The sequence below is a fragment of the Actinotignum vesiculae genome, assembly GCF_051267215.1.
Taxonomy (GTDB): Bacteria; Actinomycetota; Actinomycetes; order Actinomycetales; family Actinomycetaceae; genus Actinotignum; species Actinotignum schaalii.
This window is the reverse complement of sequence record NZ_JBOZGG010000001.1, coordinates 57,672-115,342: the sequence shown is the minus strand read 5'-3', so window position 1 is coordinate 115,342 and position 57,671 is coordinate 57,672. Positions and strand designations below refer to the sequence as shown.

The 57,671-nt window shown below is 63.2% G+C and carries 47 protein-coding genes, 2 tRNA genes and 1 pseudogene (2 of these 50 cut by a window edge); 18 read left to right on the top strand and 32 right to left on the bottom strand.

The window, feature by feature from the left end; translation table 11 throughout:
- The 5 genes from ACRQHG_RS00485 to ACRQHG_RS00465 form a co-directional block, all read right to left on the bottom strand.
- Positions 1-1,109: the 5' portion of an ABC transporter permease gene (locus ACRQHG_RS00485; RefSeq protein ID WP_435719311.1), read on the bottom strand. It extends 418 nt beyond the left edge of the window; the window shows 1,109 of its 1,527 coding nt (coding positions 1-1,109); it begins with the start codon at positions 1,107-1,109; its stop codon lies beyond the left edge, outside the window.
- A 206-nt stretch (positions 1,110-1,315) separates the two neighbouring features.
- Positions 1,316-3,100, bottom strand: coding sequence for an ABC transporter substrate-binding protein (locus ACRQHG_RS00480; protein ID WP_026428356.1), 1,785 nt, complete (start codon positions 3,098-3,100; stop codon positions 1,316-1,318).
- Between the two features lie 490 nt (positions 3,101-3,590).
- Entirely contained in the window at positions 3,591-5,285 is a 1,695-nt protein-coding gene (locus ACRQHG_RS00475; RefSeq protein ID WP_435719310.1) for a class I adenylate-forming enzyme family protein, read from the bottom strand.
- The gene (locus ACRQHG_RS00470; protein WP_435719309.1) at positions 5,278-6,852 is read right to left on the bottom strand and encodes a M18 family aminopeptidase; all 1,575 of its coding nucleotides are present in this window, start codon (positions 6,850-6,852) and stop codon (positions 5,278-5,280) included. Before ACRQHG_RS00470 ends, ACRQHG_RS00475 begins: the two co-directional genes overlap by 8 nt.
- An 11-nt stretch (positions 6,853-6,863) precedes the next feature.
- On the bottom strand, positions 6,864-7,106 hold the full coding sequence (locus ACRQHG_RS00465) for a hypothetical protein (protein WP_284889342.1): 243 nt from the start codon (positions 7,104-7,106) through the stop codon (positions 6,864-6,866).
- Positions 7,107-7,229: 123 nt separating this feature from the next.
- Here ACRQHG_RS00465 and ACRQHG_RS00460 point away from each other — a divergent pair, with 123 nt between their 5' ends.
- The 3 genes from ACRQHG_RS00460 (at position 7,230) to ACRQHG_RS00450 (ending at position 11,741) form a co-directional block, all read left to right on the top strand.
- Positions 7,230-9,278 (top strand): potassium transporter Kup, encoded by a 2,049-nt coding sequence (locus ACRQHG_RS00460; RefSeq protein ID WP_435719308.1) that lies wholly within the window; start codon positions 7,230-7,232, stop codon positions 9,276-9,278.
- A 112-nt stretch (positions 9,279-9,390) separates the two neighbouring features.
- Positions 9,391-10,644 carry an alpha/beta fold hydrolase gene (locus ACRQHG_RS00455; RefSeq protein WP_435713092.1) on the top strand — a complete coding sequence of 418 codons (1,254 nt, stop codon included), beginning with the start codon at positions 9,391-9,393 and terminating at the stop codon, positions 10,642-10,644.
- A 227-nt stretch (positions 10,645-10,871) separates the two neighbouring features.
- Positions 10,872-11,741 (top strand): DNA-methyltransferase, encoded by an 870-nt coding sequence (locus ACRQHG_RS00450; RefSeq protein ID WP_435713093.1) that lies wholly within the window; start codon positions 10,872-10,874, stop codon positions 11,739-11,741.
- Here ACRQHG_RS00450 and ACRQHG_RS00445 read toward each other — a convergent pair.
- Positions 11,693-12,982, bottom strand: coding sequence for an amidohydrolase (locus ACRQHG_RS00445; RefSeq protein WP_435719307.1), 1,290 nt, complete (start codon positions 12,980-12,982; stop codon positions 11,693-11,695). The genes ACRQHG_RS00450 and ACRQHG_RS00445 overlap by 49 nt on opposite strands.
- Before the next feature lie 290 nt (positions 12,983-13,272).
- Between ACRQHG_RS00445 and ACRQHG_RS00440 the strand changes: the two genes are divergently transcribed.
- A complete protein-coding gene (locus ACRQHG_RS00440; RefSeq protein ID WP_435713095.1) occupies positions 13,273-13,884 on the top strand; it encodes an HAD-IA family hydrolase in 612 nt (203 codons plus the stop codon).
- A 44-nt stretch (positions 13,885-13,928) separates the two neighbouring features.
- Here ACRQHG_RS00440 and ACRQHG_RS00435 read toward each other — a convergent pair whose 3' ends face one another.
- From ACRQHG_RS00435 to ACRQHG_RS00410, 6 genes are all read right to left on the bottom strand, one after another.
- Positions 13,929-14,462: a methylated-DNA--[protein]-cysteine S-methyltransferase gene (locus ACRQHG_RS00435; protein ID WP_435713096.1), complete on the bottom strand. Its 534-nt coding sequence runs from the start codon at positions 14,460-14,462 to the stop codon at positions 13,929-13,931.
- 30 nt (positions 14,463-14,492) lie between these two features.
- Positions 14,493-15,044, bottom strand: coding sequence for an NADPH-dependent FMN reductase (locus ACRQHG_RS00430; RefSeq protein ID WP_435713097.1), 552 nt, complete (start codon positions 15,042-15,044; stop codon positions 14,493-14,495).
- 51 nt (positions 15,045-15,095) lie between these two features.
- Positions 15,096-15,800 carry a GNAT family N-acetyltransferase gene (locus tag ACRQHG_RS00425; protein WP_435713098.1) on the bottom strand — a complete coding sequence of 235 codons (705 nt, stop codon included), beginning with the start codon at positions 15,798-15,800 and terminating at the stop codon, positions 15,096-15,098.
- Between the two features lie 52 nt (positions 15,801-15,852).
- Positions 15,853-16,395 carry a GNAT family N-acetyltransferase gene (locus ACRQHG_RS00420; RefSeq protein ID WP_435713099.1) on the bottom strand — a complete coding sequence of 181 codons (543 nt, stop codon included), beginning with the start codon at positions 16,393-16,395 and terminating at the stop codon, positions 15,853-15,855.
- A 13-nt stretch (positions 16,396-16,408) separates the two neighbouring features.
- On the bottom strand, positions 16,409-17,488 hold the full coding sequence (gene ychF, locus ACRQHG_RS00415) for a redox-regulated ATPase YchF (protein ID WP_435713100.1): 1,080 nt from the start codon (positions 17,486-17,488) through the stop codon (positions 16,409-16,411).
- Positions 17,489-17,557: 69 nt separating this feature from the next.
- Positions 17,558-18,367: an SDR family oxidoreductase gene (locus ACRQHG_RS00410; RefSeq protein WP_435713101.1), complete on the bottom strand. Its 810-nt coding sequence runs from the start codon at positions 18,365-18,367 to the stop codon at positions 17,558-17,560.
- Between the two features lie 194 nt (positions 18,368-18,561).
- On the opposite strand from ACRQHG_RS00410, the gene ACRQHG_RS00405 reads away from it, so the two are divergent.
- Genes ACRQHG_RS00405 through ACRQHG_RS00390 form a run of 4 tightly spaced genes read left to right on the top strand, consistent with a single transcriptional unit; the run spans position 18,562 to position 23,070 of the window.
- Complete coding sequence (locus tag ACRQHG_RS00405) at positions 18,562-19,818, top strand: DNA recombination protein RmuC (protein ID WP_435719306.1); 1,257 nt, start codon at positions 18,562-18,564, stop codon at positions 19,816-19,818.
- A gap of 33 nt (positions 19,819-19,851) precedes the next feature.
- Positions 19,852-21,105 carry an exodeoxyribonuclease VII large subunit gene (xseA, locus tag ACRQHG_RS00400; RefSeq protein WP_435713103.1) on the top strand — a complete coding sequence of 418 codons (1,254 nt, stop codon included), beginning with the start codon at positions 19,852-19,854 and terminating at the stop codon, positions 21,103-21,105.
- Complete coding sequence (locus ACRQHG_RS00395; protein ID WP_435713104.1) at positions 21,095-21,985, top strand: exodeoxyribonuclease VII small subunit; 891 nt, start codon at positions 21,095-21,097, stop codon at positions 21,983-21,985. Before xseA ends, ACRQHG_RS00395 begins: the two co-directional genes overlap by 11 nt.
- Positions 21,982-23,070 carry a hypothetical protein gene (locus ACRQHG_RS00390; protein WP_435713105.1) on the top strand — a complete coding sequence of 363 codons (1,089 nt, stop codon included), beginning with the start codon at positions 21,982-21,984 and terminating at the stop codon, positions 23,068-23,070. The genes ACRQHG_RS00395 and ACRQHG_RS00390 overlap by 4 nt, the downstream gene beginning before the upstream one ends.
- 58 nt (positions 23,071-23,128) lie before the next feature.
- On the opposite strand, the gene ACRQHG_RS00385 is transcribed toward ACRQHG_RS00390, so the two are convergent.
- Entirely contained in the window at positions 23,129-23,884 is a 756-nt protein-coding gene (locus ACRQHG_RS00385) for an isoprenyl transferase (protein WP_435713183.1), read from the bottom strand.
- A 380-nt stretch (positions 23,885-24,264) separates the two neighbouring features.
- Between ACRQHG_RS00385 and trhA the strand changes: the two genes are divergently transcribed.
- Both trhA and ACRQHG_RS00375 read left to right on the top strand, forming a co-directional pair.
- Positions 24,265-25,074, top strand: a complete 810-nt coding sequence (gene trhA / locus ACRQHG_RS00380) for a PAQR family membrane homeostasis protein TrhA (RefSeq protein WP_435719305.1) — start codon at positions 24,265-24,267, stop codon at positions 25,072-25,074.
- 176 nt (positions 25,075-25,250) lie between these two features.
- Positions 25,251-26,285, top strand: a complete 1,035-nt coding sequence (locus ACRQHG_RS00375) for a PPK2 family polyphosphate kinase (RefSeq protein ID WP_435719304.1) — start codon at positions 25,251-25,253, stop codon at positions 26,283-26,285.
- Here ACRQHG_RS00375 and mca read toward each other — a convergent pair whose 3' ends face one another.
- The gene (mca, locus tag ACRQHG_RS00370) at positions 26,286-27,191 is read right to left on the bottom strand and encodes a mycothiol conjugate amidase Mca (protein WP_435719303.1); all 906 of its coding nucleotides are present in this window, start codon (positions 27,189-27,191) and stop codon (positions 26,286-26,288) included. It lies immediately after the preceding gene.
- Positions 27,192-27,561: 370 nt separating this feature from the next.
- Here mca and ACRQHG_RS00365 point away from each other — a divergent pair, with 370 nt between their 5' ends.
- Both ACRQHG_RS00365 and msrA read left to right on the top strand, forming a co-directional pair.
- Positions 27,562-28,047 carry a GreA/GreB family elongation factor gene (locus ACRQHG_RS00365; RefSeq protein ID WP_016443212.1) on the top strand — a complete coding sequence of 162 codons (486 nt, stop codon included), beginning with the start codon at positions 27,562-27,564 and terminating at the stop codon, positions 28,045-28,047.
- Positions 28,048-28,154: 107 nt separating this feature from the next.
- Positions 28,155-28,796 carry a peptide-methionine (S)-S-oxide reductase MsrA gene (gene msrA / locus ACRQHG_RS00360; protein ID WP_435719302.1) on the top strand — a complete coding sequence of 214 codons (642 nt, stop codon included), beginning with the start codon at positions 28,155-28,157 and terminating at the stop codon, positions 28,794-28,796.
- A gap of 228 nt (positions 28,797-29,024) precedes the next feature.
- Here msrA and ACRQHG_RS00355 read toward each other — a convergent pair whose 3' ends face one another.
- Both ACRQHG_RS00355 and ACRQHG_RS00350 read right to left on the bottom strand, forming a co-directional pair.
- Positions 29,025-29,972, bottom strand: a complete 948-nt coding sequence (locus ACRQHG_RS00355; protein ID WP_435719301.1) for a Bax inhibitor-1/YccA family protein — start codon at positions 29,970-29,972, stop codon at positions 29,025-29,027.
- A 201-nt stretch (positions 29,973-30,173) separates the two neighbouring features.
- Positions 30,174-30,247: transfer RNA gene (locus ACRQHG_RS00350), tRNA-Leu, on the bottom strand.
- A 182-nt stretch (positions 30,248-30,429) separates the two neighbouring features.
- On the opposite strand from ACRQHG_RS00350, the gene nhaA reads away from it, so the two are divergent.
- Positions 30,430-31,830 carry a Na+/H+ antiporter NhaA gene (gene nhaA / locus ACRQHG_RS00345; protein ID WP_435719300.1) on the top strand — a complete coding sequence of 467 codons (1,401 nt, stop codon included), beginning with the start codon at positions 30,430-30,432 and terminating at the stop codon, positions 31,828-31,830.
- Here nhaA and ACRQHG_RS00340 read toward each other — a convergent pair.
- The 9 genes from ACRQHG_RS00340 to ACRQHG_RS00300 form a co-directional block, all read right to left on the bottom strand.
- Positions 31,827-32,849 carry a Ppx/GppA phosphatase family protein gene (locus ACRQHG_RS00340; protein ID WP_435713106.1) on the bottom strand — a complete coding sequence of 341 codons (1,023 nt, stop codon included), beginning with the start codon at positions 32,847-32,849 and terminating at the stop codon, positions 31,827-31,829. The genes nhaA and ACRQHG_RS00340 overlap by 4 nt on opposite strands.
- Positions 32,850-32,868: 19 nt before the next feature.
- The gene (locus ACRQHG_RS00335) at positions 32,869-33,462 is read right to left on the bottom strand and encodes a DUF501 domain-containing protein (protein WP_101595773.1); all 594 of its coding nucleotides are present in this window, start codon (positions 33,460-33,462) and stop codon (positions 32,869-32,871) included.
- Positions 33,463-33,464: 2 nt separating this feature from the next.
- Complete coding sequence (locus tag ACRQHG_RS00330; RefSeq protein WP_435713107.1) at positions 33,465-34,418, bottom strand: FtsB family cell division protein; 954 nt, start codon at positions 34,416-34,418, stop codon at positions 33,465-33,467.
- A gap of 1,154 nt (positions 34,419-35,572) precedes the next feature.
- Positions 35,573-36,853 (bottom strand): phosphopyruvate hydratase, encoded by a 1,281-nt coding sequence (gene eno / locus ACRQHG_RS00325; protein ID WP_016443220.1) that lies wholly within the window; start codon positions 36,851-36,853, stop codon positions 35,573-35,575.
- 219 nt (positions 36,854-37,072) lie between these two features.
- The gene (locus ACRQHG_RS00320; RefSeq protein WP_435713108.1) at positions 37,073-37,417 is read right to left on the bottom strand and encodes a hypothetical protein; all 345 of its coding nucleotides are present in this window, start codon (positions 37,415-37,417) and stop codon (positions 37,073-37,075) included.
- Positions 37,418-37,559: 142 nt separating this feature from the next.
- Positions 37,560-39,182 (bottom strand): LPXTG cell wall anchor domain-containing protein, encoded by a 1,623-nt coding sequence (locus ACRQHG_RS00315; RefSeq protein ID WP_435713109.1) that lies wholly within the window; start codon positions 39,180-39,182, stop codon positions 37,560-37,562.
- 378 nt (positions 39,183-39,560) lie between these two features.
- A complete protein-coding gene (gene mfd / locus ACRQHG_RS00310; RefSeq protein ID WP_435713110.1) occupies positions 39,561-43,388 on the bottom strand; it encodes a transcription-repair coupling factor in 3,828 nt (1,275 codons plus the stop codon).
- 96 nt (positions 43,389-43,484) lie between these two features.
- Complete coding sequence (gene pth, locus ACRQHG_RS00305; protein ID WP_284896512.1) at positions 43,485-44,072, bottom strand: aminoacyl-tRNA hydrolase; 588 nt, start codon at positions 44,070-44,072, stop codon at positions 43,485-43,487.
- A gap of 162 nt (positions 44,073-44,234) precedes the next feature.
- On the bottom strand, positions 44,235-44,876 hold the full coding sequence (locus ACRQHG_RS00300) for a 50S ribosomal protein L25/general stress protein Ctc (RefSeq protein WP_087070445.1): 642 nt from the start codon (positions 44,874-44,876) through the stop codon (positions 44,235-44,237).
- A 634-nt stretch (positions 44,877-45,510) separates the two neighbouring features.
- Between ACRQHG_RS00300 and ACRQHG_RS00295 the strand changes: the two are divergent.
- A pseudogene (locus ACRQHG_RS00295) lies at positions 45,511-45,618 on the top strand (type IV toxin-antitoxin system AbiEi family antitoxin domain-containing protein); the annotation flags it as partial.
- Between the two features lie 153 nt (positions 45,619-45,771).
- Complete coding sequence (locus ACRQHG_RS00290; RefSeq protein WP_435719363.1) at positions 45,772-46,518, top strand: putative endonuclease domain-containing protein; 747 nt, start codon at positions 45,772-45,774, stop codon at positions 46,516-46,518.
- Between the two features lie 105 nt (positions 46,519-46,623).
- Here ACRQHG_RS00290 and ACRQHG_RS00285 read toward each other — a convergent pair whose 3' ends face one another.
- From ACRQHG_RS00285 to ACRQHG_RS00270, 4 genes are all read right to left on the bottom strand, one after another.
- On the bottom strand, positions 46,624-47,388 hold the full coding sequence (locus ACRQHG_RS00285) for a sulfite exporter TauE/SafE family protein (RefSeq protein ID WP_435713111.1): 765 nt from the start codon (positions 47,386-47,388) through the stop codon (positions 46,624-46,626).
- A 178-nt stretch (positions 47,389-47,566) separates the two neighbouring features.
- Positions 47,567-48,550: a ribose-phosphate diphosphokinase gene (locus ACRQHG_RS00280; RefSeq protein WP_016443229.1), complete on the bottom strand. Its 984-nt coding sequence runs from the start codon at positions 48,548-48,550 to the stop codon at positions 47,567-47,569.
- 109 nt (positions 48,551-48,659) lie between these two features.
- Positions 48,660-49,772, bottom strand: coding sequence for a bifunctional UDP-N-acetylglucosamine diphosphorylase/glucosamine-1-phosphate N-acetyltransferase GlmU (locus tag ACRQHG_RS00275; protein WP_435713112.1), 1,113 nt, complete (start codon positions 49,770-49,772; stop codon positions 48,660-48,662).
- Between the two features lie 68 nt (positions 49,773-49,840).
- Positions 49,841-49,911 (bottom strand) — tRNA-Gln (locus ACRQHG_RS00270).
- Positions 49,912-49,981: 70 nt separating this feature from the next.
- Between ACRQHG_RS00270 and ACRQHG_RS00265 the strand changes: the two genes are divergently transcribed.
- From ACRQHG_RS00265 to ACRQHG_RS00255, 3 genes are all read left to right on the top strand, one after another.
- Positions 49,982-50,692: a TetR/AcrR family transcriptional regulator gene (locus ACRQHG_RS00265; protein ID WP_435713113.1), complete on the top strand. Its 711-nt coding sequence runs from the start codon at positions 49,982-49,984 to the stop codon at positions 50,690-50,692.
- A 274-nt stretch (positions 50,693-50,966) separates the two neighbouring features.
- Complete coding sequence (locus ACRQHG_RS00260; protein ID WP_435713114.1) at positions 50,967-52,025, top strand: ABC transporter ATP-binding protein; 1,059 nt, start codon at positions 50,967-50,969, stop codon at positions 52,023-52,025.
- Positions 52,025-53,215 (top strand): ABC transporter permease, encoded by a 1,191-nt coding sequence (locus tag ACRQHG_RS00255; RefSeq protein WP_435713115.1) that lies wholly within the window; start codon positions 52,025-52,027, stop codon positions 53,213-53,215. The genes ACRQHG_RS00260 and ACRQHG_RS00255 overlap by 1 nt, the downstream gene beginning before the upstream one ends.
- 109 nt (positions 53,216-53,324) lie before the next feature.
- Here the strand turns inward: ACRQHG_RS00255 and ACRQHG_RS00250 are convergent, their stop codons facing one another.
- From ACRQHG_RS00250 to ACRQHG_RS00240, 3 genes are all read right to left on the bottom strand, one after another.
- Positions 53,325-55,268 (bottom strand): ABC-F family ATP-binding cassette domain-containing protein, encoded by a 1,944-nt coding sequence (locus ACRQHG_RS00250; RefSeq protein WP_435713116.1) that lies wholly within the window; start codon positions 55,266-55,268, stop codon positions 53,325-53,327.
- A 25-nt stretch (positions 55,269-55,293) separates the two neighbouring features.
- Positions 55,294-56,364 (bottom strand): ribosomal RNA small subunit methyltransferase A, encoded by a 1,071-nt coding sequence (locus tag ACRQHG_RS00245; RefSeq protein WP_435713117.1) that lies wholly within the window; start codon positions 56,362-56,364, stop codon positions 55,294-55,296.
- Positions 56,365-56,454: 90 nt separating this feature from the next.
- Positions 56,455-57,671, bottom strand: partial view of a hypothetical protein gene (locus ACRQHG_RS00240; RefSeq protein ID WP_435713118.1) — the 3' portion only. The gene runs 1,483 nt beyond the window's last position; 1,217 of the gene's 2,700 nt are visible here — the last part of the coding sequence; its start codon lies off the right edge, out of view — the gene reads right to left on this strand; the stop codon is at positions 56,455-56,457.

The following is a 57,671-nucleotide window of genomic DNA, read 5'->3' as shown; positions in this document are numbered from 1 at the left end:
AGGAAGCTGAGCCAGAAGACGTGGCTGCCCTGGAAATTCGGGGTCATCGAACCGATGGTGGAAATCGGGCGGTTCTGGGTGAGCGGCAGGTAGGTGGACCAGTACCGGGCGGCGAAATCGAAGATAATCGCGATCCACACCGAGAACACGGCCCAGATCGAGGCCCAGGTGACCGAACGGCGGGCGTAGCCACCGAAGAAGTAGGACACGCCCACGGAGGCAGCAATCCCAAGAGCCAGGATGAGGAAGAGGAAGCCCCACGTGGGCTCCCAGAGCATATTCGAGCAGGCCGCCACGATGACGAACATAATTGCGGCATTGGCACCCACCACGGCGAAGCCGCGCTTATTGGAGAAGCCAAGGAATAGCCCGGTGAAGAGCACCGTGCCGGCCAGGCCCATGAGGGCTTCGATCCACAGCCCGCCGGTGGGTTCCGGGAAGGCGCGAGTTACGGAAATGTATTCCATAACGCCGAAGGCGATAGCGAAGCTGATACCCGCGGCCATGGCGCGCCGCTTCGGGCCGCCGGCCACGAGGGCCTGCACGAAGAGTGCGAAAATGCCGGCAAATATGACGATCGTAACCAGTGAGATTGTTGGATCTGCCAGCCAGTCATTAAAGCGAATAGCGCCGTATTCCTTCAGGAGCACCGCGAAGACGAAAGCGGGCAGCGAGTAGAAGGTGAAGGCGAGGAAGGTCACGACGTAATCGAAACCGGTGTAGCGGCGAATAGCGCTCATAACACCGAAGAAGATTCCGAAGAAGATCGCGAGGAAGGTGGCCGCCAGCACGAGGCGCAAGGTGGCGGAAGCGGCCTGACCGAGCATGTCATTAACAGACTGTCCGGAACGATTGACGCCCAGGTCGCACTGGCCGATGAAGCATTTCGCTGCTCCGGTCAGCCAAGTCCAATAGCGCTCGTACCAGGGCAGGTCGAGGCCCATGAAGGAGGAGCGCTGCTGCATGAGGTTTTCGCGATTCGGGTTATTGGATTCGCGAAGGTCCTCGAGGGGGTCGCCCGAATTAATCGTAAGAACGAAGATAAGGAGCGACGCGGCCCAGAGGATAAGTACTGAGATGCCAATTCGTTTGGCGATGAATTTATACACCGCGAGACTTCTTTCCGTTCTGTGTGCCGATGGGCGCCGGTTCGGACAATTTTACTCGGTGACTATAGTACATAAGCATTTCCAGACGAAATGGGACGTGGGATGTGACACAGGAAGGTGATAAAACTGCACGCCCGGGGGGGCCGCAAGCGCGGCCCCTCCGGTGCAGCTAGAAAATAACTATTACTTCCTATGCATAAGGCTAATTACTCAGCCTTGGCGGGTGCGGAGCCCCAGCTCCACTTTTCGGCATTCCAGGCGATACCGGACTGGGTGACGTTGCGCTCAACGTTCTCCATACCGGTGGTGTACGCCGCGATGCCCGGGTGGGTGAAGAGCGGGATACCGAAGAGGTCATTCCACAGTTCCTTCTCAATCACCTTCTTGGCTTCCTTCTGGACCTTCGGATCGAGGCTGGAGGAAACCTTGTCCCATTCGGTGTCAACAGTGGCGTTGTTGTAACCGGTCTGGTTCTGGCCACCGTTGGACTTGTAGATATTCGCGCCGGAAACGATCTGGCCGGAGCCGGACCAGGCGAAGAGCACCATATCGAAGTCGCCGCTCTCATAGCCGCCACCCGGGGCCATGAAGCCCTGGGCCCCGACGTCCTGGACGGTGATGCCGGCCTGGGCGCAGGAGGAGGTCACGAGGGCAACCTCATCGGAACGGCGCTGGTTGGGCTGGTTGTAACCAATGCGGACCACCGGGTTGGCGATACCGGATTCAGCAACCTTGGCCTTGGCCTTTTCGATGTCGACCTTGTCGTATTCGCCGTTGTAGGAGGCGGCCACAACTTCCTTGTACTCGGGGTTATCCGGGAAGTATTCGCGGGAGTTGAGGACTTCAGCGTTAGCGTTGAGCGGCTTGATGAGCGAGTCAACGATCTGCTGGCGCGGGATGCAGTAGGCCATGGCCTGGCGCAGCGCGAGGCCGCCCTTGTCATTGGCGAAGATGGAGCCCGGCTTGAAGTTGAAGTCGAAGTGCTCCCAAATCATGGTGTTACCTTCGAGGACGGTCACGCCCTGGGTGCCGTTGAGGGCATCAAGGGTGTCCTTGGTGGCCTGCGGCTCAATGACGTTCACGTTCTGGTTAGCGAGGGCCTGAACCTGGCCTTCCGGCGGGATGAAGCGGATCACGAGCTCATCGAGGCCGGGCTTCTCACCCCACCAATCCGGGTTGGGAACCATGGTGATGTACTGACCGGCTTCCCAGCCACCTTCCTTGAGGGTGTAGGGACCGAAGGACGGGGCATCTTCCGCGGAGGGCAGCTGGCCCGGGGTGGGCGAATTCCAGTTGTTCCAGAATTCAGCGGCCTTCTTAGCGGTCTCGAAGTCCTTGTTCTTCAGAGCTTCGAAAAGCTCCTTCTTGGACATGCCGATCTTCTTGGCTACCACGTGCGAGGGAAGCTGACCGGAAACAACGAGCTGCCAATCCGGGTTCGGTTCGGCGTAGGTGATGGTGAAGGAACGGTCGCCAGCATTGCACTGGGGGCCTTCCGGAACGCCGTCCGCGTAGGTATCCGGGCTGGACACGTGGTTGAACAGCGGCTCATCGGAGCCGGCCGCAGCCTGGCCATCCATGATCCACTTCGGGTTCTGGGAAACCCAGTCCAGGTAGGCATCTTCACAGGTAATGAGTTCGCCACCCTGGTACTTGGCCTCATCGTTGTAGGTGTACTTCACGGTGAGGGGATTCTCGGAAACCAGTTCGTAGTCACCGAGATCAGTGCCGTGCTTCCACTCGCCATTGGCGGAGTAGTAGCCGAAGCCGGGCATCATGCGGTCAACAACAAGGGAGTTGGCCGAGCTGTAAGTAGTGGGCGTCAAGCCGTTGTAGCCCAGGAATTCATCGGCACCGACGGTGACCGAAGCGGTCCGGTTGACATTTCCTTCGACCTGGGTGGGGCCACCCTTGCCGTTGGAGGAACAACCAGTCATGACCAGAGCAAGCGCGGCTGCTCCGGCCACCAAGGGATAAGCGGTCTTCTTCACGAAGGAACCTCCTCATTGACTGTTTCCGTACCGCGGGGGCAGTCCCCCGGTACGGAGTGATCATGTTCGCGCTGTGGGCGCGTGGAATATGCAAAAGCGGTGCCGGATTCTCAAGAATCCGGTGCGTTGACGATCTCCACAGGATGGAACACGCATTGACATCCTGTGCGGATAGCCAGCGCCACCGCTCTAACCATGGAAAAAGCCTACACGAGTCTTGACGATTTCTTTACGTTTAGGCTCAGGCTTTTTTCATGTGCGAATGTTCACGCCCGCAAAAATTGGAGAAATCCGCAGCGTAGAGCCGTTTTTCTAAGTTGCGAGAGTCTGGACACTTTCAGGAAGGAGTCACGTCTCACGCCGCGCACATCTCATATGCTGAGATAGTTTTTCTCAAAATCATTCCAGAAACGAGATGCGGGGCTGTTGTAGGGCGCTGCCGAAGCGTCCACGGGCACGGCGGCCGCAGCTGAAGATGTGCGGAGCCGTTTTAGAGGACTGCCGGCGCCGCGGGAGCTGGCGCTGCGGTACCGTGCCCGAAGAGGTCGCGCAGCCGCGCCCGAGATACTTTCCCGTCATCATCCACCGGAAGCTCATCGAGAACCACGAGCAGGCGCGGAAGCTTGAAGGAAGCGAGCGCCTGGGCGGCAAAAGCCCTCAGCTGATCGAGGCTGGGCACCGGCAGGCTTTGGGGCACCACCGCGAAACCGCCGGTGGCCGGATCCGGGGTGGCGAAATTTTCAGGGCTGGCCTCATGGGAATCCATGACGATGGCGGCACCCACCACCTGGCCCCACACCGGATCGGGCACGCCCGTCACAAGGGCGGCTCGCACCCCCGGGTACTGGTGGAGCACCCGCTCAATTTCTTCGGGGTGAACGGTATCTCCCCCGGTTTTGATGGTATCGGTAACCCGGGCAACCAGGCTGATATACCCGTCCGCATCCACCCGCGCGTGATCCTGGGAGCAGAACCACTCCCCCGCGAAGGAGGAACGCTGGTAATTATCCCCGTGCCAGTACCCTGCCGAAATGCTCGGCCCGCGCAACTGCATTTCTCCGATCTCCCCGGGCGCCACCGGGGTATCGGTACCTGGCTCTACCAGGCGAATCTCCACGTGGGGCATAGCGCGCCCCACCGTTTCAGCTTTGTGCGCCACCCGCGCGGTAGGAAGATAGGGGCCGACGCCGCCCGTTTCCACAGACCCCCACATATTAAGAGGATGGAGACCCGCCGCATCCAGGCGCCCCATGAGAGCCGGCGGAACCGCCGCCCCGCCCACGAAGGCGTACCGGAGACTGGAAAGGTCCCGGGTGAGGAAGGTGTCGTCGTCGAGCATAAAAGAATAGGTGGTGGGGGTGCCGAACATGGTGGTGACCCGGTGTTCTTCAATGAGGTGCAGCAGCCCGGCCGGGGAGGGAGTCCGCGCAATAACAATGCGGCCCCCGCGCGCGAAGTGGAAGAGCGTGCCGCCGTTGAAGCCAGCGATCGAGGAACATCGCGCGCTGTGTAAGAAAATGTCATCACGCCCGTAGCCCAACGCATCGTGGAAAATACGATCCGCCCACCACAAATTATCGTGGGTGAGTTCGAGGGCTCGGGGTGCTTCCGGGGGCGCGGGCCGGAACATCATGACGGCCACTCCGCTCGGGTAGCCCTCGGTATTAAAAGCGGGATTCCCGGCGGTGCCATCGGCTACGAAATCAGCGGTGAAACTCCCGGTTGCCGCACTCAGAGCAATATAGCCGTTGGTGAGGGCGGGAGTGAAGGGTGGCGCGAGGACGTCGTCGTCGATAACAAAATGAATGAGGGTGCCGGTGGAGGTGAAGGCGCCGGCGGTGCCTATTTCCGCGCACGCGATGAGGACGCGCGGTGCCGCAAAATCGACGAGGCGTTGTATTTCTACCGGGTGGAGGCGGGCGTCCACCGGAACGAAAACCGCACCGATGCGGGCGCAGGCCACCGCAACCAGATAGTGGTAGGGAGAATTATGGGCCACAATCATGACGCGGTCCCCGTGGGAGACGCCGGCCTGGACGAACAGCTGGGCGAGGCGGGAGGTGGTATCGCGCGCTTCGCCGACCGTCAGGGTGGTGGCATCGTAGTAGAGGCAGGTGCGATCCGGGTTGGCGAAAGCGGTGCGATCAAGCAGATAGGCAACGTTCGTGACGGGGACGCTACTCATTACGCTCACTTTCTGCGCTCGGGCCCGCTCCCCCACCGGTATCCGTGAGATCGGCGGGATCCGCGATGTCCACGAGATCCGCGTCTGGAAGGGTGGCCGCGCCCTCACCGAAAAGGAAACCGCGGATGAGGCGGCGCAGCTGGTAGAGGTCTTCCACGTGGGAGAGTTCGCGCGCGGAGTGCATGGACAGGAGGGGCACGCCCACATCCACCGTGGTGATACCCAGGCGGGTGGCGGTGAGCGGGCCGATGGTGGTTCCGCAGGGGATGGAGTTGCGGGAGATGAAGAATTGGTAGGCGGCGCCGGCATCGCTGGCCGCGCGCAGGGCGAGGGTCACCGATTCCGCGTCGGAGGCGTAGCGCTGCTGGGCGTTCATTTTGATGAGCGGGCCGGCACCGGCGCGCGGGGCGGAATCCGGGTCGTAAAATTCGGCGTAATTAGGGTTGAGAGCGTGGCCAGCATCGGCGGACATACAGGCCGAGCGGGCCAGTAGCCGATACCAGCTGTCCCCGCGCACCCCGAAGCTTTCCGCGATGCGGGCTAGCACGGTTTCCAGGAAGGGCCCGCTGGCTCCGCTGGTGGTTCCCGAGCCGACTTCTTCATGATCGAAGGCGGCGAAAACCGGGAAGTACGGGAGTTCGGCGCCGTTTTCTGCCGTCTGCCGCGCATCGTCTGCGGCGTGCCCCGCGGCAGCCACTCCGTCGAGGAGTGCCCGTAGCCCGGCATATACGGAGGACAAATTATCCTGGCGCCCGGCCGATAGGTACATCCCATTGCGCCGCGGCGGCTCAACATCATACGCGTAAATATCGTGCCAGCCGATCCATTCAGCGCCGGGCGCATCCCAGCCCTCGGGCCCCGGCTTCGCGTAGCGCGCCAGGGTTTCAAAAAGATCGCTATCGGTGCCGAGGCTGGAGTCCGCCTCGGTATCCGCGCGCGCCCCGGTGAATATCGGGTGGAGATGCTGCTGGCGATCCAAGCTCAGGGTATCCCGGTTGCCGGAAATGAGATGCGGGGCGAGCTGCGGAATCACCATGCAGGCCGGGGTGCGCACCAGGTATTCCCGGCCGTCCATATCCGTAATGCGCCCGGCCAGGCCGAGGTCACGGTTAAGCCACGAATTGAGTAGCGGCCCGCCGTACACCTCCATATCCACCTGGGTGTAGCCCCCGTGGCGGGAAGTTCCGGCCGGCTTGAGTTTGAGAGTAGGCGAATCCGTATGCGCGCCGAGGATGCGGAACGGCGCCATTTCACCGCTCCCCACGCCCCGCGGGCTCACCCAGGCGATGAGCGCCCCGCCGCGCCGCACATAGCGCGCTCCGCGCGCCTCCCAGGCTTCCGTTTCCCGCTGCTCGGTGAAACCGTGGGCTTCCAGAATCTGAGCTAGCTGCGCCGCCGCGTGGTAGGAGGACGGGGACGCCGCGATGAATTGCGCGTATCCGCGGGCGTGGCGATCAGCAGCGGTACTCCCCTGTGCCTGCGCCGGATCCGCTGGCGCGGTACCCACCAGCGCGGTATCCGCCTGCGTGGCATCGGGCGTGGACTCAGCAAACTCAGACATGCTCATGGCCTCCCAGTCTAGTGATTGCCAGGTTCGCCGGCGGCCTCAGCTGCGCCGTCGTTCCCCATCCCATCATTTTCCGAAACGGCACCGGCCGCGACTTCCGCGGGCGTGACCTCCATGGTGCCGCGCGCGGCGTGGCGACGCGCCAGGAACAGCAGCAGAATCCCGAGGGCCAGCACCAAAACACTAATAACCACCCAGGCGAGGACCTGCGCCCCGCTATTGGCGAGCTGGGCACCACCGTGCATTGCCATCATTGTTATTGAACTCCTCACCGCAACGATTAGCTTCCTGGGACGATGGTACACCGGGTGACTAGAACATCACACCGGACCTTTTCCATGCTCTTTCGTCAGCGAGGGTGGCTAGGATTCCCGCTCATGACAAAAATTTTTCGCGCTGCGTCGCTGCGGCGTGACGGTGGGGAACACAGTGCCCACCGTGGCGGGGCCCTGGCCCGCGCCGGTCTTGGTTTGGCCGCTCTCGGGGTGGTTTTCGGCGATATCGGGACCAGTCCGCTCTATGTTGTGCGCGCGGTTTTCACCGTGCACGGCGGGGCCGTTCCGCTCACGGACGCCTCGATTTACGGAGTGATTTCCCTGGTGGTGTGGATGCTCCTTCTTATCGTGTCCTTCAAATACGTGATCCTTGTGTTGCGCGCGGATAACGACGGCGAAGGCGGCATCATTGCCCTCGCCACCCTGCTGCGCACCCTCAGCGGTGGGCGGCCGCGCGCCGCGGCGCTTTTCACGGTGGCGGGCATGCTCGGGGCGGCGCTCTTTTTCGGCGACGCCGTCATCACCCCGGCCATTTCAGTGCTCTCCGCTATCGAAGGTATCCGGGTGGCGCTGCCAAGTTTCCCCTCCACCCTCATCGTGCCCATCGCGCTGGTGATTCTTCTCACCCTGGGCTGGATGCAACGCTACGGCACCGGGCGAGTAGGCAAGATTTTCGGCCCCTTCATGCTGCTGTGGTTCACGGGGCTGGTGCTGATCGCACTTCCGCATATTGCCGCGCATCCGGAAATTATCGCGGCACTTTCCCCGCATCAGGCGCTGATGTTCGTGGGCGGGCACCCGGATATCGGTTTCCTCGCTATGGGCGCGGTGGTGCTCGCGGTGACCGGCGCCGAGGCGCTCTACGCCGATATCGCCCATTTCGGGCGGCGCCCCATTTCCGCGGTGTGGTTCGCGGTGGTGCTGCCCGCGCTGGTATGTAACTACCTGGGGCAGGGCGCGCTGCTGCTCGAGCACCCTGAGGCTATTGCCGATCCGTTCTTCCACCTGGTTTCTTCCCAGTGGGCCCTGGTGCTCATGCTGCTGGCGACCGGCGCCACGGTCATCGCCTCGCAATCGGTGATCGCGGGGACCTATTCCATCGCCCGCCAGGCTTCCCGGCTCGGCTACCTCCCTCACCTGCGGATTCGCTATACCTCCGCGAGCGGTGCGGGGCAGATTTACCTGCCGGATATTACCGGGCTGCTGGTGGCGGCGGTGGCGGCCGTGGTGGTGATTTTCCGTGATTCGGCGCGGCTGTCCTCCGCCTACGGGCTGGCGGTCTCCACCGATTTTCTTCTGACGACCGCGATGCTGCTGGCTCTCACGGTGATCGGTTGGCACTGGCACTGGTGGCAGAGCGCCGCGCTGGCGGTGGTGCTGGGCGTGGTGGAAGTACCGCTTTTCGCCGCGAATGCCGCGAAATTGGTGACGGGTGGCTGGTTGCCCCTGCTCATCGCCCTCATTCTTATGGTGGTGATGCTCACGTGGCGGCGCGGGGAGGCGGTGGTGGCGGCCAGCCGGGCCTGCACCGAAGGCACCCTCGCGGAGTTCGCGGCGCACTTGCAGAAAAATCCGCTGCGGCGAGTTCCGGGCACGGTTATTTATCCGCATTCCCTGGCCACCACGGTTCCGGCGGCGTTGCGGGCCACCACCGAGCTGCATCGCAGTATGCGCGACCACGTTATTATTCTCTCCATCAAAACGGCCCCGCAGGCCCATATTGAGCGCGCCGAGCGCATTACCCGCACGCAGGTGAACCCGCGCGTGGAGGGCGTCGTTCACCTCACGATGCGCTACGGCTTCATGGATATCCGCAATATTCCGGCCGACCTGGAATGGGCGCAGCGCGAATACGGGTGGGGTTCCTGGAAGTTGAGCGAGGCCCAGTGGGTGCTCAGTCACCTGGGGGTCCGCTCGCGCGGGAAGAACGACGACGCAGCTAGCGGCGGTGGGGACTCGGGCAAGGGTGCGGACTTCGGCAGTGCGGGCTCTGGCAGCGCGAACTCTGGTAGCGCCGGTGATATTCCGCAGCTGCCCCGCTGGCAAGCCTGGCTTTTCGCGCACATCGCACGGCATTCCGCTTCGCCGGCCTGGGTGAAGAGCCTCCCGGCAGATCGCACTGTAGAGATTTCCCGCGAGGTCATTGTGTAGATGACGGCCCGGGCGGGAAGGTCACGGGTCCGGTGGGGGCTCACGGCGCGAAGCGACGCTCGTGGGCCTCCCGCCCGCTGAGAATGTCGAAGCGCCTGGTAGCGTTCCTAGTATGACGACAACAACGCACTACCTCGAGCAGCTTCGCCTCGATGAACTTACCCTCACCGTCCCGCTCACCGCGGATCGGGAAGATACCCGCACCATTGAGGTGTTCGCCCGTATCGCCACCCGCCCGGGCGGGGAATCCCTCCCCTATCTTTTCTATCTGCAGGGCGGGCCGGGTTATGAAGCCTGGCGGCCCAGCCTCTCCCCGCTAGAGCCTTCCTGGCTGAACGTGGCGCTGGAACGCTACCGGGTTGTGTTCGTCGATGAACGCGGCACCGGGCGTTCCACGCCCGTCGGGGAGGATATCCTCAGCACCGGAAGCACCGCTGAGGTGGCCGAATATCTCAGCCATATGCGTGCCGATGGCATCGTGCGCGATTGCGAGGCGCTGCGCCAAGAACTCGGGGTGGAGAAAATCAACCTCCTCGGGCAGTCCTTCGGTGGTTTCACCACCGTGCATTACCTTTCGGTAGCGCCCGAACATATCGACCAAGCCTTCCTCACCGGCGGGCTTACCGCGGTGCGCCACAGCGCTGATGATGTCTATTCCCTCACGTGGGAAAAGATGCGTGAGCACAGTGAAGAGTACTACCGGCGTTTCCCCGCGCACCGCGACCGGGTGCGGGAGCTGGTGGAGCTGGCGGGTAGCGGTTCCATCGAATTACCCACCGGAGAAATCGTTTCGCCCTCGCGGCTACGTTCCCTCGGGCACCTCCTCGGTTCGGATAACGGGTGGCGGGAACTGTACTACCTGCTGGAAAAGGATCCGGCATCCACAGCTTTCCGTTATGACCTGGCCGCGGCCATGCCTTTTGATGGGCGTAACCCGCTCTACTACGTGCTGCACGAATCTTCCTACGCGGATGGTGTGGTCACCAACTGGAGTGCGGAGCGCACCCAACCGGAAGATTTCCGCACCGATACCTCGCTCCTCTACGGCGAGCACGTATGGGCGGAATGGGCGGATACCGTCCCGGCTTTCCAACCGTGGAAAGATGTAGTTGAAAAACTGGCCACCTGGGAGTGGCCCCAGCTCTACTTCCCGGAAGCTCTGCGGGAATCGGAGGCGCGCGGTGCGGCCGCGGTTTACGTGAATGATGCCTATGTGCCGCTGGAGTTCTCCCTTGAAACGGGGGCGTTGCTTCCTGGGATTCACCGGTACGTGACCTCCACCCACGAGCACAGCGGTTTGCGTTCCAGTAACGGGGCGGTGCTGCGCACGCTCTTCGAATTGGCGGATGGCACGCGGCTGCGCTAATCATGCGTGGCGGGCGCGCCACAGCTGGGTTAGCCGGCGCGCTGTGCTGCACTAGGCGGATGCGTTGGGCTGCGTTAGTCGGGTGCACCGGCCTCTGCTAGACGGGTGCCCGGCGCGGCTCCCCCAGTTGTTCGGAATTTCCGGACAACTGGGTACGGGGCGTGCACTCCAGGAATAGTGGCCGACCCGCGCGCGGGAGGGCCGGCGGTACGAAAGTGAGGATATATATGTGGAATGATGCGGGTGCGGACGCTGTGGTGTTCGGGGATAACCTACCGGTACTCCGGGCCCTGCCGGCCGAATCATTCCAGCTTATTTACCTCGATCCTCCTTTTAATACCGGCCGGCCCCAGCGCCGCTCCACGGTGGTCACCCGGCGTTCCACCACCGGGGATCGTATTGGTTTCAAAGGCCAACGCTACGAAACTATCGTGGAGCGGGTGCTCGGCTACGACGATAGCTTCGCCGAATATTGGGGTTTCCTGGAGCCGCGCCTGGAAGAAGCCTGGCGGCTCCTCACCGATTCCGGAACCCTCTACCTGCATCTCGACTACCGGGAAGCGCATTACGCGAAGGTGCTCCTCGATGCGCTTTTCGGGCGGGAATGTTTCCTCAACGAAATTATTTGGGCCTACGATTACGGCGCCCGCACGAAGAAACGCTGGCCCGCCAAACATGACACCATTTTGGTGTACGTGAAGAACCCGGCCAGCTACTACTTCAATTCGGAAGATGTGGACCGCGAACCGTATATGGCTCCCGGTTTGGTCACCAAAGAAAAGGCAGCGCGCGGCAAACTTCCCACAGACGTGTGGTGGCATACCATCGTCTCCCCCACCGGGAAAGAAAAAACCGGCTATCCCACCCAAAAACCGCTCGGGATACTGCGCCGGATTATCACCGCGTCCTCGCGCCCCGGGGATCGCGTCCTTGATTTCTTTGCCGGCTCGGGTACCACCGGGGCCGCGGCACGCGAATTAGAGCGCCATTTCCTGCTCATTGACGCCAATCCGGAAGCCATCGCGGTCATGCGCACGCGCTTCCCCGATCAGGTGCGTTTCGGGGAATGGGATGGCGCGGCGGTGAGCTGGGAATAGAGGGCGCAGGCCCCCACCCGGTAGGCCGGCTCCAGGGAAAGCTCCGGGTCGGCATAGAAATCCGGGGAATGATTCGAGGCCGGCTCTCCGCTGGCTGGGTTGAGCTGCTCGGGTGAAAAACCACCGAAGAGCCAGAATACCGATTGCGCGCCAGCGGCCTGGCCGAGCACCGCGAAATCCTCACTGAAACCGAAAGTTTCGCTGGCCAGATGTTCCTCCCCAAATTCCGCGCCGATCACGTCGCGCAAGGCCGCAACAGCTGCGTCGTCGTTCACGGTGGCATCCACCTGGCGGATCTGGCGGATCAGCGGTTCGGGGGCGCCGGCCGCGAGCGCCTCGGCCCGCACAATCCGCTCGATACCGGTGTTGATAATCGCGCGCGTTTCCTCGTCCCGGAACCGGGTATTAATGCACAAGCGCGCGGTGTCCGGAATGATATTGTCCTGGCTGCCGGCCTGGAACACGCCGACGCTCACCACTGCGTTGCGGTCCGGATCCGTCATGCGGGAACGGATTGTTTGCAGCCGGGTGACGATGGCCGCACCGATAACAATAGGGTCGACGGCGCGGTGCGGCTGCGAGCCGTGCCCGCCCACCCCGTGCACAATAATCTCAAAACCGTCCGAGCCGGGCAGCACCCCACCCGGATAGAGATTGACCCAGCCGGCCGGGCGCGGCACCACGTGGCCGCCGTACATAATCTGCGGGCGCGGGGCTTTCTCCCACAGGCCGGCCTCCACCATGGCGCGTGCCCCCAGACCGTTTTCTTCCGAAGGCTGGAAAACAAAAACAATAGTGCCGCGCCACAGTTGCGGGTGCGCCGCGAAAGCCCGAGCGAGGGCGAGCGCAATCGTCATATGGGAATCGTGCCCGCAGGCGTGCATGACCGGCACATTTTTCCCGGAGGCGTCAATTCCGGTGGCCCGTGAAGCGTAGGCGAGGCCGGTGCGTTCGGCAACGGGCAGGCCGTCCATATCCGCGCGGTAGCCCACCACCGGGCCGGGGCCGTTGCGCAGCACGCACGCAAAACCGGTATCGGTCACGGGGATGATCTGGCGGGTTACCTCACCGGAAAGCTCGATGGCTTCCAGGCGTTCGCGGAGCGCGCGCGAAGTCCCCACTTCCTGGAAAGACAGCTCGGGATTGGCGTGGAAATACTGGAAATCCGCGATCATAGTGGCCCGGTCCGAGGCGGTGAGGTGAAATTCCTCGGGAAGATACTGCACGGCGTTCCCTCTCATCCGATGCTAACTGCGGGGACGGCCCGGTAGCGCGGGGCGCACAGGGCCGCTCACCTGGTTTATTTTAGCGCCGCGCTCGGTGCGGACGCTCGGGCGCCCAGGTAGGTGCGCGGAACCCCGGCGGTTGTCCGGCGGTTTTTCGGCGGGCTAACCGGGCGCCGCGCCGAACGTCCGTGGCAGGCCGGGGCGGTGACTAGCTAGGCTGGAGGGAGTGCGCGGGCGAAGCGCTCTGGTAAGTGCGGCCAAAGCACGCCGATACCCGCGGCGGCAGCGCCCCGGCGAGGAGGAATATGTTCCACAGTATTATTTGGGATATGGGCGGGACCATGGTGGATACCTACCCGCATGTGGATGCCACCTTGCAGGCGGTGGTTCTTGAATCCGGCCAGGAAGTTTCCCTCCTGGAGGTTGCCCGCCTGACCCGGCGTTCCACCAACCTGGCCATCACCGAGCTATCACGCCGTTTCGGGATTCCGGAAGCGAAGTTTCGCAAGCGCGAGCAGGAACTGAAAGACTCGTGGAAAATCACGCCACCGCCCGCGATGGCGCATGTGCATGAGGTGCTGGCCGCGGTTCCGGGGCTCAATGTGGTGGTCACGCACCGGGATCGCGCGAGTGCCCGCACGCTCCTGGACGGTTTGAATCTCCGGGTTGCGGATATGGTCTGCCCCGAGGACGGTTTCCCGCGCAAGCCCGACCCGGCGATGTTCACCCATATGCTCAACAAGCATCGCTTGGATCCGGCCCGCACCCTCGCCATCGGAGATCGGCCTATCGATATGACGACGGCGCATAAAGTTGGCGTGGCCGGTGCACTCTTGGAAACTCCCGGAATTGAGCTGGAAGCCGACGCCGATTATCGCATCACTGATCTTTCCGAGGTTCTCCCGCTCCTTGGCTGATGAGCTAGCATCTCGAGCGATGAGCGAGCATTTCGACCGATGAGCTAGCGGCGCAGGTGCGCGCCCGTGTGGGAACTTTCCAGCCGCAGCAGCGCTTTTTTCATATCCAGCCCGCCCGCATATCCGCCCAGCGCGCCGTGCGCAGCAAGTACCCGGTGGCACGGCAGCACGATAGGTATCGGGTTACGCGCGCATGCCGAGCCCATCGCCCGCACGGCCCGCGGGTTGCCGACCATCGCGGCTAGCTCGCTATAGGAGCGGGTCTGCCCGTAGGGGATCTCTGCCAGGGCTCGCTGCACCCGGGCCGCAAAAGGCCCGCGGGTGAGAACCAGATCGGTGGGGAGGGTAAATTGGGTGCGCTCCCCCGCGAAATATTCGGTGAGCTGGGCGCAGACCCGCGCGGCAAGCACCTCTGCTCGGTGCCGCTGTTCGCCCTCCCCCAGTTCAGTTACTGCCGGCGGGCGCGGGAGCCCGGGAAGCACTACCGCGATGAGCGCATGCGCCTGCGCCGCAACGGCGAACTGCCCCAGTGGGGAATCGCACGTCCGCCATACCGCTGCGGCGCAGGCACGTGTCATCGTCGGCCCTCTGATCGCTCCTCTTGCTTTTTACTTCGCGAGCTGAGCGGTGAGCTTTTCGAGGCCGCTCAACACGGCTTCCACTTCACCCGCGCGGCGTTCCAGCGGGGTGAATGCGCCGTCCGCCCAATCCTCAAACATCATGAAATTCACTTCGGAGCGGATGGCGGGCATATTGAAATTAGCCGTGATCTGGCGCCATTGCTCGATAGCGCGCACGCCCCCGATGGAGCCGTGCCCCACGAAAGCAACCGGCTTATTCATCCACTCCACACCCAGCGCATCTACTGCGTTCTTGAACGCCCCGGGGACCCCGTGGTTGTATTCCGGGGTCACGAAAATAAAAGCGTCGAATTCGCTGATTTTATCGGCCCAGCGCTGGATGGCCGGATGATCGTACTGGCCGTTCGCCGCGGCCGGAACCACCGGGCTGGTGAGCAGCGGAATATCAAAATCCTTGATATTGACGAGCTCGTAAGCGGCCTCCCCCGCCCGCTGGGATGCGAGCTGAGCGACGTAACCGGCCACGCCCTCGGTGACCTGGCCCTCGCGAATTGATCCGGAAATAATGGCGATCTTCATACAAGTATCCTTTCGTTTAGGTGAGCGACACCCAGATTACCAATCACTCATTTACCTTTCAATCGGATATGTGGCGCTCCCGTTTAGCTCGGTGCGAACATCGCCCGCCTCAGCATCGGCTCCAACATCAGCATCGGCTTCAGCACAAAGATCCGTACTGCCCTCCGCAGCGCTGCCGTTTTCGGCCATCCCACCGGCACTCTCGTCCAGATCACTGGCGAGCACCGCGTAGACGATAGTGTCCGTCCACTCCCCTTTGAGCCAGAAATCCTGGCGCATATGCGCTTCTTTACGCATTCCCGCGTGCTGGAGCATGAGCTCACAGACCCGATCCCGCGCATCCATTTGCGCGGCAACGCGATGCACCCCGCACTCCAGGCAGGCGTAGCGAATCATGGCTCGCATGGCCTCCGAAGCGTAGCCGTGCCCGCGAAAATCCGGGTGGAGCACGGTGGCAATTTCCGCGACGCCGTGCTGCGGATCGGTCATCCACAGGCGCACGTCCCCGATGGGTTGCGCATCAAGTTCGATAACGACGGCGAGCGCGGCCTGCGGGCCGCGCAAATCCCGCGCCTGGGCGCGCTGGGCAGCTTCGTTAACCGCCCGCTCAGGATTCCAGGCATCGGTCATGAGGTATCTGGTGACATCTTCGCGGCTGTAAATGCTATGCAGCCACGGCGCATCATCGGGCCGGTGCAGCCTCAGCCGCAGCCGCGAAGTTGTCACCGAAAATTCTTCAGGTGTCGTGGTATTCATAACTCCTTAAGTGTAACGAAAAACACTTTTGAGGGAAGAGGTGCTGAGCTGGTTATCCGCGAAACGGGACGGGGCGGTAGTGCGGGAACGGATCACTTGCCAGCCTCCCGTACAGATCAACGTCAATACGCTGCCCGTTGATCAAGAATTTCCCACGTTCGGTGCCTTCCTTAACGAATCCGGCTGCGCGGGCCACCCCGCCAGAGGCGGGGTTGTTCACCCGGTGCCCGAGTTCCAGACGTTCCAAGCCGCGCTCACGCAGGGCCCAATCCGCCACTGCCGCCGCGGCCCGCGACATCATCCCACGCCCCCAGTAGTCGTGGTGCAGCCAGTAGGAAAACCACCCGTTTTTCTCATCCCAATCCGCACCGATGCGAACCATACCGATGAGCTCGTCAGTATCATCCCGCGCAATCACCCAGGCCAAGTGCGAGTCCGGGGCCTCCAAGATACGCGCGATATAGCGGCGGGCACCGGCCAGATCCGTAATATTGCCCTGCCGGATCATATCCGGGTGGGAAGCGAAGGCCGCCGCGATAGCTGCGGCGTCGCCCTCACGCACCGGGCGCAGCGCAATATCAACGTTCACAGCCATTCCCTCGCGCTCCCTACACATTAAAGCGGAATTCAACCACGTCGCCGTCCTGCATCACGTAGTCCTTGCCTTCTTGGCGCAGTTTTCCGTGTTCACGGGCGGCGGCCACCGAGCCGTATTCCACCAGGTCATCGAAGGAGACCACCTCGGCTTTAATAAAACCGCGCTGGAAGTCGGTGTGGATCACGCCGGCGGCCTGCGGGGCGGTATCGCCCTTGTGGATAGTCCAGGCGCGGGCTTCTTTGGGGCCGGCCGTGAGGTAGGTTTGCAGGCCGAGGGTATCGAAGCCCACCCGGGCCAGCTGGTCCAGGCCGGATTCTTCCTGACCGGTGGCCTCCAGCATTTCCCGGGCTTCCTCTTCGCTGAGTTCCACCAGTTCCGCCTCGAATTTGGCATCGAGGAAAATGGCTTGGGCAGGTGCCACAAAGTCACGTAGTTCCTTCTGCATGGCAGTGTCAGCGAGGCCGTCGTCGTCGGTATTAAAAACGTAGATGAAGGGCTTTGAGGTCATGAGTTGGAAGGAGCGCAGGGTGTCGGCGTCGAATTCGGCGGCGTGGTTGGAGAGCACTTCCCCAGCCTCGAGGAGCGCGTAGGCCCGCTGCGCGGCATCGAGCGTTTCCTTCGGGGTTTTCTTCCCCGTCACTTCCTTGGTCAGGCGCGGGATCGCCTTTTCCAGGGTTTGCATATCGGCGAGGATGAGTTCGGTGGTGACCGTTTCAATATCATCCTTCGGGTCTACGCGGCCTTCCACGTGGACCACGTCCGGATCCGCGAAAGCGCGGGTGACCAGGCAAATCGCATCCGCTTCGCGAATATTGGCGAGGAATTGGTTGCCCAGGCCCTCCCCCTTGGACGCCCCGCGCACGATCCCGGCGATGTCCACAAAATCGACCGTCGCCGGCAGAATTTTCTGCGATCCGAAAATTTCGGCGAGTTTGGTCAGCCGTGCATCCGGGAGCGGCACCACGCCCACATTCGGCTCAATCGTCGCGAATGGGTAGTTCGCCGCGAGCACCGTTGCGCGCGTGAGCGCATTAAAAAGGGTCGATTTTCCGACGTTGGGAAGTCCTGCAATACCAATTGTTAAAGCCACGCCCTCCATTCTAGCTAAGAGAAAGGAGGGCGGGCTGCTATTCCCCGGACTCGCAATCCGGGCGCGACGCTACCGCGCGGGCGCGTCCATAGACTTCGGGGCGTGCCAAATATCTTCGCCGCGCAAAATCGCATCCGCGCCACCGTCGATATAGAGAATCTGCCCGGTGATGGTCCGCGAGAGACCGGTCACGAGGAAAACGAGGGCGTCGGCAATATCGCGAGCTTCCGAGGCGCCGTGGTACGGGGCGGGCAGCGCGCCGAAAGCCTGTTTGCGCCCTTCTTCGGTGGAGAGAAGTTCCTTCGTCATCGGGGTGGCGACCACGCCCGGCCCCACCGCGTTGAGCCCCACGCCGCGCCCGGCAAATTCCTCACTCACTGCCGCGCGACGCACCCACGTGGCAATAGCGCGCTTGGAGGAGGCGTAATTGGCGTAACCCTGCATCGGGCCCTGATCGGCCAGCTCCTTACCGTAGGCGAGGGCTTCTTCACGCTGATCATCGAGGAGCAGCTGCACGAGCTTCGGGTCGCTGGGCTGCAAACTGGCGCAGGAAGCGGTAATAACCGCGCGCCCATTTTCCACCTTTTCCAGGTAGGGAAGGAAAGCGCGCACGGTATCGCGCGCACCGAAGTAATTCACCTTGAGATCGAGAGGCGAATTGCTCTGGGTGCCCGCATTCGCGATCACCCCGTCAATCTGCGGGTACTTTTCCACCACCCGAGCGACCGCATCCGCAATCCCCTCCGGGGTGGACAGATCCGCTTCAAATTCCGCCCCGCGCAAATCAACACCGACGGGCGTATGCCCGCGTTCTTCCAGAATCTGCCCGCAAGCAGCGCCAATACCCGAGCCCATTCCGGTCACGACAATAGTAGACATGGTGTTCCTTTCTTCCCGGCGCCGCTTCCTCGCGGCACCGCCCGCGGAGCCGTACGTCCTAACCCTAGTGTGAGTTGCGTTATACCCCGCTTTTTGAAAGCTATCAAAGTTTTTTGCGGGGAACAAGGGGCGACGACGCCGCCAGCCCACTTCCCTCCCATTTTTCTGTCGTAGGTGGATGTTTGAATACCGCTATGGATATTTCGATTGTTCTAGGTGCTCTTATCGTGGTGGGATGCGCGTGTTTCGCCCTGGGGTTCTTGAGCGCGCGGGTGCGTTCGGGCGGGGCAGTTTCGGCGCGGGAGCTGGCACTGGTGCGCCAGCAACTGGAGGAGGCGCAGCGTGATGCCGGAGCGGTGCGGGCGCAGCTGGCGGCCGCCCAGGCTCGTTCGGATCGTTTAGAGGAGGAAAATAACGGGCTCATCGCCCGGGCTAAAACCGATAACGATATTTTGCGTTCCCTGGCTCCTATTACCCAGCAGCTTGAGGTGATGGAGCAGCGGGTTCGGGATGTGCAGGTTCTTCAGGGTGAGCAGCGCACCGAAATCCGCACCCAGCTGAGCGCGGCGGCGCGCACCCAGGAAGATCTGGCGCGAGCCACCCAGGCGCTGCGCGGGGCGCTCAGTTCTACCTCGGCGCGCGGTATGTGGGGTGAAGTGGAATTGCGCCGGGTGGTGGAAGCCGCCGGGATGCTCCCCCACGTTGATTTTTCGGAACAGGTTTCCGCGCCCGCCGGCGGTGGGCCCGCGGCGGGAGCGCGCCCGGATATGGTTATCCACCTGCCCGGCGGTGCTCATCTCCCCCTCGATGCCAAGGTTCCCCTCACCGCGATGCTCCAGGCGCAGGCCGCTCCGGCCACCACGGCGGAGGAAATCGCGCGGCGCCAGGATCTGCTCAAACAGCACGCCAAGGCGGTGCGTGCTCACGTGAACGCGCTAGCGAAACGGGATTACCCCGCGCTTTTCCCGGGTTCACCCCGGATCACCATTATGTTCCTCCCAGGGGAATCCCTCCTCGCGGAAGCGCTGCGGGAAGATCCTCCGCTCCTCGAGGATGCCCTGAATCTCGGGGTGGTTCCCGCTTCTCCCGCCTCGCTGCTGGCGCTGCTGCGCACCGTGGCAACGCTGTGGGCCTCCAGTAAAGTGAGCGAAGAAGCCGGGCATATTATTGCCCTGGGTCGGGAAATGACGGATCGGCTGCGGGTGGTGGCTGGCCACCTGGAAAGGCTTGGGAATTCCCTCACCTCAGCGGTGAAGAACTACAACTCGGCGCTCTCCTCTTTCGATACGCGCGTGCTGGTCACCGCGCGGCGCCTGGAAAGCCTGGATGCTGATTTTTCTACCCCGCCGGCCATTGCCGCGGAAGAAGGTCAGGTCAAACGTTTCCACGATGCCGCCTTGCGGGAAGCATTGGACGGCGAAGAAGATCATGAAACGCGGATTGTCCCGTAGCAGTGCGGGGCAAAACATGGCACGATAACTGATATGGCTTCAACAACTCCGGTACCCGCCAACCTGCCGCAACGGGCTGCGCAGACAACACCGGATCACCCGTGGCCACTGCGCCTCCTCTCGGTAAAAATCCGGGAATACGTGGCGAAAATGTCACGCCTCTGGGTGGAAGGTGAAGTCATTACCCTCCAGCGCCGCCCCGGAGCTAAAGTTCAGTTCCTCACCTTGCGGGATCTGGAAGAAAACGTCTCCATGACGGTGAAAATACTCAGCCATCTACTTCCCGCAACCGTCACCTCCGGAAGCCGGGTGGTGGTGTGGGCGGTCCCGGATTTTTATACCGGTAATGGCTCGCTCTCCCTGTGGGCACAGGAAATCCGCCCTGTTGGCGTGGGTGATATTCTGGCCCGTTTGGAAGCCTTGAAAGCCAAGCTCGCTGCCGAAGGTCTGTTCGCACCCGAACGGAAAAAGCCGCTCCCCTTCTTACCGCGCGCGGTTGGTCTTATTGTGGGGCGCAATACCAAAGCCAAAGAGGATGTCATTATTAATGCCTCGCTGCGCTGGCCCGGGGTTCGTTTCGAGGTACGCGAAGTAGCGGTTCAGGGTCGGGATGCCGTGGCCCAGATGATTCCAGCTCTGCGTGAACTCGATGCCCATCCCAGAGTGGACGTTATTGTGCTGGCCCGCGGGGGTGGCTCCGTGGAAGATCTCCTTCCCTTCTCCGATGAACACCTGGTGCGTGCTATTGCAGCCACCCGCACTCCGGTAGTCTCCGCTATCGGGCATGAGGGAGATAATCCCATCAGCGATTATGTGGCCGATCTACGGGCCTCCACCCCCACAGATGCCGCCAAACGCATCGTCCCGGATCGGGAAGCGGAACGTGAAGGCGTGCAGGCGGCGGTGCGGCGTTTACGCCAGGGCATGCGCCACCGGGTGGAACGCGCCACCAAGGAACTCGAAGCATTACGCGCCCGGCCGGTGCTGGCCCGCCCCCGCACCATGGTGGAGGTACGCGAACAGGATATTCAGTCGCTGCGCTCCTGGCTGCGCGCCCATATTCGGCGCGATATGGCTTCCAATTCCCAAGATATTTCCTCGCTGCTTTCCCAGCTGCGGGCCCTCTCCCCCCAAGCAACACTGCAGCGCGGGTATTCGGTTATCCTAAGCGGGGATGACAGAGTAGTCTCACAAGAAAACGATGTCCGAATCGGAGAACACCTGCGTGCCATTTTGGCCGCGGGAAGCCTCCACCTCGAAGTGAAAGGGAGCGCGCATGGCAGCTAAGGGAACCACTCCTGAGGGATTCACACCCCCGGCGCCAGCGCCGGGCTCATCCCAACCCCACGCAGCGGGCGCATCCACGCCCCAGGCACCCGGCTCACCCGGGCATCAGGTGTCCGGACCTCAGGCATCCGACGCCTCTGCACCTCACCCGCGCGAAGATATTGAGGCGCGCGTGGCCACCCTCAGCTACGAAGATGCCCGGGCCCGGCTAGTTGATATTGTCTCCCGCTTAGAACAAGGCTCCATTCCTCTCGAAGAATCCCTGCGGCTGTGGGAAGTTGGCGAATCCCTGGCCCGCCACTGCCAAAGCTGGCTTGATGGCGCGGCGGCCCGGATCGATGCCGCCGAACGCGGCGAAAGCCTCGCGGCGGCCTCGATGGCAGCCCCGCAACCGGCAGCAGCCCCTGCCTCTCCCGCCCCGGCGGCTGCGCCCGCTAATCAGGTAGCGCAGACCCAGACCGCAAACCAGGCCGCGCCGGTGAATCAGGCCGCGCCGGTGAACCAGGCCGCGCCGGCCGCGGCGCATACGGGTGGCTATCAGGCGCCCGCCCCCGCGATCCCGCCGCAGGCTTCCAAGGAGGACCGAGTGGCGGCCCTGCGGGAAGCGGTGCGCGAAGTACGCGCTGAAGATGTACCGGCTATTCAGCCAGCTCCGGAAGCCGTGGCTGAAGCGGCACCCGCACCCGCCACCCCGCGCGGAGCCTCCGCTCCCGCGGGTAGTCCCGCCGGTGCGCCCGCTGGTGCCTCCGCCGCCGCACCGCCCTCCGCTGCGGAACCCGCGGCCGGCGAGGATGACGATGATTTCGATCCGGAAGAATTCGCGGACGGAACAGGCCTGGATACCACCCCGCTCACTCGCCACCCCGAGGATTTCGCATGACGATTCTCGTAATTGGCGATGCCATCGCCAACCAGCGTGAAGCGGAGACCCCATTTCGCGCCGGCACCATGTTTAAGGTGGCTGTCAATCTAGCCCACCTGGCTCGCGAAGTTCGGATGGTCACCAATATTTCCGAGGCGTCCGATCCGCAAGTCGTGCGCGATTACGCCGCGGCCCACGGTGTTGAGCTCCTCTTACGCCCCGCCGCAAGCCCGGCCAGCGCGGCTTCAGCCTCGATCAACGGCACTTCAGCCCCGGCCAGCGCGGCTTCAAACTCGGTTAGCGCGGCTTCAAACTCGGTTAGCGCGGCTCTCACCTCCGGCTTGCCCACCCCGCCCCCGGCAGCTTTCACCGAAGCTCATTACGGGGACGCACACGCAGACCCGGAAGAAAGCTGGGATATTTTGCCGGCTCCGGAACGCGGCGCTCGCAAACTCGATTTTGATCTTTTCAGCCCCTCCGCCACTATTTTCGGTGGGGATGCCTGCCATGCCATGCCCGCGGCCCACACCGTGCGCGAATGGCTGCGGGTATGCCGCTCCACCTCCACAATTATTTACTCGCCGGCGCTGCGCCACCCCCGCGCCCGCAACCTGGATCGAGTACGTATTCAAACCGAAAGTTTCTTGCAGCTAAGTGACGTCGTCGTCGCAACCTCAAAAGATATCCGGCTGCTTTACGGTATTAGCGGTCCCGAAAACGAATTCGCCGCGGTGGCTGAACACTGGTTTAGTTTCGGGCCGCGGCTCGTCGCCATTTTGCTTGAGGACGGTGCCGCGCTCATGATCACCGCTTCGGGTGACCGCCTCCACGTGGCGTCCCTCCCGCGCCCCTTCGTGGATGTGGCCGGGGCTCGCAGCGCTTTTATCGCCACCACCATCGACACTCTTGACCGGGTGAGCTTGCTCGGGAGGGAAGCCAGCCCCGGCCTTGCCACCATGTCCATGTCACACCTGTATACCGTGGGTGCTTTCGCCACCACCGCGCGCAGCCTCATGACCGCGCATGCCGGCTGGGAGCCACTGACCCGCAACGAACTGAGCGAAGGATTCTTCGAATACCAAAGCCGCGAAGGGCTGATTTAGCGCACCTTTTCGGTGTGAGTGCCCACTCCGGCTCCGGCCGCATCCGAATGCCCGCAGCTTAGCGGCCGCGGCGCCGGTCGCGTTGCGTATAGTCACGCAGCGCGCGCAAAAAATCCACGCGCCGGAAATCCGGCCAGTAGGTTTCGCAGAAATACAGTTCCGTATGGACCGACTGCCAGAGCATAAAGCCGCTCATGCGCTGCTCCCCGCTCGTGCGAATCACCAAATCCGGATCGGGCTGGCCGCGGGTGTAAAGATGATCGGTAATATCCGCGAGGGAAAAATCTTCCGCGACCTCCGCGAGGCTACGCCCGGCTTCCGCCTCATCGCGCAGGTAGGAACGCACCGCGTCGGTAATTTCTTGGCGCCCGCCGTAACCCACCGCAATATTCACATGTAAACCGCGGCAAGATTCAGTGCTCGCCGCGGCGGCACGCAGGCGCTGGGCGTACTCCTCAGGAAGAAGATCAAGATTACCCACCGCGACCAGCCGGAAACGACCCGAGCGCGCCAGATTTTCAACAGTTTCACAAATGATGGTGAGCAGCGGGCCTACTTCTTCGGCCGCCCGGGAGAGATTATCAGTGGAGAGCAGCCACAGAGTAACCACCTCGATGCCGGCATCTTCGCACCAGCCGAGCACCTCGGCGATGCGCTCGGCCCCGGCTCGATGCCCGAACGTGGCAGATTCACCCAGCTCACGCGCCCAACGCCGATTGCCATCCAACATAATGGCCACGTGCTGCGGCATGCGTTTGCCGGCCAGCTCCCGCACCAAGCGGCGTTCGTATGCGGCGTAGAGCCATGATGACATCCCCACGCTGTCTCCCTCCCTCGTTCTAGCCGATCCGGCCCGAGCCACGCCGGCCCGACCCACGCCGATCTAAGCCGCGCCCTGCCGGGGCCGCGGCAACCCGAACCGCGCCGGCCCGAACCGCGGCAACCTGAGCCACCCTATGCCAAGGCCGCGCCGATCACGCGCCACGGCTAGATACCTAACCGTTTAACTGTAGCCCGCCCATCCTGAGCGAACAGGAAAAGATACCCGGAAAATACTCAGGCAAGCAGCGTACACTTGCGCCAGCGGCTCAGACCGGTGCGGGGAACCGGAGCCACACGTCCCGTTTCGCCCACCGCCGCGTTGTGCCGGCCTGCGGAGACCCCGGAGGCATCACCGATCACGTGGGGAGCACCATGACCCGTCTTTGTCACGCCACTAGCGAACGCCACCGCGGTAGTGATTCCCCCGCGCCTCGCGGTGAGACTCGCGGTGAGAAGAAAACCGGCGCATCGAACGCCGGGGCGGCACAGCCCGCGGTAGCGCGGTCCAGCGCACCCAGCGCTCGGCGGCGCCTGCCCGCATCGGCGCTACCGAAACCAGTATTGCGCGGCTGGCAGCACGCCATTATTGCCCCGCTCGCGCTGGCGAATATGATCGTCCAGATTGTTTTTGCACCCACCGCCGCGCTCACCATCGGAGTCATTGTGTTCGGGCTGAGTGCCGTGGTGCTCTTCGGGCATTCCGCGGTGTATCACCTGGGATCCTGGGGGCCGAAAGTCCACGCGATCCTGCGCCGCCTGGATCACTCGAATATTTTCCTGCTCATTGCCGGAACATACACTCCGCTCTCCCTCGCCCTGCTGCCGGGCAGTACCGCCGCCCTGGTGCTGGCCATTGTGTGGGGCGGGGCGCTCGGCGGGATCGCGCTCTCTAATTTCTGGCCGGCCGCCCCGCGCTGGCTGTATGTTCCCCTCTATATTGCGCTCGGGTGGGTGGCCATCTGGTTCCTCCCGGATATGTGGGAGGCCGGCGGCCCAGGCATCGTTTGGCTCATTATTGCCGGCGGAATCTGCTACACGGTAGGGGCACTCGCCTACGCTTTCCGCTGGCCCAATCCCTGGCCGCGTACCTGGGGATTCCACGAATTCTTCCACTCCGGAACAGTGGCCGGCTATGCCTGCCACGCGGTAGCGGTCTGGCTCACCCTCTTCGCCGTCGCCTAACGAGCGCGCGCCGCGCTCAGTCAGCTCAGAGCTCAACGCGCTGGGCACTCCCCAGCTTGCATGACTACCAAGACCACTTGGCCGGTCCCGCGGCCCGGAGGGCCGCGGCGGCGTCGTACCCCTCCTTTAGACTGGTACCCAGCACCACACGAAAACGGCAACGCACAGGAGCGAAGATGAGCAAAAAGAAGAACCCGGAGGCGCGTGAGCACGCGGGAACCTGGACCACGGCGCCCGGGATTGCGCTGCGAGTCCGGGAGGGTTTTCAGATAGCGTCCGTTGCTACCGGTTCCACGCCGGGCTGGCACGGGGATAAAAAGGCCGGGAAAACCGCCATGAAGGAACGTGGGAAGCTGCTGGCTGAGCTGCAAGAACGTCTCTATGCTGAGGCTCGCCAGGGAGGTGAGCGGCGGGTGCTGCTCGTGGTGCAGGGCATGGACACCGCCGGGAAGGGCGGAATTTGCCGGCATGTGCTCGGGATGGTTGATCCGCAGGGCGTGCACCTGCGCTCTTTCGGGGTGCCCACCGCGGAGGAGCTGTCTCACGATTTTCTGTGGCGGATCCGGCGCGCGCTACCGCCGGCCGGTATGATCGGGGTTTTTGACCGCTCGCATTACGAGGATGTGCTGGTCGGGAAGGTCGATGAGCTCGCCACGCCCGCGGAAATTGAGGAGCGCTACGAAAAAATCAATGAGTTCGAGCGGGAGCTGGTGGGCGCGGGCTATACGCTCGTCAAGGTGGCGCTGCTTATCGGCTACGAGGAGCAGGGGCTGCGGCTGCTGCGCCGGTTGGCGCGCCGCGATAAACACTGGAAGTATTCGCCCTCCGATGTGGAGGCGCGCGCCCAGTGGCCTGCCTATATGGATGCCTACCAGGCCATGTTCGAGCGCACCTCCACGGAATACGCGCCGTGGTATGCGGTGCCGGCGGATCGCAAATGGTTCGCGCGGCTCGCGGTGACCGAGCTCCTTGCCCAGGCGCTCGCCCGGTTGGCCCCACGCTGGCCGGAGGTCCGTTGGGATCCGCGCGCCCAGGCCGAGCAGGTGCTGGCCACCATGCCGCGGCACACCGCGCAACTCTCCGCGGACGAACTGCGCCAGGAAGCGGAGGAAGTTGCCGCCGAATCCGAGGACTACCGAAATGGCGTGGAAATGCTTATCACCCGGGACGCCCGCAAGGACGCCGGGGAGCGGGTCGGGAACGGGCAGTAGCTACCGGTACCGCGCCGCAGCCTGCTCTTCGCTTTCCAGCCCGGGCACCCGCGCGAATAGATCCGTCTCGCCCTCCGCGGGCGCCGGGCCCACGGTGGAAGCCGCAAGGTAGAAGTCCTCATGCGGCCACACCTGCGCCTCCAGATCCCGCGGCGCCGCGAAGAACAGCCCGTTCGGGTCAATTTGGGAGGCGTGCGCGCGCATGGCCGCGTCGCGCTGCGGAAAATATGCGACGACGCCGACCCGCGTGCTTGCGGCATGCCGCGGGCGCGGGAATTGCGCGGCCTCTTTCAGCCATTCCGTAAAGGGGCTGGTGCGGCCGGCGGCAAGGATCGCTTCGTGCAAGGTGGTGAGCCGGGTGAAAGAAAGATTGGCGTCGTAATACAGCTTGGACACCTGCCAGGGCTCGCCCAGCTCCGGCCAGCACGGCTCCCCCGCCAGCCGCACCGCCGCGAGGGTGGCGGTGTGAGTGCGCAGGTGATCGGGATGCGGGTAGCCACCGTTTTCGTCATAGGTGGTCACCACCTGGGGGCGGAACTCGCGGATCTGAGCCACGAGGGCGCGGTGTACATCCGCGTCCGCGGCCCGGGCGAAACTATCGGCGGGGAGCTCCGCATCCGGGTAGCCCTCGGGCAGCCCGGAATCCACAAAGCCGAGGAAAACGTGCTCAATGCCGAGGATACGGGCAGCGGCGGCCATTTCTTCCCGGCGTAGCTGTGCCATGGTGCGCCCGGCCAGAGCTGCGTCGTCGAATAAAGGATTGAGGATATCCCCGCGTTCCCCGCCCGTGCAGGTGACCACCCGTACCCGGCCGAGGCGGGCGTATTTCGCCATGGTTGCCGCGCCTTTCGATGATTCGTCATCCGGGTGGGCGTGGACGCAGAGGAGGCGGCGTTCGTCCATCATCCTTCTCCTTCCGCAGCTGGCGCTCTTCCGCAGCTGGCGCTGGCACTTATCGCGCTACTCTACCAAGGAGGCCCGCGCGCTGCCCCGCGATGGTAGCGGAGTGGAACGCGGCCCCCGCCGGCAGAAAATCCAGGGGGAATGTTGCATCGCCCGGAAGGCTGGTATGCTTAGCCGGAGAAACATGCCTGTCAGGGCATGAATTTTTTTATCCGAGTGGGGCGTCCCACCCGCGCCCAGCGCTCGGGCCCCCGCAACCGCATCGCCGCACGAAGGCGTGCCGAGCTGCGCCGCGCGAGCGCGGGCTCATAACAGAATGACCAACCGGGCAGGTGCGCGGAGCGCCCGCCCGCCATGACGAGAAAGAGAAGAGATGTCTGAAAACACCAAGGGGGCTTGGCTCTCCCCCGAAACGTACGAGCACCTCAAGGCCGAACTCAATGACATGATTACCGTGCAGCGCGCGGAGATCGCCAAGAAGATCGAAGCGGCACGCTCGGAGGGCGATCTGCGGGAGAATGGCGGCTACCAGGCGGCGCGCGAAGAGCAGTCGAAGCTGGAGGGGCGGATCGTGGAGCTGACCGCGCTGCTGGAAAACGCCCACGTATCCGAGCCGCCCTCGGGCGATGAGGTGGCTTCCGGCACGGTTGTGACGGCCACGATTGGCGGGATGGAAGAAACCTTCCTCCTCGGTTCGCGCGAAGCCGCGGATATTGTGGGGATGGAAGTGTATCCGGAAAGCGCGCCGCTCGGGCAGGCCATCCTGGGCCTGAAGAAGGGTGAGAAAACCACCTTCAAGAACCGCTTGGGCCGCCCCGTCAAGGTGGAAATCCTCGATATCAAGCCCTACGAAGGCTAGAAGGCCAGAACGCTAGGGAGCCACGCGAAAGCGCAAACTGAGCGGCGGCGCAAACTGAGCGAGGCGCATGCCAAGTGAGAACTGAGGCGAGAGCTAAGGAGCTGATCGTGAATCTATCTGCTACCCCCGCGCTGCCGGGCCGGCCCGATCCGATTAATCCGAATCCGGCGCCGCATGTTGTTCTAGGGACGCCCGTCCTTGCCGAACCCGGACCGGGCGAAGAGCTCATCTACCTGGCCTCGGGGTGTTTTTGGGGCGCGGAAAAGCTGGCCTGGGAGGCTGGCGCGCTGAGCACCGCGGTCGGCTACATGGGCGGCACCAGGCCGAATCCCACCTACGCGGAGGTGTGCACGGGCCGCACCGGGCACGCGGAAACGGTGCGGGTGGTTTTTGATCCGCGCGAGCTTCCGCTGGAGAAGTTGCTTCAGCTTTTCTTCGAGTCCCATGACCCCACCTCGCTGAACCGGCAGGGAAACGACGTGGGCACCCAGTATCGCAGCGCTATTTTTACGACGACGGACACCCAGGAGCGCACCGCCCGGGCCATGATCGCTGCTTATGAAGATGTGCTTCGCCAGGCGGGGCGCGGCGCCATTGTCACGGAAGTGGTGCCGGCGCTGGCTGCCGGGCCTTTCTACCTGGCCGAAGAAGAGCACCAGGGGTATCTCCATAAGGTGCCCAACGGCTACCAATGCCATGCGCGCACCGGGATCGCCTGCCCGCTCCCGGGAGCTGGCCCGCTCGGCTAACAGCCCCGCAGCCGGCAGCTCGGCTAGCGCGGGCGATAGAGCTACGGCCGGCGCATAGCGCTACCGGGCCGGGCCATCCCCCGGACTCACGCCATCCGGAAACCACGAAGGCCGGGACGGAGAAACATCCGTCCCGGCCTTCGTTCTAGCTATCAGCCTTGGTTACGCAGCACTGCCAGTTCCCCGGCGCTAATCCTGCCCGCGGCACTGGCTAGTTCCGCGATTCTTTTAGTTCCGCGAGGAGGCAGCCAAGTAGGCCACGATGCGCAGCACTTCGAGGTAGATCCACAGCACTGTCATGACGATGCCGAAAGCTGCCGTCCACGCGAATTCCTTCGGGGCGTGGCGTTCCACCGCGAGCTTGGCGGTTTCCAGATCGGAGATGAGCACGTAGCCGGCCACCGCGATCATGACCAGCCCGAGGATGATCCCCAGGTGGAAGCCACCCACCGTAATATTGCGCAGCGAGTTGGTCACGCCGGTCAGCATGAGAATGAGATTGACGAAACCGAAGATAATGTAGGCGATCATAATGGTGAGGACCACTCGCCGGCCCTTGGCCGTGGTGCGAACCTTCCCGGACATGTGGAGGAACACCGCCACGCCCACCACAATCGCGGTACCCAGAATCGCCTGGAAGGCCACCCCCGGGTAGAGCGTGTCAAAAGCATTGGTGATCGCACCGAGGGCCACACCCTGGAAGAGGGAGTAGGCAATGGAGATACCCGGGCCGACCATCGGGCGCCAGGCCCCGAACATGCCAACCGCGAACGCGATGAGGGAAGCCGGGATCGCGAGCATCATCGCCGAATCCAGCGGCACGAAGAGCATGGTGGCCGCGCCGGCAACAATGGAGACCGCCAGCAGAATCGCGGTTTTCACCATGGCATCGTCGTAGGTCATGGTGGCGGTAGCCGGAGCCCCGAAAGCACCGGGCTGGCCGTAGCCGCCCGCGTACTGGTCATAGCCCTGCTGCGGATAAGCCTGGCCAGAGCCCTGCTGATCGAAGCCGTACTGGTTGTACCAGCCGGGCTGCTCCGTACCGTAGCCGCTCGGCTGTTCATAAACACCCGGGCCGGCCTGGTAACCCTGGCGCGGTTCCGTTGCAATATTGCCACCGCGGAACTGCTGGTTCGGTGTGGCAGCACCCTTGCGGAAATACGGGTTGTTACTCATCACGGGATTCGACAAAATACCCTCCTGTATTGTGGTGGACCGCCGGATAGGCGGCCCGCCTACTGTCAGACGCGACCATCGTCCGGTTAGCATCCAGGTCATGTACAAACTTGGTTATAACTCGTCCAATATCGTCTCCAGGGTTATTCTCAAGCCCCTGCCTGAATTTTTCCTGAAAGACTTCTCGGTTTCCACAATCAGTACCCCCGGACGGACTCGAACCGACACTGAACCGATTTTAAGTCGGGTGCCTCTGCCAATTGGGCTACGGGGGCTGAACATGCGAGCCCAGCTCGGCCCGTATGAACATCCCTAGAATACTACCTTGTCGCGCCACCCTGTAGAGTAGGAGGGATCCTAAGCGCGTCGCTTCACCGGCTTTACCTGCGTCGAGGGCCGCCCGCCGGTAGCTGCGCCGTCGTACCACCAAAACCTGGGCAGACAGAATCGAGAGGGAATGACACAGCGCGAGAACCGCGACACCACCGCGCACGAATCCACCACTGCCGAAAGCGCCGAAACTCCGGAAACCGGAACCTCGCCGGAAACCGTCACGGCTCCGGAAACCACCGCGCAAACCGAGCAGCGCAAGCTCCGCACGGGGCTGCGCCGGGTGGGGAAACTCGCCGCGCCGGTCACCCGCTACAGCCAGGCGCTGCGCAATGAATCTTTCGCGGGGCTGGTGCTGGTTATTTCCGCGCTCGTGGCGCTCATCTGGGCAAATTCCCCGGGCCGCGATACCTATTTCGCGCTGGCCGCCACAAAAATCGGCCCGGAAAGTTTGGGGCTCCACCTGGATCTAGCGCACTGGGCCGCGGATTTCGTGCTCGCGCTTTTCTTCTTCGTGGTCGGCATGGAACTCAAGCAGGAATTCACCATCGGCTCTCTCAACGACCCGCGCAAAGCGGCCCTGCCGGTGCTGGCCGCGCTCACCGGCATGCTCGGTCCCATCGGGGTGTATTGCGCCACCCAGGCGATTTCCGGCGCGCATATTTATGACGGCTGGGCCATTCCGGTGGCCACCGATATCGCTTTTGCGCTCGGCGTGCTGGCGCTGGTGGGTAAAGGGCTGCCGAAAGCCGCCGGTATTTTCCTTATGACGCTCGCGGTGGCCGACGACCTGGGCGGAATTATCGTCATCGCAATTTTCTTCTCCGACGGCGTGAATTTCCTTTTCCTGGGCGCCGGCCTGCTGGTGGCGGCCGTGTTCGGCCTGCTGTGCTGGAAAGGCTGGAACCGCTGGTGGCTGCTGTGGCCGCTGGCGCTGGTGTGCTGGTATTGCTTCTTCCGCGCCGGCGTGCACGCCACAATTTCCGCGGTGGTCCTCGGTTTCATGATCCCCACCTCCACCACCGACGCGGACGACACCCCGCTCACGGAACGCTATAGCGAACGGCTGATTTTCTGGTCGGCCGGGATTGCGCTGCCGATTTTCGCCTTCTTCGCCGCGGGCGTGAATATTACCGAGGCCGGCGGGATCACCGCGCTGCTCGCCGACCCGGTCGCTATCGGCATCTACCTGGGCCTCCCGCTGGGCAAATGCATCGGTATTTTCTGCGGCACCTGGCTTTTCGTAAAAGTTTTCCGCCTCAAATTGGGCGAGGGCCTGCACCTGGGCGATATTTTTCCCATGTCAATCCTGGCCGGCATCGGCTTCACGGTCTCGCTGCTTATCGCGCAGCTCTCCTTCGCACCCACCGACCCGCACGAAGCCCACGCGCGCGTGGGGGTACTCCTCGGCACGCTACTTTCTGTGATTCTCGGGGCGCTCGCTACCCGGATCCGGGTGCGGCACCACCGCGCTTCCGGTACCTTGCACGACGACGCCGCCCGCGGCAGCGCGGACTCGGCCGCCTAAACGGCGGGTCGGGCGGGAGGCTGGGGTTCCCGAGCTGCCCAGAGAGCCAGGCCGTCAAGGATGTCGTGTTCCGAGGTGGTGATGGTGGCGAGCGGGCGGCCGGCGGCGGCGCGACGCTGGGCGATGCGACGTACCACTTCTTGCCAGACCAGCGCCCCGGCTCCGATCACGGGGGCACGCCCCGGGTGCATAAAGCCGAGCGCGGCGCGTTCTTCTAGGGGCGCATAAATAAACCAGTCGGTGACCTTCTCAATATCGGCGAGCGGCATCGCGGTGCCGTGCACGGCCGCCGAATCGTAGGTCTCCAGGCCCAGCCAGGTGGCGGTTACCGAGGTGACGGTGCCGGCCACCCCGACCACCTCTTCGGCCTGGCCGAGGGGAACGTGCTTTTCTGCTTCATCCAAGGCCGCGCGGATATCGGCGCGGGCGTTTTCTAGTTCGGCCGGGGTGGGCGGATCGTGGCGCAGGTGGCGTTCGCGCATCCGCACCGAGCCAATATCCATGGAGTGGCTGGCGATCACGCTGCCGTCCGCGCGCCCGAGCACGAGTTCGGTGGAGCCCCCGCCCAGGTCAATGAGGAGCACTGGGGAGGCCGGCGAACTCAGCGCAGAGATCGCGCCGGAGAAAGAGGTCTGGGCTTCTTGGGTGCCGGTGAGCACCTGGGGGCGCACCCCGAGCCGGGCCACGACCCCATCGAGGAAATCCGCCCGGTTGGAGGCATCGCGGGTGGCGGAGGTGGCGGCGAAACGAATGGAGGTCACTCCCGCTTCCCGGCACAGGCGCGCGTATATATCAACCTGGTTGAGGGTACGCTCAAGGGCTTCGGGGGCGAAGTGCCCGGTGGCATCCACGCCCTGGCCTAGATACACAATTTCCATCTGGCGAGTGATATCGCTCAGGGAACTGCCATCTTTTCCGGGAACGTCGGCGATGAGGAGGCGGATGGAATTGGTGCCGCAATCGATGCCGGCAACCCGCTGCGAAGGCGCGGTAGGAGTGGAGGTAGCTGAAACCGCCATGGTCGGTTCTATGTCCTTTCTAGTGTGCTGCCGCGCTGGTTTCATCATCGCGGGAATTAGGCACGTCCTCGCAGTGGCAGGTGGTGCCATCCCAACCGACGAGGTCAAGGGCACGATCCCCCAGCGGGCATACTCCCCGCCCCGCGCTCAGCGCGTAGCCGGCCAGCGCGTGCAGGCATTTAACCCGTTCGGGCATGCCCCCGGCGGATACCCCGGCAATTTCCGGGACCTCGCCGAGCAGGGAGCGGCGCGCTATATAGGATTCGTGGGCGGCCTGGTGGGCGGCCCGCAGTGCGGCGTCGTCGGATAAAGCAGCGGTCATGGTGGCCATTTCCCCGCGTGCTTCCAGGCGAGAAATTTCTTTGACCAGGTAGGGCAGGCACAGGTAGAAGAGGGTCGGGAAAGGTTCGCCGTGGCCGAGGCGCGGCAGGGTGATGGTGACCGCGGGGCGGCCGCAGGCGCAGCGTGCCCCGATGCCGACGAGGCCGCGTGGGACGCGCCCGAGCTGGGCGGCTACCTCGGCGCGGTCGGTGGGGCGCAGCGGGGTGGCGTTCGCGGCGATGCGGGTGAGGAGCTCGGGGGTGACATCGCGCTCGGTGAGGACGTCGGTCATGCTTATTCTCCTTCGGGGGCGGGCGCGGTATCTTGGGCGGGCGCAGTATCTTGGGCAGGCGCGGTATCGGGGGCCGGGTTGGCGGCGTCTTCCGGCGCGGGTTCTTCTGCGGGCGGTTCGGCTGGTTGTTCGGCTGGTTGTTCTACCGGCGCGGGAGCCGAGCCGTCCGCAGGGGTTTCGCCTTCCGGCTGCGTGGCGTTATCCGGTTGCGGCGTGGGCGGTGTATACATCGGGGCTTCGTCCGGGTTATCGATCTGCCCGTCCACGGAATTACCCGCGATGGTGATGGAATCCCAGCCGGTAATGTACCACGGGGTATTCGCGCGGCGTTCCCGATTGACGGTGGCGACGCGTTCTTCCAGCTGCTCCTGGGCGGTGCCCTCATTCGGGTCCGCGCCCACGAAGAGCCGCTGGCCGGGAACAACGTAGCCGAGCCGCACCCGGGCCTGGGCCCGCACGTAATCCGGGTCGTTCCACAGGGCTTTTTCCACTTCGAGTTCACGGGTGTGCTGCTGCACATTTTCCAGCTCCGCGCGCACCGCCCGCAATTCGTGCTGCTGTTCTGAGAAACGCGAAACCGTGGGAGTCACAATAATAATGGCGAGGATCGCGAAAAGCGCGATGGCCACCGCTCGCAAACTCACGGTGTGCTGGCGTTGGCCGGATTCCACTTTTATGGCGCGGCGCTGACCTTTTCGCCCGGCTTTGTTCCCCCGCGAACCGCCCTGCCCGGAATGGCTGGTCTTATCCGAGCGGTTAATGGTGGCTTGGCGCTGATTGCCGCCCTGCCACGGCTTTCCTCCGGTGCGGGGCTTGGTTCCGGGCCGCGGGGCCGCCCCCGGGCGTGATGACGTTTCACTGCGGTAAGCAGCCCCGGCGCGAGCCGGGGAGCTGGCTGAACGAGGAGCTGAGTGAGGTGATCGAGCTGTGCGGGCTGAGGGAGCCGAGCGAGTCACGCGATCCGAGTGAACTGAGCGCGCCTGCGCATCGCCGCCCGCTCCCCTACCGGGTCGCTTCGGTTTCCGACTACCTGCTTTACCGCGCGGCATGAGGTCGGATGCTTTTCGCGGGGTACCACTTGAGCGGGGGTTTGCCGCAGTGTCCCGGGAATTCAGCGCCGCGTCTCGGGGGCGCAGCGCAGCATCACGACGGCTCGCCTTATTTCCTTGGTTCGCCTCAAATCTTTGATTTCCCTGTGTTCCGCGCGCGGAGATGCGGCGGTTGCGCTCGGGGCGCGAGGGGGGACGGCGAACACTCATGGCTACCAGTCTAGGCGCCTGGCATCACCGCCCGCGAATAGGGCGCGCCCCCGCCAAGTTCACAAAATGCATCCGGGTGACCGAGTCCCTCACAGGATGCAACCACACGACATCAAACCAATTTCTTAACGTAGTTGCCGTTGCACTTTGATTTCGACAAGCCTCAGCGACCAGCCCGCGCGAATCTCACGAGCCTTACGAACCTCAATAGTCACACCAGCACCTGGGGAGGGGGCATGTGTTGTCCGCGCTGTAGTGCATATGTCGTACATGCGAAGTACACCTCGGAAAAAGCACCCCGCCTCCCGCCGGGGCGGTGAACCGGCGGGAGCCAAAGTGTGTATTCCAGACAGTGCATCCCGTGTAGTGTGCGTATGGAACACGAAATCGCTCCGAAACGGTGCTCTTACGCACACTTCACTTCGGGACCGCCGGGGCTAACCCGCTGACACCCGCCGCTACCCAACAAAGTGGTACTCCACGACAGCGGAACGAACAGAGTGGTACTGCACGACAAAAAATCGGGTGTTGGCTGTAGCTCCAGTACCACTTTGTGAACCGGCCCGATGATAGGCGGTCAGTTCTGCCGAGGGTTCACAAAAAGCACCCCCGAGTGTCCTATAGGCCCCCTTGACATCGCGGCTTACAAAAAGCGACTGGCCGCACACCCGCCCCCATAACAAAGCGCCGCCCCTTCCCCGAAGGGAAAGAGCGGCGCTCAGCGCTATCCGTGGGCCAGCAGCCCTATTATCAGCAAGCAGCGCGCTAGAAGCGAACCGGAAAACCGGCCACCCAGCTACTCGCCACCGGCTACCTGTTACCCAGCTAGCCAGCCCGGAGCTTCCAGAACCTTAGGCCTTGAAGCGCGGGAAAGCAGCGCGACCGGCGTAGACTGCGTCTTCACCGAGTTCGTCTTCGATGCGCAGCAGCTGGTTGTACTTGTTGATGCGCTCGCCACGGGCCGGAGCACCGGTCTTGAGCTGGCCGGAGTTGGTGGCCACCGCGAGATCCGCAATCGTGGTGTCCTCGGTTTCGCCGGAGCGGTGCGAGGTCATCGTGCGGAAACCGTTGCGGTGCGCAAGCTCCACGGCTTCGAGGGTTTCGGTCAGCGAACCGATCTGGTTCACCTTCACCAGGAGCGCGTTCGCGGCCTTGGTTTCGATGCCCTTCTGGAGGCGGGTGGGGTTGGTGACGAAGAGGTCGTCGCCAACGATCTGGACGCGGTCACCGATTTCGGAGGTGAGCTTCTTCCAGGCGTCCCATTCGTCTTCCGAGAGCGGATCCTCGATGGACACGAGCGGGTACTTCTCCACGAGTTCTTCGTAGTAGGCGATCATTTCATCCGAGGACTTGGTGCCGCCCTCAAACTTGTAAACACCGTTCTCGAAGAATTCGGTGGCGGCAACGTCCAGGGCGAGACCGAAGTCCTTGCCCGGGGTGTAGCCGGCGCGCTCGATAGCTTCGACGATGAGATCCAGGGCTTCGGCGTTGGAATCCAGGTTGGGAGCGAAGCCGCCCTCATCGCCCAGGCCGGTGGCCAGGCCGCGTTCCTTGAGAACGCTCTTGAGGGTGTGGTACACCTCAGCACCCCAGCGCAGCGCTTCCTTGAAGGTTTCGGCGCCGATCGGGGCGATCATGAATTCCTGAATATCAACGTTGGAATCGGCGTGCGACCCACCGTTGAGGATGTTCATCATGGGAACGGGCAGGATGTGGGCGTTCGGGCCGCCAATGTAGTGGTAGAGCGGCAGGCCGGCCGATTCGGCGGCGGCGTGCGCCACGGCGAGGGACACACCCAGGATGGCGTTCGCGCCGAGCTTGCCCTTGTTATCCGTGCCGTCCAGGTCAATGAGCAGCGCGTCAAGAGCGCGCTGATCGTTGGCGTCCATGCCAATGATTTCCGGAGCGATGATTTCGTTCACCGCTTCCACTGCCTGCTCGACACCCTTACCGAGGTAACGACCCTTATCACCGTCACGCTTTTCCACGGCTTCAAAGGCGCCGGTGGACGCGCCGGAGGGAACCGATGCGCGCTTGTAGGTGCCATCATCCAGGACAACTTCAACCTCAACGGTGGGGTTGCCACGGGAGTCGAGAATTTCGCGGGCGTTAACTGCCTCAATGAATGCCACAGGTACTCCTTCATATAGACCGTGCCACATAGTTGTGGCTACCTGCGCGGAATATCCGCTGTTTCTATTGTCTCTCAAAACACCCGCGCGCGTCATGCTCAGACCGTGATTAACTCGGCGTTTTCGCCCTGAGCCGCGAAGATTTTCGCGCACTCGGGACTTTGGCACCGCGCGCGAACCGCCCGGGTGCTAACTAGCTCACGCACTTGCGCGGAGAGTTTAGTGCGCCGCGGTTTCTTCCGCCGCGCCATTAGGTACGACGACGCCGCCCGCCCCGCTTCCCTCCTCTTTCACCACCGAGGTCAGTACAGGGTAGGCCAAGAAGGCGATAAGCGCGGCAACCCCGGCCAGCTGGAAGGTAAAGATATCCATGAGCACCTTGACCACATAGGCCAGGCCAACCTTGACGGGATCCGCGGTGCCAGCGAGAAGATCAGTGAGCGGCTCCATGGCGGATGGCCCCGCAATCTGGAGGACAATCGCGATGACCAGCAGCACCCCCGCGACGCCGTACGTGCGCCGCGCAAAATTCTTGAGAAGATTCGGACTCACGTTCATCGTCATAACAACTCCTTTGTTGCGTTTTCCATCATTCTAAAGCAAAAAAAATGAAACGTCACTAGTTTTTCGAAAAGCGGGCCCGGCACGCGCTTGTCTGTCGCACGTGCCGGGCCCGCCCGAGCATCAGCTCATTTACTGGTCGCGTTTAGGCGGCACGACGACGCCGCACCGCGAGCGCCCCGCCGGCGAGCAGGGCACCGGAGAGGAGCGCCAAGGAGGCGGCTTCCGCACCGGTATTCGGGAGCTTCTTCGCCGACTTCTTCACTACGGTCTTGCCGGGCTTAGCAGGAGTAGCCGGTTTGGCGGATCCTGCCGGGGCCGGGTCCGCGGGAGCCGGCGCAGTAGGTTGCGCGGGCGCGGTCGGCTGGGAGGGCTGAGCCGGAGTAGTCGGCTGGGCCGGCTGCGTCGGTTCCGCAGGCTGCTCGGGTGCCGGGTCGGCCGGCGTGCATTCCTTGAGGGAAGCTACATTGTGCACGGCGCCACGCACGGTTGCCGCGTGTTCGGCAGTGATCTCAGTGAGTACGCCTTCGTCCACAACTGGCTTAAGCTTCTCCAGCGCCGCAGCGGTAGCTGCCTGAATATCGGCTTCGGCCTGGGTACGCGCGGCTTGCGGAGCGCAATCCAGCGCGGCCAGGGCCTTGAGCTGGGCGGCCTGTTCGGCTTCGATAGCGGCTTTCGCCTCGCCGAGCTTGGTAGCCCAGGCATCAAGGAGCGGAAGCACATGGGAGAAGGTATCGGCAGCGTAGTTATCCGGGGCAGCATCGAAAAGCTGCTGGGCAGCATTGCGCACCACCGGGTTCTGCAAGCCCGCGATGAGAGCAGCGGTATCAGCCTTGGCCTTGAGGGAGCCGGCCTTGCGGACTAGGTCACGCACCCGGTCCGAACTCTGCCCGTAAGTGGTTTTCACGCCATTGAATTCCTTTTCACCGGAGATAATCCAGCGCAGTTGCTCAAGGCGAGCATAATCGGCATCTCCAAGCGGGGTAATGGTGGCGGGATCAATATCCTTCCACCACGTCTTACCGGTCAGCTTCTCAGCTTCGGGGCGGTACGCGGTAGCTTCACGCAGGTAAGCAACGTCCTTCTTGAGTTGGGCGAGGGTCTCCGCATCAATATAGGAAACATCCCCGTTGAGCACCGCGTCACCGGCGATAATCATCTTCTCGTAAGCTTCGAGGTTCTGCAGCACAATAATGCCGTTGAGGCACTGGTTGAATTCCTTGCTCTTGCCCTGCTTGGCGAGGTCGATGCAGGAACGAATCTTCTGAACGACTTCGCTCTTATTTCCGGCCGCGGACTTCTGGAATTCTTCGTTGACCCGGCGATCCATTTCAGCAACGGTCTTGGCCGTCTTGGTTACTTCAACAATGGCCTTGTCCAGGTCGGATACCCCGTTGGAATAGGCATTCACATAGGCTTGCGCAGCCGCAACGAAGCGCTGATCCACATAGGCCTTGGAATAGTGAGAGGCCTGATTCTGCAGCGCACTGACCATCCAGGCATCGGCCTGCTCGGCCGGGGTAGCCCCCAGGGCTTCGTTAATCTTGCCCGCGGCGTAGTCGGCGGTGCTGGTATCAGCAGCGGCGGCATCTGCCGGCGCGCCCGCATCGCCAGCACCCGCAGCTCCGGCACCCGAAGAGGCATCTGAAGCAACCGGCGCGGTGGCTCCGTTCGGGCTCGTCGAATCCGCGAAAGCCGCGCCCGCACCGCCCAGCATCACCGTGCAGGCGGTCGCGGCAGCCACGACACCTCTGAGTACTTTCTTCATATTCTTCCTTACGCTAAGAGCAGCCACTCCACAGGGCCACCACCATCGGTGCCGTTGCGTCATCCCATATCTTGGATTTAGGCGCCCTTAACGAACATAAACACACGAGCACGCCAGCTTTCCACGCGGGTACCCGCAGCTCAGCCCATCTATTCCACCGCCACAACGTACGATTTAATTTATCAAATCATGACAGGATTGATAAAGGTACTTCAAAATCACAATCGTCACAAAGGCAAGCATGAAGGCAGGCCAGCGAGCCGGGAACACCGGCTGCACCGCGTGACGAAGCCCTCCGGGACATCCCCGAAACGGGCCCGATAGTACAACCCCGGAACACCGGCCGCATGTCCGGAATAGCCCGCGGTTGGCCCGCTGCTACCCCACCGAGGAAATAAATACCGCGGTAATGAGATGGGACACCCATTCGAGCAGGTCATCACCTTCCATGGGCACACCGCTCCCGAAGCGCGCGGAGGTCTGCGCCACCCCGAGCGAAACCGGGCGAAGGCTTCCCGCCCCGGCGCGCGCGCTTCCCCCGGCAACGCCCCCGCTGCTCCCCGCGGCGGGCGCGGGTGGGACAGGCACCATGAGGACTCGAACCGCGGGCTTGAGCATCGCCCCCGGATACAGGCGCTTGAGCCGAGCCTGCCGCGAATCGGGCAGCGCCACCGGCGCGAAACGCACATTGCGCCCCATCTGGGTGATTTCTTCCAGCCCGGCACTGCGCGCAAGGTCACGCAGCTGCGCGATCCGGAAGAGCCGCGCGGCCACCTCGGGAATCTCCCCGTAGCGGTCGCGCAATTCCGCGCGAATTTCCTCGCGCTGGGCCTCCCCGCGCGAAGCCGCCAACTTGGTGTAAATTTCCAGCCGCAACCGTTCGGAAGGCACGTAATCCTCGGGTAGGTAGGCTTCCACCGGCAGCTCAATGTGCACATCGCTGCTGGCGTCGTCGTCGCCCGGAATCTCCCCACGCATTTTCGCGACCGCTTCAGAGACCATGCGCACGTACAAATCGAAACCAACGCCCTCGATGTGGCCGGATTGTTCGCCGCCGAGCATATTGCCGGCCCCGCGGATTTCGAGGTCCTTCATGGCGACCTGGGTGCCGGCCCCGAGGTCGGTATTCGCGGCGATGGTGCGCAGGCGTTCCAGGGACGTTTCCGTGAGCGCGCGATCCGGGTCGTAAAGGAAATACGCGTAGGCGCGCTCGCGCCCGCGGCCCACGCGCCCGCGCAGCTGGTGGAGCTGGGAAAGCCCGAGCTTATCGGCATTATCCACAATGAGCGTATTTGCATTGGAAATATCGAGGCCCGTTTCCACGATGGTGGTGCAGATGAGGACGTCGATCTCGTGATTCCAGAAATTCTGAATAACATTTTCCAGATCGCGTTCGCTCATTTTTCCGTGGGCGACGGCGATGCGCGCCTCGGGCACCAGCTCGCCGAGCTGCGCGGCCACCCGGCCCATATCCCCCACCCGGTTATGCACGTAAAAAACCTGGCCGTCGCGCAGCAACTCGCGGCGAATCGCGGCGCTGATCTGGCGATTTTCCCGCGCGCCCACGTAGGTGAGAATCGGGTGGCGCTCCTCGGGCGGAGTGGCCAGCGTGGACATTTCCCGCACCCCCGTGACCGCCATTTCCAGCGTGCGCGGAATCGGGGTGGCCGACATCGAGAGCACATCGATATTCGGGTACATCTGCTTGAGGGTCTCTTTATGTTCGACGCCGAAACGCTGCTCCTCGTCGATCACCACCAGGCCGAGGGCTTTGAAACGCACATTTCCCGTGAGCAGGCGGTGGGTACCGATCACCACATCGATACTGCCATCGGCCAGCCCGGCGATAACCTCCTCCGATTCGCGCGCGCTCTGGAAACGCGAAAGAGCCGCCACCCGCACCGGGAAGCCGGCGTAGCGTTCCTCGAAAGTTTCGCGATGCTGCTCCACCAGCAGGGTGGTCGGCACCAGAACCGCCACCTGACGGCCATCCTGCACCGCCTTGAAAGCTGCCCGTACCGCGATCTCCGTTTTGCCGTAGCCCACATCTCCGGAAATAAGACGATCCATGGGGACCGGCTTTTCCATATCGGCTTTCACTTCGTCGATGGTGTGCAGCTGGTCTGGGGTTTCCACGTAGGCGAAAGCGTCCTCGAGCTCGCGCTGCCAGGGAGTATCCGGCGAAAATGCGATACCCGGGGTGGCCATGCGCTGCGCGTAGAGACGAATAAGCTCGGAAGCAATTTTGCGGGTGGCAGCGCGGGCCTTCGACTTGGTTTTCTCCCAATCGGCCCCGCCCATTTTATTGAGGCTCGGGGATTCCCCGCCCGAATACTTCGAAACCTGGTCAAGCTGGTCGGTGGGCACCCAGAGTTGATCGGGCGGCCCGCCGCGCCGCGACGGCGCATACTCGAGCACAATATATTCACGCTGCCCGCCTTTACCGCCAATCGCGCGCTTTTCCATCCGCACGAAACGGCCCACCCCGTGACGGTCATGCACCACAAAATCCCCGGGAGTCAGCGAGAGCGGATCAACGGCATTCTTGCGGCGCCGCTTGGGTAGAGTGCGCATATCCCGGGTGGAGGAACCGCCCCGCCCGGTCAGGTCCGCGCCCGCGTACACCCCGAGCTGCTGGCCCTCCATAACGAAGCCCTCGGCGATGGGGGCGGCCACCACGTAGACCACCCCGGGTTCGAAGTGGGCGGGGAGCTCCGCTACCGCGCTGGCGGGAACGCCCAGCTCACCGAGCTGTTCCGCGTAGCGGCGCGCCAAGCCGGGCCCGTCCACCACCAGCACCTGACGCACCCCGCGCCGTGCCTGCTCCCCGATAGCGGCGAGAGCCTCATCAACTTTCCCGAGGAATTTGCGCGGTTCGCGCGCCGCGACAGCGGCGCCGGCGTCGTCGTGCTGGGTGGTGCCCCCGGTGGAAGTGACGTTGTTGGAACTGGTGACTGTGGACGCGCTGTTTTCGGCGACGGCGCTACCGGACAGCGCGTTCCCGGGCAATGCGTTGCCGGAAAAGCCGCCGAGCGTCCACCAGGCCTGGCCGCGTTTCAGCGCTTCCGCCCGGGTGGCCGCGACGGACGCGAAACTCGCCGCATTGGCCTGCACCGGAGGCGTGCCACCGGCCGCCGCCGCGCTCCAGGCCGCCGCCAGGAATTCCGCCGTGGTGGCGATGAGCGATTCGGCGCGCTGGTCCACGCGCTCCGGCTCGATAATGAGGAGGCGAGCGGTGGCGGGAAGCACGTCCACGACGGCGTCCATGCCGTCCACGAGCACCGGCGTGAGGGATTCCATGCCCTCCGGGGCGATGCCGGCGGCGATTTTGTCGAGCATATCGGTGGCGCCGGGCAGCTCGCTGATGAGCGAGCTGGCGCGGGTACGCACCGATTCGGTGAGGAGAATTTCGCGGCAGGGCGGGGCGTAGAGTTCTTCGCGTTCCTCCATGGAGCGCTGGTCGCCCACGGAGAAGGTGCGGATTTCATCCACGGTATCGCCGAAGAATTCCACGCGGATCGGGTGGCGTTCCGTGGGCGGGAAAACGTCCAGAATTCCGCCGCGCACCGCGAATTGGCCGCGGCGTTCCACCATATCAACCCTGGTGTAAGCAGCGTTCACCAGCGCATTTTCCACCTCCTCCATGGGGGCGTCCTCGTTGAGGCGGATGCGCACCGGCGCCAGATCACCCAGACCGCGGGTAATGGGCTGAAGCAGCGCACGCACCGGCATAATAAGCAGGCGAAGCGGCTCGAATTCTTCCGGATGAGCCAGGCGGCGCAGGGTGAGGAGGCGGCGAGCCACCGTATCCGAACGCGGAGACAGGCGCTCGTGCGGCAGCGTTTCCCAGGAGGGGAACACCGCGATCTGCTCGGCCGGGAGGTAGGCGCGCATCGCCCCCTCAAGGATTTCAGCCTCCCGTCCAGACGCGGTGATGGCCACGTGGAGGGGGGTGGTGGTTTCTGGCCTGTTCGTGGTTTCAGGGGCGGGTGCGGCGGTGCCAGTTGGGTGAGCGGTGTCGGTTGGTTGGGCAACGCCGGTTGGTTCGGCCGCGCTTTCCGAGGCATTCGCGCGCGCGAGGTACGCCAGGGCCGGCGGCACCACCCCGCGCGGCATCGGAATATCCAGGCGGGTGGCGGTCGAGGATGCGGCGCCACTCAGGGCGGGATCGGCGCCGATGAGCGGCAGCAAGGATTCTAATTGCACGGGACGCTCGTTTCCTTCCTCGTCCTTCTGGGGTTTCGATTCTCGCTCGGCGCAGCGCGGGCGGTTCGGCGCAGCGCAGGCGCGGTGCCGGGCCGGCTAATGCTTCGTATGCAAACGCATCGTGGCGCTCACCAGTCCGTTGCGCAGCACATCTTCCACGGCGTCCGCGGCCTGCGCGATAAGCACATCAAGCTCCTTGCGCTCCGTCGAGCTAAAGGGGCGCAGCACAAAATCGGAGGGGTCCTGGCGCCCGGGCGGCCGGCCGATGCCGAAACGCAGCCGAATATAATCCTTCGAGCCCGTGGACTGCGAAATCGACTTGAGCCCGTTATGCCCGCCTTCGCCCCCGCCGCGCTTGAGGCGCAGAGTCCCGAACGGCAGGTCAAGCTCATCGTGAACCACAATAAGATTCTCCACCGGGCAGTCGTAATAGCGCAGCAGCGCGCTGACCGGCCCGCCCGACGTATTCATATAGCACTGGCACGTGGCAAGAATGACCTGCTCACCGGCCTGCCCGGGCGCCACCCCCACCCGCGCGGAAAGCTGGTTCGTCTGGGTGGCGCCGTGCGAGCGCAACTGCCCCCCGCAGCGCGCGGCAAGCTCCGCCACCACCATATGCCCACAATTGTGGCGAGTTCCGGCATAGGTAGCACCGGGATTGCCTAATCCAACAACAGCGTACATGCGTTCCTCCTGTGCATATTCAACCGTACCCGCTTGCCCGGGATTGTTCCGCCCCTGCGTGCTTCGTATTTTTTACGACGACGCCGACACGGCACGCGGCCGCGGACATTGCGTCCGCGGCCGCGTGAGAGTCACTCGTGGCGAGTGAGGTGCATCGCCGAATTACTCGCCGGCACCTTCGGAAGCTGCCGCTTCTTCGGCTGCTTCTTCTGCCTGAGCTTCGGCCATGGCGGCGTCGGCCTCTTCCAGAGCCTTATCAACCTGGGGCTCCATGACCAGGGAGACGATTTCTTCGCCGTCGACCAGGGCTTCCACATCCTCAGGAAGCTTGAGGTCGGCCACGGTCACGCGGGCGCCATCTTCGAGACCTTCCACATTGACCTCGATGGATTCCGGAATATCGATCGCCGGGGCGGAGACCAGGATATTGAGGAGTTCCAGGGTGTTGATAAGGCCGGGAGCAGGTTCGCCCACAACGACCACCGGAATTTCAACCTCGACCTTTTCGTCGCGCTTGACGCGCAGGAAGTCCACGTGCTCAATGGAGCGGGAAAGCGGGTTGCGCTGAATGTCCTTGACCAGCGCGAGGGTCAGTTCACCGTCGATGGTGAGGCTGACCAGGGCATTCGGATTGCCCTTGACCGCGAGGAACAGATCGTGAGCATCCAGGTGCACGTGCACCGGCTCAATTCCGTGCCCGTACAGCACCGCGGGAACGCGCCCATCGCGGCGCAGGCGGCGAGCCGCACCCTTGCCAAATTCATCACGGGTTTCGGCAGTCAGCTTCGCAGCATCAATAGCCATGATTCTCCTTCGTCAGATTAGCGGTCACCCACGTGGCGGGCTGACCTCGATATTGTCGATATAAACACCCGCGCCGCGCACGCAGCGTCGGGTGGTGGCCTCGTTAAAGCAGGCCACCCGAAGGAGCGCCTGCCGCGTCGATAACGGAAGAGTCCGCGAGCGCGAATTCCGATCCCAGCTCCCTGCTCCGCAGGTTCACCAGAATCGCCATCCCGTAGACCGGGCGATTCCCCAATTCAACGACCGGGTAATTCCGCGCTTCGAGCTCCCTCCCTCGCCGAAGCAACGCCGTCAATTTTAGGGCGACGGCGGCAAAAAACAAAGTTTTTTGCCGCTCCTCACACACCCCGCACCCTTCCCGCCAGAATCCACCCCGCCAGCTGGCGCCGTCGTCGCACCACCCCTTCCCCACACGCAAAGTGCAAATCCCCGACCGTAGGGGGCACAAAGTGCAAGCCCATGACAGAAATCGGGCCAAAATGGTGCGTAGATTTGCACTACGTTTTTGCCCACTCACCGGACTACACACCCGAAGATCTTGGTGGCCTCTCTACACCGAGCCTGCCTGTGGATTCTCGATCCGGCCTGTGGATAGCGCCTTGCCCAGACCGCCGTCTGACTCAATACTCGCTCTATGGCGAAACTTCTTCAACACCCACCTATTTTTAGCGTCGCGCAGCTAGACGATTTGGGGCTACCCAGAACCCTCACCCGCCGCGGTCAGTTTCAGCGTTTAGCACACGGTATTTACCGGGACACGACGCGTGACATCACGGAAGCTGACGCACTCCTGGCTGTACAACATCAGTTTCCGGGCAGTGTAGTAACTGGATTATCGGCGATGCGTTTATGGGGGCTGCCGCTCCCTTATCGGGTAAATTCGTGGACTGAACAAATGCAGCTAGACTGCGGTTTTCCTTCGAAGCGATACTGTTCCCCACACCCCCTCATCCGCTGGGATCGCACGCAGCTGCTGGACAGCGACATCGAAAAGATCCGCACACCCGGCGGGGATCTGCGCATCGCCTCCCGGCCCCGCGCTGTGCTGGCGAGCGTGCCGGATCCATCGTTTTACCAGCTCATCGCGGCAATCGACGCGCTCCTGCGCATTCCTCGCCGGCGCTTCGAGGGGAGATCAGCGCCCTATGCTACCCGCGAGGGACTGGAGGATTTCCTAGCCGAACACTCGAGCTGGAATTTTGTGGCGCACTTCCGCGCGGCGCTGGCCTGGGCGCGGGTGGGCGCGGATTCGCCGATGGAAACCCTGCTGCGGCTCCTTATCGCCATGGCGGGATTCCCGGAACCGCGCCTCAACCAACGGCTTCTCGCCCCGGACGGCTGCCCGCTCGGCCAACCCGATATGCTCTTCGAGGAGCAGCGCATCATTGTGGAGTACGACGGCGCACCTCACCGAGACGCCTCTCAGCAGGTCAAGGATCGCCAGCGGCGCGAGCTCCGCGCCAGCTACGGCTGGATCGAACTGCAGGTTTTCCACCCGGATCTCCACCTCCCCCGGCGGCTCGTCCGCACGATGTTCAACCCGGGCAAGCCCATGCTCCTTCGCATCGCGAGCGGCGAGATTCCCGCAACCGCTCGCCTAGCCGAGGCATTCCGCCAGCGCGGGTGGCGGGTGACGAACTAAGCCGGCGGCGAGTGAGGAACTGAGAAACTGGCGAATGAGGAACTAACGGCAGCCGCACGCATGCTCGCGGGGCTTGCTCGATGCCGTCTACCTCAACGTGCCGCTTTACCCCAACGCGCGCAGCAACAGCCAGATCGCGAGCGCCGTCCCGAAGATGCCGACCAACCAGCGCACCACACCACCGGGAAGGAAACGCTGGAGGTGCGGACCGACCATCCCGCCCAGCAGCCCGCCGAGCATCATGGTCAGCGCCGCCGCGTAATCCACTTCCCCGGACCAGATGAAGAACAGCAGCGCGGTGAGGTTGGCACAGCCCAGCACCGGGGATTTGAGCAGAAGTGCCTCGTGGGTGGTCATCGGAGTGAGGATCGCGGCGATGCCAAGATACACAACCGCGGAGGCCGCCCCGAAATAACCTCCGTATACTCCCAGCACACCCACCAGCACCAGGAAGGTGGGAACCGGCACATTTACGTGGATGCCACGGCGTTCCAGGTAGGGGCCGACCAGTGTGGAGAGGGTAGCGATGAGGACCAGCCAGGGCACCACGAACTCGAAAACTTTCGGGTCGAAAGCCAGCAGCAGCACCGCGCCGATAGCTCCGCCCACCGCGCTGATAAACATTTGCGGCCACAGCGGATAGGCTTGCACCGCCCGCATGGAGCGCCAGCCGGTCAGCACCGAACCCAGGCTGCTCCCGAAATTATTGATCGCATTCGTCACATTGGCGGTAATCGGCGGGAATCCGAGGGCCAGGAGAGCCGGGTAGGTGACCAGCGAAGCCACCCCGGTCAGGTACCCCACAATGCCGCCCACCAACCCGGTGGCGAAAACAAGTACGGACAGCGCCCAGCTCGATGTGACCACCACGTGCGTTATCTTCCTTCCCAGCCGCAAATAGTACCGGCCCCCAGCCGCGCAAAATACCGGCTCCCGAGCCGCAACCATGACCGCCCTCCCGACCGCGCAAAGCCCCGGCTACCACCACAACAAGAAAGGCGCCGGTGCGCTCATCGCACCAGCGCCTCCTCGTGAGGCTACCTCACCTTTAGTACGCGCCGTCAAATAGCGAGGTCACCGAGCCATCCTCGAAGACTTCGTCGATGGCGCGCGCCAGGGTGGGAGCAATGGAAAGCACCGTCAAGCCCTTGAAACGCTTCTCATCGGGAATCGGAACGGTGTCGGTCACCACGAGTTCGCGAATCGGCGCATTGGAGAGCCGCTCGACCGCTTCCCCGGACAGCAGCGCGTGGGTGGCCGCCACGATAACGTCCTTCGCGCCGGCATCCTTGACTACGCGGATCGCGCCGACCAGCGTGCCGGCGGTGTCAATCATGTCATCAACAATAATGGCGGTCTTACCGGCCACATCGCCGACCACGCGGTTGGCCTTCGCGGTATTGGCCTTCTCAATATTGCGGGTCTTATGCACGAACGCCAACGGAATTCCGCCCAGGCGCGAGGACCACTGCTCGGCCACCTTAATACGGCCGGCATCGGGTGAGACCATAACGGCGTCGTCGCCGGTAATAATGGAGCGGACGTATTCCACCAGCGTAGGCATCGCCCACAGGTGGTCCACCGGCCCGTCGAAGAAACCCTGGCTCTGCGCGGCGTGCAAATCCACGCTCATAATGCGGTTCGCGCCGGCCGTCTTGAGCAGATCGGCCACCAGCCGCGCCGAAATCGGTTCGCGGCCCTTGTGCTTCTTGTCCTGGCGAGCGTAGGGATAGTACGGCGCCACCACGGTGATGCGCTTGGCGGAGGCGCGCTTGGCTGCATCCACCATGAGGAGCGTCTCCATCAGCCATTTATTAATGGGGCTGCTGAATGCCTGCATAATAAAAACATCCGCCCCACGGATCGACTCCTCATAGCGGATGTAAATTTCTGAATTTGCAAAATCGTAGATGGTGGTGGGCAGCATGCTGATATGCAGGCAGCGCGCAACCTCCTCCGCCAACTCCGGATAGGCGCGGCCCGTGGCTAGGACCAGCCGCTTATCGTTCGATACCCGCATTCCCGTGCTCATTGTGCTCCCCCGATGTGTTTCGCCTGCTTGGGTTTTTCGACGTTGTCAGCTTATGTGATCGCGGCGCTACCCGCTACCCGGTAAACGGTGTTTACCGCCGGAACAGTGTTTACCCGCCGCAGCGGTGCTGGGCGGTTTCCCCGAGCGCAATCGCGTGCCGGGCACATTTGCCGGCCGGAATGAGGCAATCGTGCAGGTGCACATGCCGCGCCCGCGCGCCTTCCTCCACGATGACATTGCTCAGTTCCCCGGGTCCCACGTGCCCGAACCGCGCTACCCGCGTGGTTCCGCGCAAAATTGTATTAGGTTCGACGACGCAATCCGGCTCCAGCTCCACCTGGACATCAATCCACGCCGTGGCCGGATCAATAATGCTCACCCCGCTGCGCATCCACTTTTCCCCGATGCGCCGATTCATTTCGCGACGCAGCGCCGCCAGCTGGACCAGGTCATTCGCACCTTCCACAGCCAGGTAATCACTGCTTACATAGGAACCGACCCCAGCTCCGAGCTGGTACGCCCGCGCCACCACATCGGTCAGGTACATTTCCCCCTGCGCGTTATCGGTGCCCAGGGTCGCCAGCGCCTCGCGCAAAAACGCAGCATCGAAAATATAGGTGGAGGTATTGATTTCGTTGATGGCACGCTGCTGCGCACTTGCGTCTTTATCTTCTACGACGGCGCAGATGGTGCCCTGGCTATCACGCACAATCCGCCCGTAGCCAGCCGGGTCAGGCACCCGGGCGCTCAGCACGGTGACAGCGGGGTTGGCGGGAGTAGCCAGATCGGTAGCGGCGTCGTCGTTCATGTAAACAGTGTTCCCGCACGAACTGCTGCCGTGAACACTGTTCCCGTGGGCGCGCGCGAGCTCCCCGAGAATCTCTCCACCCAAAAGCGGGGTGTCCCCGGCCATCACGAGAACCGGGCCACTGACGCCCGCACCCAGGGCTTCCATCCCGCACCACACCGCACGGCCGGTGCCCTTGATCTCATCTTGGTCGGCGATCATGACCGAATCGTCCAGCTCAAGCGCGTGGGCGGCCACCCGATCCCGTTCGTGACGCACCACCACAACAATATGGCAGGGATTCAGGCTGCGCGCGGCGGTGATGGCGTGCCCGAGCAGGGTGCGGCCGCACACCTCATGCAAAAGTTTCGGGGTGGCTGATTTCATGCGAGTTCCCTGGCCAGCAGCCAGGATGACGACAGCGGAGAGATCCATGCCTTCCCTTTTCTGGCGGCGATGCGCCCTATATTTCGCCACGGGCGCTGACGCTGCGCCCGAAAACGTTCCGCCACTAGGATTCGAACCTAGAATAACGGTTCCAAAGACCGCTGTGTTGCCGTTACACCATGGCGGAAAACTGCCGACGCGCGGGCCGGCACCGGTATAGTCTAACCGACCGAAGCGCTCCTGGCATAATACTAAGTATGAAACAGACCTCGCCTGAGGGCACGAACGGCATCGATGCCGCCCGCGCCGCCGATAATACGCTCACCAACCCTGCCCCCACCCCGGAAAAGAAGAGGGTGCGCATGTCGCGGGCGGACCGGCGCAAACAATTGGTGGGCGTGGCCCGCGAGCTTTTCGCGGCCCAGGGTTTCGACGGGGTCTCCATCGAAGAAATCGCCGCGGCCGCCCAGGTCTCCAAGCCGGTCGTGTACGAACATTTCGGCTCCAAAGAGGGCATTTACAACGTGGTGGTGGATCGCGAGCTCGTCACGCTCACGGAATTACTTTCCGCGCGCATGAACATTGGCCTGCCCGAGCGCGAGGTGCTCGAGTCCATCGTCGTCGCCGTGCTGGATTATATTGAGCATAACGACGACGGTTTTCGCCTCCTCGTGCAGCGTTCGCCGGCCACGCTGGGCGGGGATTCCTTCTCCACCGTCATCGCTGATGTGGCTGATTACGCCTCAGATTTGCTGGCGCCCATGCTCGGCCGCAATGGTATTTCTCCGCAATACGCCCGCATTTACGGGCAAACGCTGGCCGGGGCGCTCGGCCAGGTGGGCCAGTGGTGGGTGGATGTGCGCCAACCAGATAAAGAAACAGTGGCCGAGCACGTGGTCAATTTTATGTGGAACGGTTTGCGCGGGCTGGAATCGCAGCCGCGTCTGCTCACCCGCGGCGGGCACTGAGCAGGCATTGAGCCGGCGCGAGAGAACGCGCCGAGCGAGCGCGCGGAAACGCACTGAGCAGGCGCGCGGAAACGCACTAACCGTTCGAGCGTGCGGAAATTCAGTTCTAGGTTTCGCCAGTGCTGTGGCATAGACTATACGGCGACACGCAAATAGAACGATGGCGCTCTAGGTGACGTCACCGGTCTTGCGCGCGGCGGTTGCCCGTGTCTGGGCGGGTGGCGCGCTACCCTAGAATATTCATCAATCGCACAATAGCAAGGACGTACCCTTTATGCTCTCCGTTGAGAACATCTCCAAGAGTTTCGGGTCGCGCAAAGTGTTGCAGGATCTTAGCTTCGCGGTTCGCCCCGGTGAAATCTTCGGTTTCGTCGGCTCGAACGGGGCCGGGAAAACCACTGCGATGCGCATTATGCTCGGCCTCCTGAGTAAAGATTCCGGGCAGGTGACCTGGAATGGCCAGCCCATTGATTTCGCGGCACGCCAGCGCATCGGCTATATGCCCGAAGAGCGCGGCCTCTACCCGAAGATGCAGGTCGATAAGCAGCTGATGTATTTTGCGCGCCTGCACGGGATGAGCCCGGATGCGGCGCAGGCCGCCATGGAACGCTGGACGGATCGCCTCGGGGTGGGCTCGCGCCGGGAGGATGCCGTCCAGAAGCTTTCCCTCGGTAACCAGCAGCGCGTGCAGCTGGCCGCCGCCCTCATTCACGATCCCGAACTCCTCATCCTTGATGAACCTTTCTCCGGTTTGGACCCGGTGGCGGTGCGCACCATGAGTGACACGCTGCGCCAGAAGGCCGATGAGGGCGTTCCGGTTATTTTCTCCTCCCACCAGCTCGACCTAGTCGAACGCCTCTGCGATAGCGTGGGGATCCTCGCGGGTGGAAATATCGTGGCCCGCGGCACCGTTGATGAGCTGCGTAATTCCGGTAACCCGCCCTACGCGCTGGCGGTACGCGCGGAGGAAACCGCGCTGCACACGGCCCTCAGCCAGGCCGGATTCACCGTCCACCCCGATCCGCTGGCCGGCACCTCGGAGGCGCCGCTAAGCGCGGGGATAAGCCGGGTGCTCGTGGAAACTCCGCCCGCTAACTCCGCTAACCCCGACAGCCCCGCTAACCCGGACAACACCACAGCAGACCCCACCGCCGCGCTTCTCGCCGCGGCCCAGCAGGCCGGCACCGTGGTGGAATTCGCCCAGCGCCGCCCCCACCTCACGGAATTGTTCCGCGATGTTGTTCAGGTGCCCTCCGCAAACGAAGATGACGCGGCCACCCCCAAGAAAAAGCGTGGCCTGCTCGGCTCGCTGTTCGGAAAGAAGGCTAAGTAATGGTACGCATTGTTTTCGCACGCGAGTTCAAGAACGTTTTCGCTTCCCGCGCCACCATGATTTCCCTCGCGGTTATGTGGGTCATCGCTATTGTGGCCGGCTTCGCTGGCCGCGTCTTCCTGGGCGGAGATGATGAAACTACCGGCGCCGCCCCGGCCCCGCAAGCCCAGAGCATTTACCTGGAGGCCAGCGCCGCGCAGCTCCAGCCCTACCTGGAGAGTGCTGGTTTCGCCGCGCTCCCCACCTCCAATATCGCCGCCGAGCTGGCCACCGAAGAACCGGAAGCGGAAATCGGCATTTCCGGCACAGCCCTCGAGCCGCAGATCGTGGCCACCTCCCCGGATCCGAAGGAGCTGCCCGCTCTCAAGAAGGTGCTGAGCACCTATATGCTGGAGGAAGCCGGAGTGGATGCCACGGTCCTCGCCCACCTGGATACCATTAATAATCTCCGGGTTCAGACGGTGAATTACACTCCCTCCGGCTTCGAAGCGAATCCCATCGGTTTCCTTATAGGTTCGGTGAGTGCCATGCTGATTTTCTTCATGGTGATGGGTGGCATTGGCGCGGTAGGCGCCGGCGTCGTCGAAGAAAAATCTTCCCGCGTGGTCGAAATTATTTTGACGACGGTCCGCCCGCGCACGCTCCTGCTCGGCAAAGTGCTGGGCCTGGGCGCCGGCTGGGTGGTTATCCTCTTCGGTTATATCGGCGCGATTATTACCGGCGTGGCCATTTCCGGGCTGGTTCCCGATCTCAGTTTCCTCCAGGAATTCGGGCTGGCCGGGATGGTGGCGCGCACGGTCGTGTGGATGGTGCTCGGCTATTTCACCGCCACCGCGCTGGTGGGCGGGCTGGCGGCTACGGTGTCCCGCCAGGAAGACCTGGCCGGCATCAACACCCCGGTCATGTTCCTCCAGTTCATCCCGTTCTACACCGCGCTCTACCTCATTCCGGCGCTGCCGGAGGCCGCGGTCACGAAGATTCTCTCCGTGCTGCCGTTCTTCGGCCCGTTCATGATGCCCATGCGCGCGGCCATCGGCGAGGTCCCGCTCGTGGAAGAACTGGCTGCCGTCAGCATCAACGCGCTCGGGGTCTTCCTGCTGGCGATCCTGGCCGGCAAGATTTACGAACGCTCGATTTTGCGGATGGGTGAGCGCGTCAAGCTCACGCAGATTTTCCGTAAGGCCGCCTAAATTCTGATGTAGTACGACGACGACGCACGCGGGGCCCGGGATTCTCCCGGGCCCCGCGTGTGTGTACGCCTGGCGAAATGGCCATTCTGGCTGGGTGAGTGCACCCGCCTTAGCCCTCGGTTACTTCAGCTGCCTCCAGCCACTGTTCTTCCAGCTCGTCGAGCTTGCCAGTTGCTTCACTCAGCTCTTTGCCAATCTGCGCCAGTTCCTCATAGTCCCCGCTGACCGCGCAGGCGGTACTGCGCTCCTCCAGCTTGGTGATCTGCTCGCGTAGCCGATTCATGCGTTTCTCGATGCGCTGCACTTCTTTGCGGGCTTCGCGCTGGAGGGCACTCGCACTTTTCTCAGCCCGCTCACCCGATGCGCCGGACGCGGCAGGTGCCGCCCCGGAATTGCCCGAGCCGCCTGCACCGCCGGCGCCAGCCCGCGCACCCGCCCCAGCCCGAGCGCCAGCACCCGCACCCACACCTGCGCGCGCTCCAGCCGCACCCCTGGCACCCGCGCGCTCACCCCGCTCCTCTTCGCGCAGCCGCAAATATTGATCCACGCCGCCGGGCAAATCCCGCACGTGGCCATCGAGCACCGCGATCTGCCGGTCCGTCATGCGTTCGAGCAGGTAGCGGTCGTGGGAGACCACGATGAGGGTGCCCGGCCAGCCATCCAGCACATCTTCCATCGCGGCGAGGGTATCGGTATCCAGGTCATTCGTCGGTTCGTCCAGGAGCAGCACATTAGGTTCGGCCATGAGCAGGCGCATGAATTGCAGACGGCGCCGCTCCCCGCCCGAAAGTTCACTGACCCGCGTCCAGGCACGTTCGCGGGTGAATCCCATCCGCTCGGTCACCTGGCTCGCGGTGAGTTCCTTCTTCCCCACCTGCACGCGAGCTGCGACGTCGTTCACGGCCTCCACCACCCGCAAATCCGCAACCTCATCGAGTTCGCGAGTGTGCTGGGATAGTTCCGCGAGTTTCACGGTGGCACCGCGTTTGACGTGCCCCGAAGTGGGCTGGAGGCGCCCGGCGATGAGCGCGAGCAGCGAGGATTTCCCGGCGCCGTTCGCGCCCAGGATCCCCACGCGTTCGCCCGGGGCAATCCGCCAGGTCACCCCACGTAAAATGTCCGGGCCATTGCCGTAGCGCAGGTTGACATCCTCAAGATTAACCACTTCTTTGCCTAAGCGGGCGGCGGCCATGCGTGTCATTTCCACGGTATCGCGCGGGGCCGGAACATCCGCGATAAGATTTTCCGCCGCTTCGATGCGGAAGCGCGGCTTGGAGGTGCGGGCCGGGGCGCCGCGCCGCAGCCACGCCAGCTCCTTCCGCAATAAGTTATTGCGTTTTTCTTCGGCGAGCGCGGCCTGGCGTTCCCGCTCGGCCCGTTGGAAAATATAATCCGAATACCCGCCCTCGTAGGTTTCGACCCGGCCGGGAATCTGCCCGCGCGGGCCTTCCACCCCGGGCACCACTTCCCACAGCCGCGTGGCCACCGCATCCAGGAACCAGCGGTCGTGGGTGACGGACACCAGCGCCCCGCGCGGGCGCGGCCCACCGAAACGTTCCTTAATATAATGCGCCAGGAAAGTAATCCCCTCAACGTCTAAATGGTTGGTCGGCTCGTCCAGAATAATAATATTCGCGTCCCGCGTGAGGGTGTGGGCCAGGGCCACCCGCCGGCGCTGCCCGCCGGAAAGCTCACGCACCCGCGCCTCGAGGGGAATATCGGGCAGCAGGCCGGCGTGCAGATCCCGCACCCGCGCGTCACTGGCCCATTCGTGGCGCGCAGTGCCGGCGTGAATCGCCTCGAGCACCGTGGTATCGGGCAGCTCATCGGCCTGAGTGAGCGTGGCAAATTTTGCGGTATTGGTCGGGATCACCTCTCCGCTGGTGGGCGCGAGCGTTCCGGTGATGAGGCGCAGCAGCGTGGTTTTCCCTCCCCCGTTCGGGCCGACGACGCCTATGCGGCTGCCGTCCTCTAAACTCAGGGAAACGTTGCTGAGAATATCGCGGCTTCCCAGGCTGACGCCCACGTCATGTACCGAAAGTAAATGTGCCATAGCTGGTGGTCCTTGGAATGGGTTTTTAGTTGAAGAGTTCGCGGGCCTGCGCGATCCGCACATAATCGTCAATGGTGAGGGTTTCCCCGCGTGCCTGGGGTGATACCCCGGCCCGCTGGAGGATGGTTTCGGCGGCGGCCGGGCTGCCGGCCCAGGAACCCAGGGCACTGCGCAGAGTTTTACGCCGCTGAGCGAAAGCGGCGTCGATCACAGTGAAAACGCATTCGCGCAGGTCATCGGTACCGGGCGCGGGCCGCAAACGCAGGTGGACGAGGGCGGAATCCACATTCGGCTCCGGGTAGAAAACGTGGCGGGAAATTTTCGCGCCGCGGGTGGCGCTGCCGTACCAGGCGGCTTTCACGGAGGGCACGCCGTAGGTGCGGGAGCCGGGTGCGGCGGCTAGGCGGTCGGCGACTTCCAGCTGCACCATCACGGTGATGGTTTCCAGGCTGGGCAGGGCTTCCATGAGGGTGAGGAGTACCGGTACCGCTACGTTATAGGGAAGGTTGGCCACCAGGGCGGTGGGGGCGAAGTGCTGCGTGCTGCCGGGAGCGCCGGTGCTGGCGGTTACGGTGGCGGTTGCCGCGGCTTCGGTCTGGCCAGTGCGGAGCGCGGGCGGGCAAGCGAGCTGCTCGGGCCCGGTGATGCTCAGGGCATCCGCGTGCAGCAGCGCGAAATTCTCCGGAGTGCTGTGGCGGCGCGCCACGGTATCAGGGAGCGCGGCGGCCAGGGCGGAGTCGATCTCCACCGCGGATACGTAGGCACCGCTTTCCAGGAGCGCCAGGGTGAGGGATCCCAGGCCCGGGCCAATTTCGAGGACCTTATCCCCCGGGCCCACCCCGGCTTCCCGCACGATTTTGCGCACGGTGCCGCCATCGTGCACGAAGTTTTGCCCCAGGGTTTTGGTGGGGCGGATATTCAGGGCCGTGCACAGCGCGCGCACGTCCACCGGAGTGAGGAGGGCAGTTCCAGCCGGGGTGCTGCCAGCCGGGGTATCACTGGCCGGTTCACTACCGAGCGGTGTGCTACCGGGCTGCGTGTTCCCTGGCGAGCTGTTACCGGGCGAGTCCTGTTGAGCAATATGATTGGCAACCACAGATGCAGTGTACCCGGCTAACTCGCGCTCTCGAAGCACGGCCCGGAGGAAGGTGCGATTCCCAGAGTTACGAAAGTCCCTTCCCGCCTCTCAGCGCTGCAAACGTAGACTCGCGCGAAAACGGCGCAGGAGAGTAGATGGGTTCACACCGAGACCGTTGATGAGAACCAGGATGACAGCAGCCGAAGAAAAAACAATCCAATACAGGCCGCGGTCCATTCCGGCTCCGATCAATGTCACGGAGACTATCCAACCAACTAAGGCACAGCACATAGCGACGATAAATGAGACACCTGCCTGCGCGGTACGGATCTTCCTTGTACTCCAGCCCAAGTTCCAGTACACAAATTCTTTGAGATCCCGCACAGCGGTTTGTTTCCTACGCGCCAGGAGAAGCAGCACGCTCACTACCAGGCCCGCCGCTGCCGCCAGGACTACAAGCACAGGTAGTAATACTTCAACAAGAGCTTCACCAATATCCAGTCCGCGGGCCCCCTTCCGGAACCACACGATCATTGTTACTACTTCACCAAGTAGCGCGCAGAACACTCCGATAAACAGCCCCTCAGCAACGGTTAACCAGCCTAGAAGAGAGATTCGCGGAAGATTCGAGCCACTCCTTCTATTGGCGTAACGAAGCGGAAGGGTAAGAAGGAGCGCATAGATAACAGCCCCACAAACAAGCGGAATGCCTGCTAGTAATCGAGGTTGTTCCGCCACTGAAAACAGTGCCGTCGTTACAAGGGCACATGCGAGGAGAATCAGCCCCCACGATTCTTCCCGAAGAACGGTTGCAAGACATGAGGATGAGGACCATCCTTGATTTTTGAGAACATTGAATCTGGTTCGTCTCGCGGCAAATTCCACCGCTCCCACCACCGCAATCACACCGATGATGAGGATGCCGCCAGCCTGCGCGGTGGAGTGCACCAGAGTGGTGAGGAGGCTTGCCATGAAATCCGCCGCGCCTAGCACAACATAGCGATGATCGACCCAGCCAAGCGCTTCCACGTCTTGACGGCCGGTCTCGCTATCGGTTTGGCCCGCAGCTTGCGGTACCCAAATCTTCGCAGTTCCGAGTGATGAGCCTGCCACTACCCTGGCATCTACACCTAAGGATCGGATTCGATCAGCCACTTTCCCGATAGCTACGAGCGCATCCTCCCGAGTTAGGCCCTCAAGATTCGCGATTCGTACTCTAATAGCGTTGATAGGGAGTTCCTCCGCAAGGGCTTCCGCACTTCCGTAAGAAACCACTGCCGACGGTGGATTCAGCGCAACACCGAGTCCTGAGCGGAGGTGGTCAA

Coding starts and splice junctions, on each gene's coding strand:
- ACRQHG_RS00425 (WP_435713098.1), bottom strand. CDS start 15,800: ATGAATACCACGACACCTGAAGAATTTTCGGTGACAACTTCGCGGCTG.
- nhaA (WP_435719300.1), top strand. CDS start 30,430: ATGACACAGCGCGAGAACCGCGACACCACCGCGCACGAATCCACCACT.
- ACRQHG_RS00460 (WP_435719308.1), top strand. CDS start 7,230: ATGACAAAAATTTTTCGCGCTGCGTCGCTGCGGCGTGACGGTGGGGAA.
- ACRQHG_RS00320 (WP_435713108.1), bottom strand. CDS start 37,417: ATGACGATGAACGTGAGTCCGAATCTTCTCAAGAATTTTGCGCGGCGC.
- ACRQHG_RS00315 (WP_435713109.1), bottom strand. CDS start 39,182: ATGAAGAAAGTACTCAGAGGTGTCGTGGCTGCCGCGACCGCCTGCACG.
- ACRQHG_RS00470 (WP_435719309.1), bottom strand. CDS start 6,852: ATGAGCATGTCTGAGTTTGCTGAGTCCACGCCCGATGCCACGCAGGCG.
- ACRQHG_RS00375 (WP_435719304.1), top strand. CDS start 25,251: ATGAGCAAAAAGAAGAACCCGGAGGCGCGTGAGCACGCGGGAACCTGG.
- ACRQHG_RS00450 (WP_435713093.1), top strand. CDS start 10,872: ATGTGGAATGATGCGGGTGCGGACGCTGTGGTGTTCGGGGATAACCTA.
- ACRQHG_RS00280 (WP_016443229.1), bottom strand. CDS start 48,550: ATGAGCACGGGAATGCGGGTATCGAACGATAAGCGGCTGGTCCTAGCC.
- ACRQHG_RS00465 (WP_284889342.1), bottom strand. CDS start 7,106: ATGATGGCAATGCACGGTGGTGCCCAGCTCGCCAATAGCGGGGCGCAG.
- ACRQHG_RS00430 (WP_435713097.1), bottom strand. CDS start 15,044: ATGAAGATCGCCATTATTTCCGGATCAATTCGCGAGGGCCAGGTCACC.
- ACRQHG_RS00420 (WP_435713099.1), bottom strand. CDS start 16,395: ATGGCTGTGAACGTTGATATTGCGCTGCGCCCGGTGCGTGAGGGCGAC.
- ACRQHG_RS00265 (WP_435713113.1), top strand. CDS start 49,982: ATGAAACAGACCTCGCCTGAGGGCACGAACGGCATCGATGCCGCCCGC.
- ACRQHG_RS00260 (WP_435713114.1), top strand. CDS start 50,967: ATGCTCTCCGTTGAGAACATCTCCAAGAGTTTCGGGTCGCGCAAAGTG.
- ACRQHG_RS00405 (WP_435719306.1), top strand. CDS start 18,562: ATGGATATTTCGATTGTTCTAGGTGCTCTTATCGTGGTGGGATGCGCG.
- ACRQHG_RS00475 (WP_435719310.1), bottom strand. CDS start 5,285: ATGAGTAGCGTCCCCGTCACGAACGTTGCCTATCTGCTTGATCGCACC.
- ACRQHG_RS00335 (WP_101595773.1), bottom strand. CDS start 33,462: ATGACCGACGTCCTCACCGAGCGCGATGTCACCCCCGAGCTCCTCACC.
- ACRQHG_RS00355 (WP_435719301.1), bottom strand. CDS start 29,972: ATGAGTAACAACCCGTATTTCCGCAAGGGTGCTGCCACACCGAACCAG.
- ACRQHG_RS00385 (WP_435713183.1), bottom strand. CDS start 23,884: ATGTCATCATGGCTCTACGCCGCATACGAACGCCGCTTGGTGCGGGAG.
- ACRQHG_RS00290 (WP_435719363.1), top strand. CDS start 45,772: ATGCAGCTAGACTGCGGTTTTCCTTCGAAGCGATACTGTTCCCCACAC.
- mca (WP_435719303.1), bottom strand. CDS start 27,191: ATGATGGACGAACGCCGCCTCCTCTGCGTCCACGCCCACCCGGATGAC.
- ACRQHG_RS00390 (WP_435713105.1), top strand. CDS start 21,982: ATGACGATTCTCGTAATTGGCGATGCCATCGCCAACCAGCGTGAAGCG.
- trhA (WP_435719305.1), top strand. CDS start 24,265: ATGACCCGTCTTTGTCACGCCACTAGCGAACGCCACCGCGGTAGTGAT.
- ACRQHG_RS00275 (WP_435713112.1), bottom strand. CDS start 49,772: ATGGATCTCTCCGCTGTCGTCATCCTGGCTGCTGGCCAGGGAACTCGC.
- ACRQHG_RS00365 (WP_016443212.1), top strand. CDS start 27,562: ATGTCTGAAAACACCAAGGGGGCTTGGCTCTCCCCCGAAACGTACGAG.
- ACRQHG_RS00300 (WP_087070445.1), bottom strand. CDS start 44,876: ATGGCTATTGATGCTGCGAAGCTGACTGCCGAAACCCGTGATGAATTT.
- ACRQHG_RS00255 (WP_435713115.1), top strand. CDS start 52,025: ATGGTACGCATTGTTTTCGCACGCGAGTTCAAGAACGTTTTCGCTTCC.
- ACRQHG_RS00440 (WP_435713095.1), top strand. CDS start 13,273: ATGTTCCACAGTATTATTTGGGATATGGGCGGGACCATGGTGGATACC.
- xseA (WP_435713103.1), top strand. CDS start 19,852: ATGGCTTCAACAACTCCGGTACCCGCCAACCTGCCGCAACGGGCTGCG.
- ACRQHG_RS00340 (WP_435713106.1), bottom strand. CDS start 32,849: ATGGCGGTTTCAGCTACCTCCACTCCTACCGCGCCTTCGCAGCGGGTT.
- ACRQHG_RS00435 (WP_435713096.1), bottom strand. CDS start 14,462: ATGACACGTGCCTGCGCCGCAGCGGTATGGCGGACGTGCGATTCCCCA.
- ACRQHG_RS00250 (WP_435713116.1), bottom strand. CDS start 55,268: ATGGCACATTTACTTTCGGTACATGACGTGGGCGTCAGCCTGGGAAGC.
- ACRQHG_RS00445 (WP_435719307.1), bottom strand. CDS start 12,982: ATGAGAGGGAACGCCGTGCAGTATCTTCCCGAGGAATTTCACCTCACC.
- ACRQHG_RS00395 (WP_435713104.1), top strand. CDS start 21,095: ATGGCAGCTAAGGGAACCACTCCTGAGGGATTCACACCCCCGGCGCCA.
- ACRQHG_RS00455 (WP_435713092.1), top strand. CDS start 9,391: ATGACGACAACAACGCACTACCTCGAGCAGCTTCGCCTCGATGAACTT.
- ACRQHG_RS00410 (WP_435713101.1), bottom strand. CDS start 18,367: ATGTCTACTATTGTCGTGACCGGAATGGGCTCGGGTATTGGCGCTGCT.
- pth (WP_284896512.1), bottom strand. CDS start 44,072: ATGTACGCTGTTGTTGGATTAGGCAATCCCGGTGCTACCTATGCCGGA.